58 protein-coding genes (1 of these 58 only partly in view) are annotated in these 55743 nt (G+C 70.2%); 26 read left to right on the top strand and 32 right to left on the bottom strand.

Features of this window, described 5'->3' with window-relative positions:
- Window positions 1-23 precede the first annotated feature (23 nt).
- The gene (locus tag BLP38_RS00835; protein WP_091351772.1) at window positions 24-2906 is read left to right on the top strand and encodes an MMPL family transporter; all 2883 of its coding nucleotides are present in this window, start codon (window positions 24-26) and stop codon (window positions 2904-2906) included.
- Complete coding sequence (locus BLP38_RS00830; RefSeq protein WP_091351771.1) at window positions 2903-4954, top strand: YhgE/Pip domain-containing protein; 2052 nt, start codon at window positions 2903-2905, stop codon at window positions 4952-4954. Before BLP38_RS00835 ends, BLP38_RS00830 begins: the two co-directional genes overlap by 4 nt.
- A 236-nt stretch (window positions 4955-5190) precedes the next feature.
- Here BLP38_RS00830 and BLP38_RS00825 read toward each other — a convergent pair whose 3' ends face one another.
- From BLP38_RS00825 to BLP38_RS00795, 7 genes are read right to left on the bottom strand one after another with little or no spacing between them, the layout of a single operon-like run.
- The gene (locus BLP38_RS00825) at window positions 5191-6060 is read right to left on the bottom strand and encodes a metal-dependent hydrolase (protein WP_091351770.1); all 870 of its coding nucleotides are present in this window, start codon (window positions 6058-6060) and stop codon (window positions 5191-5193) included.
- Between the two features lie 5 nt (window positions 6061-6065).
- Window positions 6066-7088, bottom strand: coding sequence for a c-type cytochrome biogenesis protein CcsB (ccsB, locus tag BLP38_RS00820; RefSeq protein ID WP_091351769.1), 1023 nt, complete (start codon window positions 7086-7088; stop codon window positions 6066-6068).
- Window positions 7089-7117: 29 nt separating this feature from the next.
- Complete coding sequence (gene resB / locus BLP38_RS00815) at window positions 7118-8836, bottom strand: cytochrome c biogenesis protein ResB (protein ID WP_091351768.1); 1719 nt, start codon at window positions 8834-8836, stop codon at window positions 7118-7120.
- Window positions 8817-9611: a cytochrome c biogenesis CcdA family protein gene (locus BLP38_RS00810; protein ID WP_091351767.1), complete on the bottom strand. Its 795-nt coding sequence runs from the start codon at window positions 9609-9611 to the stop codon at window positions 8817-8819. The genes resB and BLP38_RS00810 overlap by 20 nt, the downstream gene beginning before the upstream one ends.
- Window positions 9608-10207: a TlpA family protein disulfide reductase gene (locus BLP38_RS00805; protein WP_091351766.1), complete on the bottom strand. Its 600-nt coding sequence runs from the start codon at window positions 10205-10207 to the stop codon at window positions 9608-9610. Before BLP38_RS00805 ends, BLP38_RS00810 begins: the two co-directional genes overlap by 4 nt.
- On the bottom strand, window positions 10204-10833 hold the full coding sequence (locus BLP38_RS00800) for a histidine phosphatase family protein (RefSeq protein ID WP_091351765.1): 630 nt from the start codon (window positions 10831-10833) through the stop codon (window positions 10204-10206). The genes BLP38_RS00805 and BLP38_RS00800 overlap by 4 nt, the downstream gene beginning before the upstream one ends.
- A gap of 59 nt (window positions 10834-10892) precedes the next feature.
- On the bottom strand, window positions 10893-11579 hold the full coding sequence (locus BLP38_RS00795) for a DedA family protein (protein ID WP_091351764.1): 687 nt from the start codon (window positions 11577-11579) through the stop codon (window positions 10893-10895).
- Window positions 11580-11687: 108 nt separating this feature from the next.
- On the opposite strand from BLP38_RS00795, the gene aspS reads away from it, so the two are divergent.
- The 6 genes from aspS to BLP38_RS00765 all read left to right on the top strand — a co-directional run bounded on the left by aspS (window position 11688) and on the right by BLP38_RS00765 (window position 18365).
- Entirely contained in the window at window positions 11688-13028 is a 1341-nt protein-coding gene (gene aspS / locus BLP38_RS00790) for an aspartate--tRNA(Asn) ligase (protein WP_091351763.1), read from the top strand.
- A gap of 88 nt (window positions 13029-13116) precedes the next feature.
- Window positions 13117-14304, top strand: a complete 1188-nt coding sequence (locus tag BLP38_RS00785) for a mechanosensitive ion channel family protein (protein ID WP_091351762.1) — start codon at window positions 13117-13119, stop codon at window positions 14302-14304.
- 113 nt (window positions 14305-14417) lie between these two features.
- Window positions 14418-15551 carry an ABC transporter substrate-binding protein gene (locus BLP38_RS00780; protein ID WP_091351761.1) on the top strand — a complete coding sequence of 378 codons (1134 nt, stop codon included), beginning with the start codon at window positions 14418-14420 and terminating at the stop codon, window positions 15549-15551.
- Entirely contained in the window at window positions 15530-16453 is a 924-nt protein-coding gene (locus tag BLP38_RS00775; protein WP_091351760.1) for an ABC transporter permease subunit, read from the top strand. The genes BLP38_RS00780 and BLP38_RS00775 overlap by 22 nt, the downstream gene beginning before the upstream one ends.
- A complete protein-coding gene (locus BLP38_RS00770; RefSeq protein WP_091351759.1) occupies window positions 16450-17253 on the top strand; it encodes an ABC transporter permease in 804 nt (267 codons plus the stop codon). Before BLP38_RS00775 ends, BLP38_RS00770 begins: the two co-directional genes overlap by 4 nt.
- Window positions 17250-18365 carry an ABC transporter ATP-binding protein gene (locus BLP38_RS00765; protein WP_091351758.1) on the top strand — a complete coding sequence of 372 codons (1116 nt, stop codon included), beginning with the start codon at window positions 17250-17252 and terminating at the stop codon, window positions 18363-18365. Before BLP38_RS00770 ends, BLP38_RS00765 begins: the two co-directional genes overlap by 4 nt.
- A gap of 4 nt (window positions 18366-18369) precedes the next feature.
- On the opposite strand, the gene BLP38_RS00760 is transcribed toward BLP38_RS00765, so the two are convergent.
- The 5 genes from BLP38_RS00760 to BLP38_RS00740 form a co-directional block, all read right to left on the bottom strand.
- Window positions 18370-18669: a Dabb family protein gene (locus tag BLP38_RS00760; RefSeq protein ID WP_091351757.1), complete on the bottom strand. Its 300-nt coding sequence runs from the start codon at window positions 18667-18669 to the stop codon at window positions 18370-18372.
- A complete protein-coding gene (locus BLP38_RS00755) occupies window positions 18666-18923 on the bottom strand; it encodes a glutaredoxin family protein (protein ID WP_091359380.1) in 258 nt (85 codons plus the stop codon). Before BLP38_RS00755 ends, BLP38_RS00760 begins: the two co-directional genes overlap by 4 nt.
- 97 nt (window positions 18924-19020) lie before the next feature.
- Entirely contained in the window at window positions 19021-19119 is a 99-nt protein-coding gene (locus BLP38_RS00750) for a 30S ribosomal protein bS22 (protein WP_003792170.1), read from the bottom strand.
- A gap of 81 nt (window positions 19120-19200) precedes the next feature.
- Window positions 19201-19392, bottom strand: a complete 192-nt coding sequence (locus BLP38_RS00745; protein ID WP_018186843.1) for a helix-turn-helix domain-containing protein — start codon at window positions 19390-19392, stop codon at window positions 19201-19203.
- Window positions 19393-19492: 100 nt separating this feature from the next.
- Window positions 19493-19897: an ArsR/SmtB family transcription factor gene (locus tag BLP38_RS00740; RefSeq protein WP_091351756.1), complete on the bottom strand. Its 405-nt coding sequence runs from the start codon at window positions 19895-19897 to the stop codon at window positions 19493-19495.
- A 67-nt stretch (window positions 19898-19964) separates the two neighbouring features.
- Between BLP38_RS00740 and BLP38_RS00735 the strand changes: the two genes are divergently transcribed.
- Window positions 19965-21407 carry a TrkH family potassium uptake protein gene (locus BLP38_RS00735; protein ID WP_091351755.1) on the top strand — a complete coding sequence of 481 codons (1443 nt, stop codon included), beginning with the start codon at window positions 19965-19967 and terminating at the stop codon, window positions 21405-21407.
- On the top strand, window positions 21400-22071 hold the full coding sequence (locus BLP38_RS00730) for a potassium channel family protein (RefSeq protein ID WP_036310225.1): 672 nt from the start codon (window positions 21400-21402) through the stop codon (window positions 22069-22071). The genes BLP38_RS00735 and BLP38_RS00730 overlap by 8 nt, the downstream gene beginning before the upstream one ends.
- A gap of 21 nt (window positions 22072-22092) precedes the next feature.
- On the opposite strand, the gene BLP38_RS00725 is transcribed toward BLP38_RS00730, so the two are convergent.
- Window positions 22093-22590 (bottom strand): MarR family winged helix-turn-helix transcriptional regulator, encoded by a 498-nt coding sequence (locus tag BLP38_RS00725; protein ID WP_091351754.1) that lies wholly within the window; start codon window positions 22588-22590, stop codon window positions 22093-22095.
- A 65-nt stretch (window positions 22591-22655) separates the two neighbouring features.
- On the opposite strand from BLP38_RS00725, the gene BLP38_RS00720 reads away from it, so the two are divergent.
- Window positions 22656-23918: an MFS transporter gene (locus BLP38_RS00720; RefSeq protein WP_091351753.1), complete on the top strand. Its 1263-nt coding sequence runs from the start codon at window positions 22656-22658 to the stop codon at window positions 23916-23918.
- 9 nt (window positions 23919-23927) lie between these two features.
- Here the strand turns inward: BLP38_RS00720 and proC are convergent, their stop codons facing one another.
- The gene (gene proC, locus BLP38_RS00715) at window positions 23928-24761 is read right to left on the bottom strand and encodes a pyrroline-5-carboxylate reductase (RefSeq protein ID WP_091351752.1); all 834 of its coding nucleotides are present in this window, start codon (window positions 24759-24761) and stop codon (window positions 23928-23930) included.
- An 84-nt stretch (window positions 24762-24845) separates the two neighbouring features.
- Between proC and BLP38_RS00710 the strand changes: the two genes are divergently transcribed.
- Window positions 24846-25958, top strand: coding sequence for an alpha/beta fold hydrolase (locus tag BLP38_RS00710; protein ID WP_091351751.1), 1113 nt, complete (start codon window positions 24846-24848; stop codon window positions 25956-25958).
- Between the two features lie 9 nt (window positions 25959-25967).
- On the opposite strand, the gene BLP38_RS00705 is transcribed toward BLP38_RS00710, so the two are convergent.
- Window positions 25968-26396, bottom strand: coding sequence for a nucleoside deaminase (locus tag BLP38_RS00705; protein ID WP_091359379.1), 429 nt, complete (start codon window positions 26394-26396; stop codon window positions 25968-25970).
- 68 nt (window positions 26397-26464) lie between these two features.
- Here BLP38_RS00705 and upp point away from each other — a divergent pair, with 68 nt between their 5' ends.
- On the top strand, window positions 26465-27097 hold the full coding sequence (upp, locus tag BLP38_RS00700; RefSeq protein WP_091351750.1) for a uracil phosphoribosyltransferase: 633 nt from the start codon (window positions 26465-26467) through the stop codon (window positions 27095-27097).
- On the opposite strand, the gene BLP38_RS00695 is transcribed toward upp, so the two are convergent.
- Both BLP38_RS00695 and BLP38_RS00690 read right to left on the bottom strand, forming a co-directional pair.
- Complete coding sequence (locus BLP38_RS00695) at window positions 27082-30618, bottom strand: TM0106 family RecB-like putative nuclease (protein ID WP_091359376.1); 3537 nt, start codon at window positions 30616-30618, stop codon at window positions 27082-27084. The genes upp and BLP38_RS00695 overlap by 16 nt on opposite strands.
- Before the next feature lie 22 nt (window positions 30619-30640).
- Window positions 30641-31540, bottom strand: coding sequence for a hypothetical protein (locus tag BLP38_RS00690; protein ID WP_091351749.1), 900 nt, complete (start codon window positions 31538-31540; stop codon window positions 30641-30643).
- A 56-nt stretch (window positions 31541-31596) separates the two neighbouring features.
- Here BLP38_RS00690 and BLP38_RS00685 point away from each other — a divergent pair, with 56 nt between their 5' ends.
- Window positions 31597-33663 (top strand): NAD(+) synthase, encoded by a 2067-nt coding sequence (locus BLP38_RS00685; protein ID WP_091351748.1) that lies wholly within the window; start codon window positions 31597-31599, stop codon window positions 33661-33663.
- 23 nt (window positions 33664-33686) lie between these two features.
- Window positions 33687-34244, top strand: a complete 558-nt coding sequence (locus BLP38_RS00680) for a nucleosidase (protein WP_091351747.1) — start codon at window positions 33687-33689, stop codon at window positions 34242-34244.
- A 15-nt stretch (window positions 34245-34259) separates the two neighbouring features.
- On the opposite strand, the gene BLP38_RS00675 is transcribed toward BLP38_RS00680, so the two are convergent.
- The 6 genes from BLP38_RS00675 to BLP38_RS00650 are packed head-to-tail and all read right to left on the bottom strand — an operon-like array spanning window position 34260 to window position 40788.
- Window positions 34260-34439: a hypothetical protein gene (locus BLP38_RS00675; protein WP_091351746.1), complete on the bottom strand. Its 180-nt coding sequence runs from the start codon at window positions 34437-34439 to the stop codon at window positions 34260-34262.
- A gap of 4 nt (window positions 34440-34443) precedes the next feature.
- Window positions 34444-37446, bottom strand: coding sequence for an AAA family ATPase (locus BLP38_RS00670; RefSeq protein WP_091351745.1), 3003 nt, complete (start codon window positions 37444-37446; stop codon window positions 34444-34446).
- A complete protein-coding gene (locus tag BLP38_RS00665) occupies window positions 37443-38591 on the bottom strand; it encodes an exonuclease SbcCD subunit D (protein ID WP_091359373.1) in 1149 nt (382 codons plus the stop codon). The genes BLP38_RS00670 and BLP38_RS00665 overlap by 4 nt, the downstream gene beginning before the upstream one ends.
- Window positions 38592-38646: 55 nt before the next feature.
- A complete protein-coding gene (locus BLP38_RS00660) occupies window positions 38647-40128 on the bottom strand; it encodes an MFS transporter (RefSeq protein ID WP_172824632.1) in 1482 nt (493 codons plus the stop codon).
- A 42-nt stretch (window positions 40129-40170) separates the two neighbouring features.
- Complete coding sequence (locus tag BLP38_RS00655; RefSeq protein WP_091351743.1) at window positions 40171-40488, bottom strand: DUF2277 domain-containing protein; 318 nt, start codon at window positions 40486-40488, stop codon at window positions 40171-40173.
- A 42-nt stretch (window positions 40489-40530) separates the two neighbouring features.
- The gene (locus BLP38_RS00650; RefSeq protein ID WP_091351742.1) at window positions 40531-40788 is read right to left on the bottom strand and encodes a hypothetical protein; all 258 of its coding nucleotides are present in this window, start codon (window positions 40786-40788) and stop codon (window positions 40531-40533) included.
- Between the two features lie 119 nt (window positions 40789-40907).
- Here BLP38_RS00650 and BLP38_RS00645 point away from each other — a divergent pair, with 119 nt between their 5' ends.
- On the top strand, window positions 40908-41240 hold the full coding sequence (locus tag BLP38_RS00645; RefSeq protein WP_091351741.1) for a hypothetical protein: 333 nt from the start codon (window positions 40908-40910) through the stop codon (window positions 41238-41240).
- Here the strand turns inward: BLP38_RS00645 and BLP38_RS00640 are convergent.
- A complete protein-coding gene (locus BLP38_RS00640; RefSeq protein ID WP_018186822.1) occupies window positions 41237-41536 on the bottom strand; it encodes a GNAT family N-acetyltransferase in 300 nt (99 codons plus the stop codon). The two genes, BLP38_RS00645 and BLP38_RS00640, sit on opposite strands and share 4 nt — an antisense overlap.
- A gap of 419 nt (window positions 41537-41955) precedes the next feature.
- Between BLP38_RS00640 and BLP38_RS00635 the strand changes: the two genes are divergently transcribed.
- Window positions 41956-42672: a winged helix-turn-helix domain-containing protein gene (locus BLP38_RS00635; protein ID WP_091351740.1), complete on the top strand. Its 717-nt coding sequence runs from the start codon at window positions 41956-41958 to the stop codon at window positions 42670-42672.
- 37 nt (window positions 42673-42709) lie between these two features.
- Window positions 42710-43669 carry a DNA-3-methyladenine glycosylase family protein gene (locus tag BLP38_RS00630; RefSeq protein WP_231916534.1) on the top strand — a complete coding sequence of 320 codons (960 nt, stop codon included), beginning with the start codon at window positions 42710-42712 and terminating at the stop codon, window positions 43667-43669.
- Between the two features lie 3 nt (window positions 43670-43672).
- Here the strand turns inward: BLP38_RS00630 and BLP38_RS00625 are convergent, their stop codons facing one another.
- On the bottom strand, window positions 43673-44494 hold the full coding sequence (locus tag BLP38_RS00625) for an alpha/beta hydrolase (RefSeq protein WP_091351738.1): 822 nt from the start codon (window positions 44492-44494) through the stop codon (window positions 43673-43675).
- A gap of 68 nt (window positions 44495-44562) precedes the next feature.
- Here BLP38_RS00625 and BLP38_RS00620 point away from each other — a divergent pair, with 68 nt between their 5' ends.
- Together BLP38_RS00620 and BLP38_RS00615 are read left to right on the top strand one after the other, a co-directional pair.
- The gene (locus BLP38_RS00620) at window positions 44563-44775 is read left to right on the top strand and encodes a hypothetical protein (protein ID WP_091351737.1); all 213 of its coding nucleotides are present in this window, start codon (window positions 44563-44565) and stop codon (window positions 44773-44775) included.
- A 130-nt stretch (window positions 44776-44905) separates the two neighbouring features.
- On the top strand, window positions 44906-45637 hold the full coding sequence (locus BLP38_RS00615) for a GNAT family N-acetyltransferase (protein ID WP_231916533.1): 732 nt from the start codon (window positions 44906-44908) through the stop codon (window positions 45635-45637).
- A gap of 22 nt (window positions 45638-45659) precedes the next feature.
- Here BLP38_RS00615 and BLP38_RS00610 read toward each other — a convergent pair whose 3' ends face one another.
- Window positions 45660-46784: a zinc-binding alcohol dehydrogenase family protein gene (locus tag BLP38_RS00610; protein WP_172824630.1), complete on the bottom strand. Its 1125-nt coding sequence runs from the start codon at window positions 46782-46784 to the stop codon at window positions 45660-45662.
- Window positions 46785-46865: 81 nt separating this feature from the next.
- Between BLP38_RS00610 and BLP38_RS00605 the strand changes: the two genes are divergently transcribed.
- From BLP38_RS00605 to BLP38_RS00595, 3 genes are all read left to right on the top strand, one after another.
- On the top strand, window positions 46866-47432 hold the full coding sequence (locus tag BLP38_RS00605; protein WP_091351734.1) for a TetR family transcriptional regulator: 567 nt from the start codon (window positions 46866-46868) through the stop codon (window positions 47430-47432).
- A 20-nt stretch (window positions 47433-47452) separates the two neighbouring features.
- Window positions 47453-47935, top strand: a complete 483-nt coding sequence (locus BLP38_RS00600) for a retroviral-like aspartic protease family protein (protein ID WP_231916532.1) — start codon at window positions 47453-47455, stop codon at window positions 47933-47935.
- Window positions 47936-48276: 341 nt separating this feature from the next.
- The gene (locus BLP38_RS00595; RefSeq protein WP_091351733.1) at window positions 48277-49446 is read left to right on the top strand and encodes an RtcB family protein; all 1170 of its coding nucleotides are present in this window, start codon (window positions 48277-48279) and stop codon (window positions 49444-49446) included.
- Window positions 49447-49499: 53 nt separating this feature from the next.
- Here BLP38_RS00595 and BLP38_RS00590 read toward each other — a convergent pair whose 3' ends face one another.
- The 6 genes from BLP38_RS00590 to BLP38_RS00565 all read right to left on the bottom strand — a co-directional run bounded on the left by BLP38_RS00590 (window position 49500) and on the right by BLP38_RS00565 (window position 53349).
- Complete coding sequence (locus BLP38_RS00590) at window positions 49500-49955, bottom strand: hypothetical protein (RefSeq protein WP_091351732.1); 456 nt, start codon at window positions 49953-49955, stop codon at window positions 49500-49502.
- A 6-nt stretch (window positions 49956-49961) separates the two neighbouring features.
- On the bottom strand, window positions 49962-50225 hold the full coding sequence (locus BLP38_RS00585) for a hypothetical protein (RefSeq protein WP_091351731.1): 264 nt from the start codon (window positions 50223-50225) through the stop codon (window positions 49962-49964).
- Window positions 50226-50340: 115 nt separating this feature from the next.
- Entirely contained in the window at window positions 50341-50955 is a 615-nt protein-coding gene (locus tag BLP38_RS00580) for a hypothetical protein (protein WP_091351730.1), read from the bottom strand.
- Window positions 50956-51128: 173 nt separating this feature from the next.
- Entirely contained in the window at window positions 51129-51959 is an 831-nt protein-coding gene (locus BLP38_RS00575) for an aldo/keto reductase (protein WP_091351729.1), read from the bottom strand.
- Window positions 51960-51968: 9 nt separating this feature from the next.
- The gene (locus BLP38_RS00570) at window positions 51969-52535 is read right to left on the bottom strand and encodes a hypothetical protein (RefSeq protein WP_091351728.1); all 567 of its coding nucleotides are present in this window, start codon (window positions 52533-52535) and stop codon (window positions 51969-51971) included.
- A gap of 10 nt (window positions 52536-52545) precedes the next feature.
- Window positions 52546-53349 carry a hypothetical protein gene (locus BLP38_RS00565; RefSeq protein ID WP_157681059.1) on the bottom strand — a complete coding sequence of 268 codons (804 nt, stop codon included), beginning with the start codon at window positions 53347-53349 and terminating at the stop codon, window positions 52546-52548.
- 335 nt (window positions 53350-53684) lie between these two features.
- Here BLP38_RS00565 and BLP38_RS00560 point away from each other — a divergent pair, with 335 nt between their 5' ends.
- The 3 genes in view from BLP38_RS00560 to BLP38_RS00550 are tightly spaced (each overlapping or abutting the next) and all read left to right on the top strand, a layout consistent with a single transcriptional unit that may run on beyond the window.
- A complete protein-coding gene (locus BLP38_RS00560; RefSeq protein WP_091351726.1) occupies window positions 53685-54956 on the top strand; it encodes a sensor histidine kinase in 1272 nt (423 codons plus the stop codon).
- Window positions 54944-55636, top strand: coding sequence for a LuxR C-terminal-related transcriptional regulator (locus BLP38_RS00555; protein ID WP_065571487.1), 693 nt, complete (start codon window positions 54944-54946; stop codon window positions 55634-55636). Before BLP38_RS00560 ends, BLP38_RS00555 begins: the two co-directional genes overlap by 13 nt.
- Window positions 55633-55743, top strand: the beginning of a protein-coding gene (locus BLP38_RS00550) for a hypothetical protein (protein WP_091351725.1). Its footprint extends 747 nt past the window's final position; 111 of the gene's 858 nt are visible here — the first part of the coding sequence; it begins with the start codon at window positions 55633-55635; its stop codon lies beyond the right edge, outside the window. The genes BLP38_RS00555 and BLP38_RS00550 overlap by 4 nt, the downstream gene beginning before the upstream one ends.

Here is a 55743-nt window from a genome sequence, read left to right as displayed (position 1 = left end):
CCGACTCTGATCCAGGAGCGCCTGTGTCCACCATCCTCTTCACCCTCGGCCGATGGGCCTACCGGCACTCGTGGCGCGTGCTCATCGCCTGGATCCTGCTGCTCGGGATGATCGGCGGGGGCGTCGCTCTCTTCATGAAGGGCACCGACAACTCCTTCACGATCCCCGGCACGGAGGCTCAGCAGGGCCTCGAGCTGCTGAACCGAACCTTCCCGCAGGCCAGCGGCGCGAGCGCGCAGCTCATTGTCGTCGCCCCCGAGGGCGAGACTGTCGAGGACCAGCCGCTCCGCGGGGAGATCGACGATCTCGTGACGCGCCTGGGCGACATCGACGGCGTGACCTCCGCGACCTCGCCGTTCGACGAGATGGTCACCGGACTCGTCTCGGACGACGACCGGGCGGCGCTCGTGCAGATGCAGTTCGACGGCCAGTCCACCGAGGTGAGCGACGCCACTGTCGAGGCCGTCGAGAAGACCGCGGCCGAGTTCCACGACGCGCTCCCCCAGGGCGCGCAGTCCGCACTCGGCGGCGATCTGTTCGCCGCATCGATCCCGGCGCTGTCGATCGTCGAGGTCATCGGCGTGCTCGTCGCCCTCTTCGTCCTCATCGTGACGTTCCGCTCGTTCGCCGTCGCCTGGTTCCCGCTCGTCAGCGCGCTCATCGGCGTCGCGCTCGCGATCGCGCTCATCTTCCTCGCGACGGCCGTGACGACCATCTCGTCGACGACGCCCATGCTCGCCGTCATGCTGGGGCTTGCCGTCGGCATCGACTACGCCCTGTTCATCGTGTCGAGACACCAGGATCAGGTCCGCGGCGGCATGGACCCCGAGGAGTCCGCCGCCCGCGCGGTCGGCACGGCAGGGTCCGCCGTGGTCTTCGCCGGCGTGACGGTCATGATCGCCCTCGTCGGACTCAGCATCGCCGGCATCCCGTTCCTCTCGACGATGGGCATCGCCGCCGCCGTCGCCGTGGCGGTCGCCGTGGCGGTCGCCGTCACCCTCACCCCCGCGCTCCTCGGCTTCGCGAAGGGTCGCGTCGTCGGCTGGGGAGGCAAGACGCTGCAGCGCGGCATCCCGACCCGTCGCCGCCGCCGCGGTTCCGACGCCGACGCGGCCGACGACACCGAAGAGACGTCCGAGCCGGAGCCCGCACCCGCCGCCGGCCCCGTCGCCCCCGCACGACCCAACCGCTGGGTGATGCTGGTGACGCGGCATCCGATCATCGCCACCGTCGCCGTCGTCGTCGGACTGGGCGTCATGGCGATCCCGTCGGCCAATCTGCACCTCGCCCTGCCCAATGCCGGTGTCCAGCCGACGTCGAGCCAGGCCCGCCAGGCCTACGACCTCAACGCGGAGTACTTCGGCGCGGGGTCGAACGGTCCGCTCGTGATGACCGGCACGATCGTGACCTCGACCGACCCGCTCGGCCTCATGGACGACCTGAAGAAGGAGGTCGAGGCGATCCCCGGCGTCGAGCGCGTCGCCCTCGCCACCCCCAATGAGACAGCCGACACCGGCCTCATCCAGATCGTCCCGACCACGGCCCCCGACGACCCCGCGACCGCCGACCTCGTCCGCGAGCTGCGCTCGCACCACGACGAGTGGCAGGAGAAGTACGGCGTCGACCTCAAGGTGACGGGCTTCACCGCCGTCGGCATCGATGTGTCCGACCGTCTCGGCGCCGCACTGCTGCCCTTCGGCATCTTCGTCGTCGGCCTGTCGTTCATCCTTCTGATGATCGTGTTCCGCTCGATCTGGGTGCCGCTCAAGGCGACCCTCGGGTACCTGCTGTCGATCCTCGCCGCCTTCGGCGCGGTCGCCGCGGTGTTCGAGTGGGGCTGGCTCGCCGACCTCCTGCACGTGACGCGCACGGGTCCCGTGATCAGCTTCATGCCGATCATCCTCATGGGCGTCCTGTTCGGCCTCGCGATGGATTACGAGGTCTTCCTGGTCTCGCGCATGCGAGAGGACTTCGTGCACGCCGTCCGCGCCCGCCGGGGCCGCGCGAACCGAGAGACCGCCATCGCCGCCGTCCGCTCCGGATTCACCGCCTCGGCGCGCGTCGTGGTCGCTGCGGCCGTCATCATGTTCGCCGTCTTCGCCGCGTTCGTCCCCGAGGGTGACAGTTCGATCAAACCGATCGCCCTGGGCCTCGCCGTGGGCATCGCCGTCGACGCCTTCCTCGTCCGCATGACTCTGACCCCCGCGGTCATGGCGCTGCTGGGCGACAAGGCGTGGTGGATGCCGCGCTGGCTGGAGCGCCTGCTCCCCAAGGTCGACATCGAAGGCGAGGCGGTCGAGCACGAACGCGCCCACGCGAAGTGGCCGGAACCCCACTGGACCGGTGCGCTCGCTGCCGACGACCTCGAGGTGCGGGCCGAATCGACCGGCACGGACGTGGTCCTGTTCTCCGGCGCGAACGCCCGGGTCGCCGACGGCGGCACGCTCCTCGTCACCGCCGCCGACCCGCACGCTGCACGAGCGTTCCTGCTGACCGTGGCCGGCCGCATCGCTCCGACCTCCGGCCTGCTGCGCGTGTCGGGGCACCTGCTGCCCGGCCGCGCGGCGTGGGTGCGTGCCCACGTCTCCGTCGCCGACCTCACCGGGGCGGACGCACCGCTCGCCGACCTCCGCCGCGCTCTGGCCGGCCGCACGCGGTTCGTCGTGATCGTCGGCCTCGACACCCTCACCGGCGCTGCCCGCGATCAGGCCGCCGCACTCCTGCGCGACGCGACCAACGCAGTCTCGGCCAAGGCCGGAGCCCTGACCGTCGTCGCCTCGGCCCGAGACGCGGAATCGGCCCGCGGCATCCTCGCCGACGCCTACCGGCCGGACCCCGATCTCCTGCGGCTCGCCGTCTCCACACCCCTCACCGTCGACACCCCCACCCAGGTGACCCCCTCATGACTCTCTCCATCGAACGCGCGCAGACCCGGCGCCCCATCTCGTGGCTCACGCTCCTCGGCGTGCTCCTGCTGCCCGCCGTCATCGGCGGCCTCCTCGTGGCGGCTCTCTACAACCCCACCGAGCGGCTCGACGCACTGAACACCGCGGTCGTGAACAACGACGAGCCGGTCGAGGTGAACGGACAGACCACTCCCCTCGGGCGCCTCCTGACCGCGGGACTCGTCGAAGGCTCGGATGAGCTCGACAGCAACCTCACCTGGACGATCTCCAACACGGAGGACGCCAAGGAGGGCCTCGAAGACGGCACCTACGACGCGATCGTCACCATCCCGAAGAACTTCTCCGCAGCGGCGACCTCGACCGCTCCCGGCAAGACCCCGGAACGCGCGACGATCGAGCTGACCTCCTCGCCCGATGCCCGCATCGTCGACGACGCCATCACGAACCAGGTGACCTCGACCGCGGCATCCGTCCTCGGCCAGCAACTCACGACGGGCTACCTCGAGAACGTGTTCCTCGGCTTCACGACGCTGAATGAGCAGCTGGGCACCGCGGCCGACGGCGCCGCGCAGCTCGCCGACGGCGCGAAGGCAGCCGCCGACGGCGCCTCGAAGCTCGCCGACGGCGCCTCCAGCGCGGCCGACGGCGGGTACTCGCTCGCCGACGGCCTGCGCAAGCTGCAGAGCGGTGCGAACCAGCTGGCCGGCGGCGCCGCGGCCACCTCGCAGGGCCTCTCCGAGTGGTCGGCCGGTGCCCGACCGATCGCCGAGGGCACCCAGCAGCTCGCGGACGGCCTGACGCGGGCCGCCGACCAGACGTCGGCGATCCCGGCGATCCCCTCCGATGTCGTCGACGGCATCAAGGCCCTCACCGCGGACGGCGAGCAGAACCGCGAGGCCGTGACCGGCATCGTCGACGCCCTGTCGGCTGCGGCGTCGTCGTGCGTGCCCGCGCAGGCCGGCGCGGAGCTCTGCGACCAGCTGACGGATGCCGCGTCTGACGCGACGTCCGCTCTCCCGGCTCTGCAGGCCACGGTCGGCGACTCGAAGAAGCTCGCCGAGAACATCGACGCGCTCGCGAACTTCGGTCCGAGCCTGACCGAGGGCCTGCGCACCTCGGCCGCCGCAGCGGAGCAGCTCGCCGGTGGGATGGGCCAGCTGGCCGACGGCGCGGAGCAGCTCTCCGCGGGGGCGGGTCAGCTGTCCACGGGTGCCCGCGACCTCGCGACCGGCGCCGGTACCGCGGCGGACGGCGGCGACCAGCTCGCGGCCGGTGTGGACGCGCTCGCCAGCGGCGCCGGAGACCTCTCGACCGGCGTGGGCGAGCTCGCGACCGGTACCGACGACCTCGCCGGCGGACTGGACAAGGCCGTCGACGGCGTGCCGTCCTACACGAAGAACGAAGCCGCAGACCTCGCCTCGATCGTCGCCGATCCGGTGGTGGCCGACGGCACCGGCACCTCGCTGTTCGGCGCATCCGCCGTGCCGCTGCTCGCCACCCTCGCGCTGTGGTTCGGCGGTCTCGCGTCGTTCGTCGTCCTGCGCGCCGTGCCGCGGACCGCGCTGTCGTCGCGACGATCCTCGGCTGCCCTCGCGCTGCGCGCACTCGCACCGGGCGCCGTGATCGGCGCCCTGCAGGGCGCTCTCGTCGCCACCGTCGTACAGCTCGCGGCCGGGTACGACGCCGAGCAGTGGTGGCCCTTCGCGGCCATGTGCGTGCTCGCCGGTGTCGCCTTCGCCGCGATCAACCACGCGCTCGTGGCCCTGTTCGGCGGCATCGGCCGCTGGGTGTCGGTCCTCGTGGGCGTCATGGCGCTGGCGACCGGGATCGTGTCCACGGTGCCGGGCACCCTGCTCGACATCGCGGGCCTCCTGCCCACGGCGCCGGCATACACGTCGATGCTGGCGGCGCTGACGGATGCCGGAGGCGGCGCGACCGCAGCCGTCGGACTCGTGCTCTGGACGCTCGTCGCGATCGCCGCCGGCATCCTCGCCGTCGCGCGGCACCGTTCCACCTCGGCCCGGGCCGTACTCACGCAGCCCGCCTGATCCCGTCCGGAGCAGGCGCGCGCACGCGCCTGCTCCTAGGTCCGGTCCTGGCCCGGTCCTGGCCCGGTCCCCCTCTCGCCGAGTCACCACTCCACTGCCGAATCACCACCCGAATGCACGCCACAGGGTGGTGATTCGGCACGTGGATGGTGATTCGGCGACGTAGCTGGACGTGGGGCGCGGGGCGCGGCCCGGGGCGCGGGGCGCGGCCCGGGGAGCGGCGCGCGGCCGCGGGCTCAGCCGGCGAGTGTGATCGACGTCGTCATGGTGAGCTGGATGCCGCCGGGCACCTCGTTCGCGTCGAGCGCGACCGTCAGCGCGCCGATCTGTGCGAGGGACGTCAGATGCGTCCCGCCGCACGGGATCTCGACGAGACCGTCGGGCAGGTCGCAGCGCCACGAGCGGCGCCCGGCGAGCGTGTGGTCGTCGCGATGGATGGAGATGGCCCCCGCCGAGTTGGCCCAGCCCGCCAGCGTCGCCTCGATTCGCGCCTCGAGCTCCGGGAGGTCGCCGAGCGCGCTCGTGTCGAAGCCCTTCTTCCGCAGAGACTTGCCGATGCGGTAGACGTCGACCGAGCCGTACGGCGCGATGCGGGAGGTCTGGATCGCGAGCATGTCGAACGCGGGGTGACCGGCGGCATCCGTCGGAACCTCCTTCGTCCACGCATCCGCGAGGGCGGCGTCGAGGGCGAGGGATGCCAGGTGGCAGGCGGTGTGCCCGGCGGACAGCGCAGCGCGCAGCTCGGGATCGACGTACGCCTCGACGCTCTCGCCGACGGCGGGGGCAGGCCCGTCGACGACGTGCACGACGACGAACGTCCACCCCTCGGTGCCGATGCGCACCGGGAGGTCCGGCCCGATGACGAGGTCGCCCTCGTGGACTCCCCCGGTCACGGTGGTGACGACGGGGAACTCGCCGGCTGACGTTCGCAGCACGCCGACGTCGGCGGGCTGGTCGGGCCAGGCGGTGTCGACGGGGTGGAACGGGGTGCGATCGAAGACGATGCCCGTCCGCCCGTCGGCGAGTGGCACGGCATGCACGACGGTGGCCGTTCCGGTGACCTCCCCGTCGGGGTAGGTCACGACGGTGGCGGGGATCTGCGTCACGAGGCTCAGCTGGATAGGCCGCTGTAGGAATGCAGGCCCTGGAAGAACTGATTCACGATCGTGAAGTTGAAGAGCACCGCGGTGAAGCCGACGATCGACAGCCAGGCCGAGCGCGTGCCGCGCCAGCCGCGCGTCGCACGCGCGTGGATGTAGCCGGCGTAGACCACCCAGATCACGAAGGTCCACACTTCCTTCGTGTCGAAGCCCCAGTAGCGACCCCACGCGTCGTTGGCCCAGATCGCGCCGGCGATGAGGGTGAAGGTCCACAGGACGAAGCCGATGATCGCGAAGCGGTAGGCCAGGGACTCGAGCACCTCGGCGCTGGGCAGCGTGCGCAGGAACGGCAGCCGCGTGCGGGGGGCGGCATCCGTCCCCACCGCGGCCAGCGCGACGCGCTCCCGTCGGGACTGCAGCAGCTGCACGACCGACAGCGCGAACGCGAGCGCGTAGAACGCCGAGGCGAGCGAGGCGACGAACACGTGGATGACGAGCCAGACGCTCTTCAGCGGGTCGGACAGCGGCACGACCTCGACGTAGTACGCCAGCGCGGCGCCACCGAGCAGGACCACGATGAGACCGTTGATGAACGCGCCGAGGAAGCGCAGGTCGTACTTGACCAGCACGGTCAGGAACACCATCACGACGAGCATCGTGCCGGTGAGGGCGAACTCGTAGTTGTTCGACCACGGCACGCGACCGGCCGCGATACCGCGGGTGACGTCCGCTCCGACGTGGAAGAGGAACGCGATCGTCGTCAGGACGACGCCGAGCCGTGCGAAGAGGTACCGACCGCGCTGGGACGGCGCCGCCTCGAGGGCGACCTTCGCGGCAGCTTCTTCGGCGCGGATGTCCTCGATGGTCTGCCCCCCGCCGGCGGCGACAAGGGTGCGCGCCTGCGTCCGCGCGTCCTGGGCCTTGATCGCGAGCTCGGAGCGCCGAGCGAGGTCGACCGTGAAGGCGAGGAAGCCGAGCGTGTAGATCGCGATGGCGGTCCACAGCAGAAGCACGGAGATGTCATCGAACGACATTGGGGGTCCTCCGGAGGGAATGGGTGAGTTCAGTTTACGTTCGCGGCGGGCGCGGGGGCGGATGCCGGTTCGTCGCCCAGCGCGCTCTCGTGCCGCTTCGCGAGGTCGGCGACGGCGACCCCGATGGCGGGATCCTCGCCGCGTGCGAGACCCGCGTACTCGATGTGCACCTGATCGCCGGCCGGTGTCGCCTTCACCCACATGCGTCGCCGCGGGACGAACAGCGCGGTGAAGAGGCCGATCATCGCGAGGACCGCGAACACGAGCACCCACGTGGCACTCGAGTCGTTGTGGATCGACAGTGAGACGTAACGCTTCACCGACTCCGGCGCGCCCGTGCGCGTCTCGTCCTCGAACGTCACGGTGCCGCGCCCGCCCGGCAGGTCGACGGTCTGCCCCGGCGAGAGTTCCAGCGACGGCGAGTCCGCATTCCGACCGGCGATCTCGGTCATCCCGTCGGTATCGAGCGCGTAGACCGACCGCGGCGTGCCGTCGTCGATCCCGAGATCGCCCTCGTAGACGAAGAATGTCAAGCGAGGATCGAGCAGGTCGCCGTAGCGCGAGGTGAGCGCGCCGCTCGAGAGCTGCGCGACCGTGGGGTAGAAGAACCCGACGAGTCCGAGCTGCTCGCCACCGGTGTCGGGGATCTTCACGACGCCCTGCGAGGTCATCGTCGCGCTCTGCGGCAGGAAGGGAACCGACTCGCTGAAGACGACGTCGCCCTCGCCGTTTCGGACCGTGATGGTCGGTGCGTAGCCGTTGCCCATGAGGTACACGCGGTCGCCCGCCATCGTGATCGGGTGGTTCACCTCGATCACCTGGTCCTCGGCCTCCTGACCGGGGAACCGGGTGGTGACGTGGGCTTCGAAGCCGCCCGCCTGCCCCGACGGCGGCGCATAGGTCACATCGAAACGGTCGAGGGTGATGGAGTACGGCGTGAGCGCCTCGGTGTCGACGAAGCGACCCGGGTTGAAGGACGTGTATCCGAGCCCGAGCGAGTTCACGAAGCCATCGCCCTCGGTGATGACGGTCTGGCCCGTGTACGTGAAGCCGCCCCCGATGCCGACCGAGATGAGCACGCCGACGAGCGCGCCGTGGAAGAGCAGGTTGCCCGTCTCGCGCAGGTAGCCGCGCTCGGCGGACACCGAGGCCACGCCGTTCCGGTCGTACCGCTCGACGCGGTAGCGGGCGGAGCGCAGCTGCGCCTCGGCGAGATCGACGACGTGGGCTGCGTGACCCGCGGCATCCTCTCCGTCGGGGACCGCGACGGTCCGCTCCGCGTGATCGGACAGCCGCGACAGCCGTGCCGGGGTCCTCGGCGGACGCGCCCGGAGCGCCTTCCAGTGGTGCTTCGTCCGCGGCAGGACGCAGCCGATCAGCGAGATGAACAGCAGGATGTAGATCGCCGAGAACCACACCGACGTGTAGACGTCGAAGAGCTGGAACGCGTCGAAGGTCGGGTACAGATCGGGGTTCGTGGCCCGCCACTGCGTGACGCCGTTGGGGTCGGCGCTGCGCTGCGGCACGAGCGAACCGGGGATCGCCGCGATCGCGAGAAGCAGGAGCAGCACGAGGGCCGTCCGCATGCTCGTGAGCTGACGCCATCCCCAGCGGAGCCACCCGACGACGCCCAGCGCGGGCTGGCCGCCCGAGAAGGTGGGCTCGTCGTCACCGGTCTTGTCGAGGTGGTCGCTCGGCCGAAGCGGTCCGTCGACCGTCTCAGAGCCGTCAGAGGAACGTCGGGACACCGGCAACCACCCCCTGGAACGCGGACATGAGAGACGTCCAGACACCGGTGACCATCAGCACGCCGAGCGCGATCAGAAGAGCACCGCCGATGATGTTGACGACGCGGATGTGGCGGCGGACGAACGCCACCGAGCGGGTCGCCCAGCCTGCGCCGAGGGCGAGGAGGACGAACGGGATGCCGAGGCCCAGCGAGTACGCCGCGGCGAGGGCGCCCGCCCGCGCGGGGTCGGCCTGGCTGTACGCCATGCTCATGATCGCGGCGAGGGTCGGACCGATGCAGGGCGCCCAGCCGACGCCCATCGCGATGCCGAGAAGCGGAGCCCCGACGAGGCCGAGGTTCTGCTTCAGCTGCGGCCGGTAGATCTTCTGCGCGAACCCGAAGACGCCGATGAACACCAGGCCGAGCGCGACGACCACGGCGCCGAGGACGCGGGTGATGAGGTCCTGGTACTCGATGAAGACGCGACCGAGGGTCCCGGCGAAGATCCCGAACATGATGAACACGACGCTGAAGCCGGCGATGAACAGCGCGACGCCGAGCAGCAGGCGCCCGCGGGGCGGAGCCTCGGTGCGTGTGAGCGTGGTCGTGCCGGTGGCCCCGGCATCCTTCGACCTCTTCGGCTCACGCGGCGCGACGGCCCCGCCGAGGAAGCCGAGGTACCCGGGGACCAGCGGCAGGACGCAGGGCGAGAGGAACGAGGCGAGACCCGCGAGCGCCGCGATCGGGATCGCGATCCAGAGCGACTCGCCCATCACGATCGACCCGGGGTTCATCCCTTCTCCGCGAGAGTGTCGTCGACGAGGTCGCGGAGGGTCGTGGCATCCGGCAGCTGGCCGAACAGGCGTGCGGCGACGCGGCCCTCGCGATCGACGACGAGCGTCGTCGGGGCGGCCTGGAGCGAGGTCCAGTCGGCGAACGCGAGCTTCAGATCGACGTCGCCGCGGGCGAGGATCGACGGGTAGGTGATCTTGTACGTCTCGTCGAACGAGGTCGCCTGCTCGGGACCGTCGTAGATGTTGACGCCGAGGAAGTGCGCACCCTCCGCCTTCGTGTCCTGGTACGTCTGCTCGAGGACGGGAGCCTCGGCCCGGCACGGACCGCACGCGGCGTACCAGAAGTTGAGGACCAGCACGTCGCCGGTGAAGTCGGTGCTCGACACCGTCTTGCCGTCGACATCGGTACCCGTGAACGAGAGGGCCTCGCCGCGCTGCGCGGCGGGGATCGTCTCGACCCGACCGTCGCTGGAGATGAAGCCCTGCGTGTTTCCTTCGCGGTACAGGTTCGACAGGTTGTCGTTCTCACTCGAGCACGCGGCGAGCCCCGCGACGAGGGTCACGGCCGCGAGGGCGGCCAGGATGCGGCGTCTCATACGGCTCCCACGTCGACGGCGCCGGCTGTCGCGGCCGGCTCGGCGTACTCGACCTCGCGCCAGACATCGCCGTCGAGCTCGAAGCTGGTGATGCTCGACAGGTCGCAGCGGCGCCGCCGCGGGTCGTGGCGGAGCGGGAGACCCGCGACCGACAGGTGCGTGATCCAGATGGGGAGCTGGTGCGAGACGATGACCGCGTCACCCGACGGCGTGCGGTTCCAGGCGTCGAGCATCGCGGCCTCCATGCGCTCGACGACCTCGAGGTAGGCCTCACCCCAGCTCGGCAGAGCGGGCGTGCGCAGGTGCCACCAGTTGAGCGGGTTGCGCAGGGCACTCCGCATCCGCTTGCCCTCGAAGACGTTGGTCGGCTCGAGGACGCGGGCGTCGATGACGGGCGTCAGTCCGAACAGCTCCGCGATGGGGGCGGCGGACTCCCGCGCACGCTCCAAAGGCGACGACACCAGCGAGCGGACCGGACGCCCCTGCGCCTTCAGGTGCTCGGCGGCCGCACGGGCCATGCCGTGACCGTCGTCGCTCAGGTGGAAGCCCGGGAGTCGCCCGTAGAGCACGCGTCCGGGGTTGTGGACCTCCCCATGGCGCACGAGATGGAGACGGGCGGCAGGCACCCCTTCAGTCTACGTGAGGGGGTCCTATGCAGGGCCTGAGCGCAGCCTGCGAGCGGGCCTCAGCCCGCGGCATCCCCCGGCGATTCCCGACGGCTGCGGACGGCGGCGCGCACGCGGACGACGACGAACCACACCACCAGGGCCACGACCACCACGATCACGATGTTCTGGAACACGCCGGCGTACTCCTCGACGATGTGCCAGTTCTCGCCGAGGAAGAACCCCGCGAGCACGAAGATCGAGTTCCAGATGAGACTGCCCGCCGTCGTGAGCAGGCCGAACTTCCACCAGTGCATCTTCGAGACCCCCGCCGGGATCGAGATGAGGCTCCGGAACAGCGGCACCATCCGACCGAAGAAGACCGCGGCGCCCCCGTGACGCTCGAACCAGTGCACGGTCTTGGTGACGTCCTCGCCTTTCATGAGCGGCAGCTTGTCGGCAATGCGCGTCAGTCGGTCTGCTCCGAGGACCCGGCCGAGCACGTAGAGGATGTAGGCGCCGAAGACCGACCCGAAGGTGGTCCAGCCGATCGCCTCCGCGAGGGTGAACGACCCGCGCGATGCCGCGAGACCGGCCAGCGGCAGGACGACCTCGCTCGGGATCGGCGGGAACAGGTTGTCGAGGCCGACGGCGACGGCCGCTCCCGCCGGGCCGATGGTGTCCATCAGCGAGACGACCCAGTCGGCCAGCGCCGAGAGCCAGGACCCGTCTCCGGAGGAGGTGGCGGCAGTGTTCATGACGGTCATCGGGTGCTCTCTCGCGCTCGGTGATCGGATGCCCGGCCGGGCCCCCCGTCCGGCCAGCCTACGGGGCGGCAATCCGCGCAACCTGGGTGCCGCGTAGACTCTCCCCTCGTGAGTGAACGCACCCTCGTCCAGCAGCTGCAGTCCCGTGAAGACGGACCCGTCTCGGTCTCCGGATGGGTCGAGACCGTCCGCGACCAGAAGAAGGTGCAGTTCGTCATCCTGCGCGATGAGACGGGCGCTGTGCAGCTCGTCAATCCCGCGACGCGCCCCGCCGAGGACGGCAGTGAGCAGGATGCCGCGGCCCTGGCGCTCACGGACCTCATCTCGAACCTGTCGACGGGCACCTTCCTGACTGCGACCGGCGAGCTCAAGCACGACGAGCGCGTCAAGCTCGGCGGTGTCGAGATCAAGATCAGCGGCCTCGAGATCGCGGCCGCCGCCCTGCCCGAGACGCCGATCGCGGCGGACTCCGGTCTCGACAAGCGCATGGACTGGCGTTTCATCGACCTGCGCCAGCGTCGCAACAACCTGGTGTTCCGCATCCAGACGACGCTCGAGCACGCCATGCGCACCTACTGGGTCGAGCGCGACTACATCGAGGTCCACTCCCCCAAGCTCATGGCCTCCCCGTCGGAGTCCAACGCCGAGCTGTTCGAGGTCCCCTACTTCGAGGACAAGACGGCCTACCTGGCGCAGAGCCCGCAGTTCTTCAAGCAGATGGCCCAGGTCGCCGGCTTCGGCAAGATCTTCGAGATCGCCCCCGCCTTCCGCGCCGACCCGTCGTTCACCTCGCGCCACGCCACCGAATTCACCTCGATCGACGCCGAGATCAGCTGGATCGACTCGCACGAGGACGTCGCGCGCATGCAGGAGGAGCTCCTCCAGACCGCGATCCGCGCCGTCGCCGACAAGCACGGCGACGAGATCAAGGCCCTCTTCGACATCGACGTGGTCGTCCCCGAGCTCCCGTTCCCGCGCATCCCGCTCGCCGAGGCACGCGAGATCGTCGCGGCCCGCGGCTACGAGATCCCCCGCACCGACGGCGACCTCGACCCCGAGGGCGAGCGCCAGATCGCGGCGCACGTGCAGGAGACCTACGGCCATCAGTTCGTGTTCATCACCGACTACCACCCCGAGATCCGCGCGTTCTACCACATGCGCGACGAGGAGACCGGACTGACAAAGTCGTACGACCTGCTCTTCAACGGTGTCGAGATCACGACGGGCGCTCAGCGCGAGCACCGCGTCGACGTCCTCATCGAGCAGGCGAAGGAGAAGGGCCTCGACCCCGAGCACCTCGACTTCTACCTCGACTTCTTCCGCTTCGGTGCCCCGCCGCACGGCGGCTTCGGCATGGGCCTCGCCCGCGTGCTGATGCTGCTGCTCGGTCAGGACTCGATCCGCGAGGTCACCTACCTCTTCCGCGGACCGACGCGCCTGGCCCCGTAACACGGGACCCCGCCCTCTCGACAACCGCTCGGCTCCGGCCGGGCGGTTGTCGTATGGTGGCTGATTCCCCGACGGAAGGAACAGCTGCATGTGGGATGGATGGGTCGACTTCGGCATCGCCGCAGTGATCGGGATCGGCGTCGCGATCCTCATCGCCGTCGTCGCGATGATCGCCCTGGCGGTCATCGCGCGCCGACGCCGATGGGCGGGGGTGCTCAGCCGCCAATCCCGCGCGCCGTTCCGGATGCTGCTGCTCGTGGTCGCGCTCTGGGTCGCCGTCCGGGTGGCATTCCCCGATGACACGTGGCGCGGCATCCTCGGCCAGATCCTGACCATCCTCATCATCGCGGCGAGCGCGTGGCTCCTCGCCTCGCTCGTCGTCGTCGCGACCGACGTGGCCCTCGGGCGCTACCGGATCGACGTTCCCGACAACCGGGTGGCCCGCCGCATCCGGACCCAGACGCTGGTCGTGAGGCGCCTCGCGATCGCGATCATCGTCATCATCGGGATCGGAGCCGTCCTCCTGACGTTCGACTCCGTGCGGGCCATCGGTGCGAGCGTGCTCGCCTCGGCGGGCATCGCGTCGATCGTCGCGGGCCTGGCCGCGCAGTCGGTGCTCGCCAACGTGTTCGCGGGCCTCCAGATCGTCTTCAGCGACGCCCTGCGCGTCGATGACGTCGTGGTGGCCGACGGCGAATGGGGGCGGGTGGGAGAGATCACCCTGAGCTACGTCGTGCTCGACCTCTGGGACGACCGCCGCCTCGTCCTGCCGTGCACGTACTTCACGACGACGCCGTTCGAGAACTGGACCCGCAAAGGGTCGGAGCTGCTCGGTGCCGTCGAGATGGACCTCGACTGGAACGTGTCGCCCGTCCTCATGCGCTCGCACCTGCAGCGCGTGCTCGAGCGGACCGACCTGTGGGACGGCCGCACGGCGGTCCTGCAGGTCACGGATGCGGTCGCCGGCTACGTCCGCGTCCGCATCCTCGTCACCGCGAAGGACGCGCCGACCCTGTTCGACCTCCGCTGCCTCGTCCGCGAGGCCATGGTGACCTGGGTGCAGGAGTCGATGCCGCAGGCCGTGCCGGTCCAGCGCGTCTTGATGACGGATGCCGCGACCCCCGCCACGCGCAGTCCCGCCGACGCGGCGATTGCAGATCCCACCCCGACGGGCGACGGCCTCTTCACGGGCAGCGCCGATGCCGAGCGTCGCGCCAGCACCTTCACGAACGCGATCCCGATCCTCCGGGAGGACGATCCGCAGCCGTCGTCGTAGCGTCACCGTCCGTTCAGATCGCAGGGGCCCCTGGGTCACCGAGCGGACGTAGCGTCCCCTCGTCCCCCCGGCGTCGCGAGCCCGCGCACGCCGGAACACCCGAGAGGAACCGCATGTTTCGTCCGTCCCGGCGGCGCGCCGCCGCACTGGCTGTCGCCACGATCGCCGCTCTGTCCCTCGCCGGCTGCGCCGGCGCGACCGATGCCCAGAACGCCTCCGGCGAGGGGCCCGCTGCCGCCACCGCGAAGAGCGTGAGCGACCTCGGCGGGTTCGCGAAGTTGGAGGAGGCCGCCAAGGCCGAAGGCGCCCTCAACGTCATCGCCCTGCCGCGCGATTGGGCCAACTACGGCGAGATCATCGACCTGTTCGCGAAGCGCTACCCCGAGATCGCCATCAACGAGCAGTCGCCGGACTTCTCGAGCGCCGAGGAGATCACCGCGGCCAAGACGAACGAGGGCCTCGACACCGCCCCCGACGTGTTCGACCTCGGTCTGACGGTCGCGCTCCAGAACACCGACCGGTTCGCGCCCTACAAGGTGCAGACCTGGGACGACATCCCCGCAGAGCTCAAGGAACCGTCGGGCCTGTTCGTGGGCGACTACGGCGGGTACATGTCGGTCGGCTACGACTCGGCGAAATTCTCCGCCCCGACGCAGCTCAGCGATCTGCTCGACGGGTCCTACCGCGGGTCGGTCGCGATCAACGGCGACCCCACGCAGGCGGGCGCCGCTTTCGCGGCCGTCGGTCTCGCGACGGTGCAGTCGGGCGGGACCCTCGACGACTTCCAGCCGGGCATCGACTTCTTCTCGAAGCTCGACAAGGCGGGCAACATGCTGAAGCTCGACGTCACGAGCGCGACGGTCGCCAGCGGAGAGACGCCGGTCGTCTTCGACTGGGACTACCTGAACGCGGCGCACACCGCTGACGTCCCTACGTGGAAGACCGTCGTCTTCGATGGCGTCGGCTACGCGGGCTACTACAACCAGGCCGTGAACGCCGATGCTCCGCACCCGGCCGCCGCACGCCTGTGGCAGGAGTTCCTCTGCAGCGACGAGGTCCAGAACCTGTGGCTGAAGGGGGGCGCCCGCCCCGTCCGCATGGAGGCCATGACGAAGGCCGGCACGATCGACGCCGCGCTCGCGGCGAAGCTCCCGAAGGCCCCCGCCGACACCGTCGTCCCCACCGAGGACCAGTCGACGACGGCCGGCACGCTGCTCGGCAAGGAATGGGCGGCCGCGGTCCAGTGACCGCGCTCGCCCCGGCGGGGAGCCCGGTCACGGGCTCCCCGCTCCCCCGCTCCCGCCACATCGGGTGGGCGTGGCTCGGCCTCGTGCCGTTCCTTGCCTACCTCGCGCTGTTCCTCCTGCTACCGACGATCCTCGCGGTCGTCACCGGCTTCCAGGACGACCGCGGCGCTTTCACGTGGGACAACGTGACGGCGCTCGTCGATCCGGTGATCACCGCGACGTTCTGGAACTCGACCTGGGTCTCCCTGCTCACCGCGGTCATCGGCGCCGTCATCGGCGCCCTCGTCTGCTTCGCGATGCTGGGGCTACCCGAGACGGGCGCCGTGCGCGCGTCGGTGGATGCCGCATCCGGCGTCCTCGCGCAGTTCGGCGGCGTCATGCTCGCCTTCGTCATGGTCGCGACCCTCGGCACCCAGGGCGTCGTCACGCGGTTCCTCGCGGAGGCGTTCGGCATCGACATCTTCGCTCAGGGTGCGTGGATCTACTCGCTGCCCGGACTCATCCCCGCCTACATCGTCTTCCAGGTGCCGCTCATGGTCATCACCTTCATGCCGGCCCTCGGCGCCCTCCGCCCGCAGTGGGCCGAGGCGCACCTGACCCTGGGCGGCACGCGAGCCGGATTCTGGCTCCACGTGGGGCTGCCGGTCCTCGCGCCGTCCTTCCTCGCGAGCTTCCTCCTGCTGTTCACGAACGCGTTCTCGTCGTACGCGACGGCGGCGGCACTCGCCAGCCAGGGGTCGTCCATCGTCCCGCTGCAGATCCGCACGGCGCTCACGAGCGAGACCGTGCTCGGGCGCGAGAACCTCGCGGGCTCGCTCGCGCTCGGGATGATCGTCGTCGTCGCGGCGGCCATGGTCGTCTACAACCTCGTGCAGCGGCGGGCGTCGAGGTGGCACGCATGAGCCGCTCCCCGCTCGCCCCCTCCCGCACGTCGCGGTGGGCCATCGGCATCCTCGTCGGCCTGGTGTTCACCGTCCCATTCGCCGCGACCCTGCTGTTCACCCTGACCGCCGCGGACGGAAGCCTCACCCTCGACCGCTGGGCGGCGCTGTTCGATCCCGCGCGCGCGGCGGCCTACCGCCCGGTCTGGGCGGGCCTGATCAACTCCCTGATCCTCGCGGTCGTGACCGTCGCGATCGTCCTCGTCGTGCTCGCCCCGACGATGGTCCTGGTCGCGCTGCGCTACCCGCGGCTGCGACGAGTGTTCGAGTTCTTCGCGCTCCTGCCGATCACGATCCCGGCGATCGTGCTGGTCGTCGGCCTCGCCCCGATCTACCTGACGATCGGCCGGTCGCTCGGCACGGGGGCGTGGACCCTCGCCTTCGCGTACGGGGTGGTCGTCCTGCCCTTCGCCTACCGCTCCATCCAGGCATCCATCGACGCCGTCGACCTGCAGACGCTCACCGAGGCGGCCCGCACACTCGGCGCCGGGTGGCCGACGGTGCTGCTGCGCGTCATCGCGCCGAACCTGCGACAGGGGCTGCTCGCGGCATCCCTCATCACCGTGGCCGTCGTCCTCGGGGAGTTCACGATCGCGTCGCTCCTGAACCGTCAGGTGCTGCAGACGGGACTCGTCCTCATCAACAAGCAGGATGCCTGGGCCTCGGCGATCTTCACGTTGCTCGCCCTCGCCTTCGCGTTCGCGCTCCTGCTCATCATCGGCCGCGCGGGACGCGTCGGCGCCGGAAGGAAGACCCCATGACCATCGACGCCACCGCTGCCGCACGGGCGCTCCCGCGGACCGCGGACAACCACCTGCTGGCCGCCGCCGGCGACGGCACCCGCGTGGAGCTCCGCGGCATCGTGAAGGACTTCGGTGCGACGCGGGTGCTCCACGGGGTCGACCTCGACATCGCCCCGGGAGAGTTCGTGTCGCTGCTGGGTCCGTCCGGATGCGGCAAGACGACGGCGCTCCGAGTGATCTCGGGCCTCGAGGACGCAACGGCCGGCGTCGTGGCGTTCGGCGGCACGGATGTCTCGCGCACGCCCACGAACAAGCGCGACATCGGCATGGTGTTCCAGGCGTACTCGCTCTTCCCGCACCTGCGCGTCGTCGACAACGTCGCGTTCGGACTCCGCCGCCGCAAGGTGGATGCCCGGACCTCGCGTCGTAGGGCCGGCGAAGCCCTCGAGCTCGTCGGTCTGGACCACCTCGCTGACCGCTACCCGCACCAGCTCTCCGGGGGTCAGCAGCAGCGGGTCGCGTTGGCCCGTGCGCTCGTGACCGAGCCCCGGGTCCTGCTCCTGGACGAGCCGCTGTCGGCCCTCGACGCCAAGGTCCGCGTGCAACTGCGCGACGAGATCCGCCGCATCCAGCTGCGCCTGGGGACGACCACCGTCTTCGTCACCCACGACCAGGAGGAGGCCCTCGCGGTCTCGGACCGGATCGCGGTGATGGATGCCGGTCGCATCGAGCAGATCGGCTCGCCCGAGGAGCTCTACCGCCGTCCCGCAACACCCCGCGTCGCCGCGTTCATCGGGCTGTCGAGCTCCGTGCCGGGGGTCGCCCGCGGCGGCACCGTCACGCTCTGGGGCACCGAGGTCCCGGCGCAGTCCGCGGTTGAGGACGGCGACGTCGACGTGCTTCTGCGCCCCGAGCACGTGCTCCTGGTGGGTGCGGGGTCCGGGGTCGGTGCAGTCGTCGAAGAGAGCACGTTCCTCGGCAGCTTCCGCCGCTCCCTCGTGCGCACCGATGACGGAACCCTGGTGCGCCTGCAGCATGCCGCCGAGGACCGTCTCGAGTTCGGGGAGCGGGTCCACATCGCCGTCGCGCCCGTGCCCGTCGTCACGACGGAGCGCGCAAGGCCGCGGTGAGGCCTCAGACCTCGACGTCGACGGCCATCCGGCCGCCGGTCACGCTGCGGATGTACCCAGCGACCTCCTGGTGCGCGGGGTGCGCCTGGTAGGCGTCGAGGGCATCGAGGTCGTCGAGGTCGATCACGAGAGCGACGTCGGCATTGCTCTCGGGCACGGCGACGTTGACGCCCACGCTGAGGGAGCGGATGACGGGCACGACGCCGACCAGCCCCTCGAGCAGACGCGCGACCTCGGCTGCGTGCGCAGCGCGCGTCTCGGCGTCGTCGGCGGCCATCTTCCACATCACGATGTGGCGGATCATGCTCGGGCGCTCTCGGTCAGGGCCGTGCGCAGGCGGTCGGCCGACACGCGCCAGTGCGCGTGCAGGTCCCCGTCGATCAAGACGACGGGGATCTTCTCCCACCACATCGCGTAGAGCTCCGCGTCGTCGGCGATCGACAGCTCCTCGACGTCGACCTGACCCTCGGGGAGGTCCGCGACGACGGTGTCGACGATCTCGCGGGCGACATCGCAGAGGTGGCAGTCGGGTTTGGAGATGAGGGTGAGTGCGGTCACGGCATCCATTCTCACCCGGGAATGGATGCCGCGGACGCAACACGAAGCGCCCCGACGACCGGCGAACCGGTCGGGGGCGCTTGGTGTGCGATGCCGCTTACTTCTTGTTGCGGCGCTGGTGGCGAGTCTTGCGAAGCAGCTTGCGGTGCTTCTTCTTCGCCATGCGCTTGCGGCGCTTCTTGATGACTGAACCCACGGTAAACCTCACTAAGTCGGGGTCTGGACGCGCGGTGTGGGCGTCCGGGAACGGCAAGACGGAAAAATGCCTCGGACCAGTCTAGCCGACGTCAGCGATAGGACGTTGCAACGCTGCTGTGACGGCGGTTTCGGGAACGCGGTAGCTGCGACCGAAGCGGACGGCGGGAAGCTCGCCGGAGTGCACCAGGCGATAGACGGTCATCTTCGACACGCGCATGAGGTCAGCGACCTCAGCGACAGTGAGAAAGCGCACATCCGAGATGTCCGACATGTCCGTCCCCTTATGAATATGCGATCCCCCGCAGATTCCTCCACATTAGGGGTTCAGCGGGACGCGTGTAAACCTGTGTGACTCGTGGGGCGGGCGAGGCTCAGCGACCGGGGAGCTTGTTGAAGACGCTCGTCACCGCGTGCTTCGCCGACGCGGCTGCTCGACCCACAACCTCGGCGGCATGAGCGGCGCTCTCGGTGAGGGCGTGCGGCGTCGCCGCATCCTCGTCGTCGACGGCGAAGAACGGGAACAGCCAGTCGTCGACGGCGTCGAGGGGCGCCGGAGACAGGCTGTAGTACCGGTGCTGCCCGTCCTCGCGGACGGAGACGAGGGATGCCTCCCGCAGCACCTTGAGGTGCTTGGAGACCGTCGGCTGGCTCACGCCGAGCGCCGACACGATCTGGGAGACGCTCGTCCCCTTCTCCCCCGACGCCCCGCGTTCGCGGAGGAGCTGGAGGATGTCCCGACGGGTCCCGTCGGCGATCACGTCGAAGATGTCCGCCATGGCATTAGGTTAGCCCGCCCGCGCGCGGGAGTACCATGACAACGATCCGAACGAGGAAGGGGCGCTGATGACGGGCCTGGCCGTCGACGAGCGCGCCCCCCGGCGCGGACCGGCGTGGCACCGCCGCGCATTCTCCGCGATGCGCGACCTCGCCACGGCGTCGCCGTCCCGCTTCGCCGTCCTCATCTTCTCGGCGCTCATCCTGCTGTTCACGGCGATCTTCTCCTTGCCCGTGATGGCGTCGGACGGGCAGGTCACCCCGCTCCCCGACGCGCTGTTCACCGCGGTGTCGACGATCTGCGTCACGGGACTCGCGACGGTCGACATGGCGACTCACTGGTCTCCGCTCGGCCACGTCGTGGTCTTCATCGGCGTCAACGTGGGCGCCCTCGGCGTGCTCACCCTCGCCTCGATCCTCGGCCTCGTCATCTCGAAGCGATTGGGCCTGCGAGCCAAGCTCCTCGCCGCCGGCGACAGCAACCCGATGCGCGCCCACGGCGGCCCGGTCAACGAGGGCCAAGCCGTCCGGCTGGGCGAGGTCGGCCAGCTGCTGGCGACCGTCGCCCTGTCGACGCTCGTGATCGAGGCCGCCCTCGCGGTCCTCCTCTACCCGATGCTGCTCGCCAGCGGGGTCGACGCACTGACCGCCCTGTGGGAGGCCCCGTACTACGCCGCGATGGCGTTCACGAACACGGGGTTCTCACCGAACGCCGAGGGGCTCGCACCCTTCGCCCAGAACTACCTCCTGCTGAGCGTCCTGATGGTGGGCGTCTTCCTCGGCTCGATCGGGTTCCCCGTCATCTACGCCCTGTGGAAGCACCACTGGCACGTGCGCAAGTGGTCGATCCACGTGAAGCTCACGCTCATCACGACCGTCGTCCTGTTCATCGCGGGAGCGATCGCCTTCGTCATCCTCGAGTACGGGAACCCGAAGACCTTCGGCACGATGGATGCCTGGGACACCACCTTCCAGGCTCTGTTCCTCTCCGCGATGACCCGCTCGGGCGGATTCTCGATCATCGACATCGGAGAGCTGCACGAGTCGTCGATCGTCGTCGGATCCATGCTCATGTTCGTCGGCGGCGGCTCCGCCTCGACCGCCGGCGGCATCAAGGTCACGACGCTCGCGGTCCTCGCCCTCGCGGTGTGGTCCGAGGCGAAGGGACGTCCGAGCGTCTCGGCGTTCGGCCGCCGCATCCCGAGCGACGTCCAGCGCGTCGCGCTGTCCGTCGTCGCGTGGGGCGCGACGATCGTCGCCCTGTCGACCATCACCATCGCCCACCTGACCAAAGCACCCCTCGACGAGGTGCTCTTCGACGTCGTGTCGGGCTTCGCGACGGTCGGCCTGTCGACGGGGCTGACGCAGGAGCTGCCCGACCCCGCCGTCTTCGTCATGGCGCTGACGATGTTCATGGGACGCGTTGGTACAGTCACACTCGCGGCCGCCGTGGCCGCGACCAGCCGAACGCAGCACTACGCGCTGCCCGTGGAAAGGCCCATCGTTGGTTGAGCAGTTGCGCAGCGATTCGCCCGTCCTCGTCATCGGACTCGGTCGCTTCGGCGCCGCGTGCGCGGGCGAGCTCGACCGGCTCGACCGAGATGTCCTCGCGATCGACGACAGCCTCGACCTCGTGCAGAAGTGGTCGGAGCGCGTCACGCACGCCGTCCAGGCCGACGCGCGCAACATCGAGGCGCTGAAGCAGATCGGCGCGCAGGACTTCCAGGTCGCCGTCGTCGCCGTCGGCTCCTCGATCGAGGCATCCGTCCTCATCACCGCCAACCTCGTCGACCTCAAGGTCCCGCAGATCTGGGCCAAGGCGGTCTCGCAATCGCACGGCAAGATCCTCGCCCGCGTCGGAGCGAACCACGTCATCTACCCCGAGCGCGAGGCCGGCGAGCGCGTCGCGCACCTCGTGAGCGGCCGGATGCTCGACTTCATCCGGTTCGACGACGACTTCGTGCTGGCCAAGATGTACCCTCCGCGCTTCATCCGCGGCGTCGGCCTGAACGAATCCGGAGTCCGCTCGAAGTACAACGTCACCGTGGTCGGGGTGAAGAGCCCCGGCAAGCCGTTCCGGTACGCAGAAGCGACGACCGTCGTCACCAATCACGACCTCATCATCGTGTCCGGGACGAACTCCGACATCGAGCGGTTTGCCTCGCTCGACCGCTGAGCCCCGCGCCGGGGTTCGTCGTCAGATCTCCCGCTGCGCGTTCGCGAGAAGGCGCGCGAGGAGGTCGGCGAGCTCGGCCCGCTCACTCTCGCTGAACCCGCCCAGCAGCCGCTCGTCGTGGGCGAGCGCGCGGGGCATCTCCCGCTCGACGACGGCGCGCCCGGCATCCGTCAACGACAGCTGCACCGCCCGACCGTCGCGGTCGGAACGCTCGCGACGCAGGAGGCCGACCGACTCGAGCCGCGTCGTGAGCTTCGTCGTCGCCGCCCCGCTGAGCATCGTCTCGGCGGTCACCTCGCTCGCGCGGAGCGGGCGATCCATTCGGGCGAGGACGCAGAGGACGTCGAACTCGGACCGCGAGACACCGCTGTCGGCGAGCAGACGTTCGATCTGGGCCGTGGCGAGTGCGCTCGTCCGGTTGAGTCTGCCCCAGACATCGATGGGCGCGGTGTCCATCGCGGGCATCGACGCCGCCCAGGCAGCACGGATGCGGTCGATCAGGTCGGCGCGCTCGGTCACGAATCCACTGTAGCCGCGCTCGCCTAAATAGTTCACTAGTAAATCATCGGTGTACAATCGGAGGAATGACCGCCCTCGACACCGGAACCACCTCGACCACCCCCGCTCCCGAGACCACCGCTCCGCGCCTGCTCTCGCAGCCGCCCGCCGTCTGGGCCATCGCCTTCGCCGCGATGATCGCGTTCATGGGGATCGGGCTCGTCGGCCCCATCCTCCCCACGGTCGCCGCCACGCTGCACGCCGCCCCGGTCGAGACGTCGTTCCTGTTCACGAGCTACCTCGCGGTGACCGCGTCGGCGATGTTCTTCACCAGTTGGCTGTCGACCCGCATCGGGACGCGCGCGGTGATGATCCTGGGACTCTCCGTCATCGCCCTCGCCGCCGTCGGGTGCGCTCTGTCGCCGACGATCGGCGCCCTGATCGCGTGCCGCGCCGTGTGGGGACTCGGCAATGCGCTGTTCCTCTCGACCGCGCTCGCATCGATCGTCTCGGCATCCGGTGGGCGCAGCGAGCACGCCGTCATCTTCTACGAGGCGGCGCTCGGCATCGGACTGGCCGTCGGGCCGCTCGTGGGCGGCCTGCTCGGCGAGATCGGCTGGTTCGCGGCGTTCTGGGGAACGGCATCCCTCCTCGCCGTCGGCGTCGTCGCCCTGCTCACCCTCGTCCGCGATCCGGGGCATGCCGCGCAGCGCAGCTCGGTCGGTGCGCCCTTCCGCGCCTTCGCCGACAAGGGACTGCTCGCGATCAGCGTCGTCGCCTTCCTCTACAACGCCGGCTTCTTCGTCACCCTGTCGTATACGCCATACGCCCTCGAGCTGCCGGCGGTCGGCATCGGCCTGGTCATGATGGGCTTCGGCATCGGCCTCGCGATCGCCGGCGTGCTCATCGCTCCGCGCCTCACGAAGCGGTACTCGGTCGTCCAGGTGCTGTTCTGGTTCCTCGTCGCGTTCGCCGCGACTCACGTTGCCGCCTCGCTCAGCGCGGGCTCGCGCCCCCTGCTCGTCCTCTGCGTCGTGCTCCTGGGCGTCGAGATCGGCGCCGTCAACACGATCCTCACCGAAGCGGCGATGGAGGCGACGACCCTGCCGCGCGCCGTCGCGAGCTCGGCCTACTCCGGGTTCCGCTTCTTCGGCGGCGCCATCGGCGCACCCGTCGGCACCGCCCTCGCGGTGTACGGCGTCGGTGCCCCCTATGCGGCCGCTGCGGTGTCTGCCGCGGTCGGCGCGGCGATCCTCTTCGCCGTGCGCCGCGTCGTGGGCCGAGCCGACCACACGGCGGTGCTCACCGAGCGCACGACGGCCGAGGATCTCACGCTCGGCGACGCCTGAGCGCCGGCGTCAGACGCCGGTCGCGAGCTCCCGCGCGCGGGCCAGCGCGGCATCCGTCGCCTGCGAGAAGAGACCGTCGAGGTTCCCCGTCTGCAGGACGCCGATAGCCCGCTCGGTCGTACCCTTCGGGCTCGTGACCCGGCGGCGGAGCTCGGCGGGATCCTCACCGGATGCCGCGAGCAGCGCGGTCGCGCCGATGAAGGTCTGCTCCGCCATGAGGCGCGCATCGGCCTCGTCGAAGCCCTTGCCCCGTGCGGCCTCGGTGAGGGCCTCGACCAGCAGGAAGACATATGCAGGGCCTGACCCCGAGATGGTCGAGAGCGCATCGATCTGCGTCTCGGGCACCTCGATGACCACACCGCACGTCTCGAACAGCCGTCGCACGAGTGCGACGTGCTCCGGCGTCGCGGTCGATCCGGCAGCGAGGCCGGTGACCGCCTTGCCGACGACCGCCGGCGTGTTCGGCATCGAGCGGATGACGGGGATCCCGGGACCGACGATGGCTTCGAAGGTCTCGATCGTGACACCCGCGGCCAGGCTGACCACGATCGTCCCCGGCCGCAGCGCTCCCGCGATCTCGCGCAGCACGTCGGGGACCAGGGCGGGCTTCACGCCGATCAGGAGGATGTCGGCGGATGCCGCGGCATCCGTGTTCGCGCTCGGTTCGTCCGCCAGCGCGATGCTCGTCACCGCGTCGAGACCGTCGAGCTCGCGAGCCTTGGCGGCGGTGCGGTTGGTCACGACGACCGACGTCGCCTCTCCGGAGCGCGCGATGCCCTGGGCGATCGCACCTCCCATGGAACCTGCTCCGAGAATGGCGACGGGAGGAAGGTGGTGCGTCATGCCCCCATCCTGTCACCGACCTCACTGCACGCGCCGGACGCAAGAGGCTGGGACCCTCGGAGGGGCCCGGCCTATCATCGGGTCATGACCCTCCTCGACGGAATCTCGTCCCGCATCATCGACACGGACCGCCTGGGCGTCAACATTCTCGAGCGCGCCGGCGACGACCCCGCGACCAGCCCCGACCGGACCGTCGTCCTCCTCCACGGTGGGCTCTCGTCGGCTCTCGTGTGGCAGGAGCTCATGCAGGACCTGCCTGCGGAGTTCCGCATCGTCGCGATCGATCTTCGCGGGTTCGGCGGAACGGAGCACATGCCCGTCGACGCGAGCCGCGGCATCCGCGACCTCAGCGACGATGTCGCCGCCGTGCTGTCGCAGCTCGACATCGACACCCCGCACCTCGTCGGCTGGGACCTCGGCGGAGCGGTCGCGCTGCAGTACGCGCTCGACCACCCGGTGAGGACGATCCTGCTCGAATCGCCCGTCTCTCCCTACGGGCTCGGCGGCACGCGCCTGGACGGCACGCGGCTGACGGACGACGATGCCGGATGCGGCGCGGGCATGGCGAACGCGGAGTTCGTCCGCCGCCTCACCGCGCGGGAGTCCGGCGACGAGGCTCCCACCTCCCCCCGCAGCATCTTCCGCGCGTCGTTCGTGGCGGAGGATTTCACCACCGAGCACGAGGACCTCTGGATCGAGGCGATGCTGTCGACCTCGACCGCGACCGGCAACTACCCGGGCGAGGCTGTCCCCAGTCCGCACTGGCCGGGCTACGCGCCGGGCCGGTTCGGCGTGCTGAACGCCCTCGCACCGTCGCACTTCGACGTGTCCGCCATCGTCGATCTGCCGGTCAAACCCACCATCCTGTGGGTGCGCGGCGTCCTCGATCCGATCATCTCGGACACGTCCTTCTCCGACCCGAACCACCTCGGCGCGCTCGGGATCCTGCCGGACTGGCCGGGCGCCGACGTCGCTCCCGCCCAGCCGATGGTGTCGCAGACCCGCGAGGTCCTGCGCCGCTACACGGATGCCGGGGGCACCGCGACCGAGCTCGCGCTCCCCGGCGTCGGCCACACACCCCACCTGGAACGTCCTGCCGTCTTCCGTCGCGCGCTGCTGGAGCTGACGGGGTACATCGGGTCTCCGGCATCCCCCGCCCCGCCGACCGAGGCGATCATCCTCAGCTCGTCCGACTGACCGGGGCGCTCAGCGCTTCGCGTCGAAGAAGGCGCGCAGCAGGTCGGCCGACTCCCCCGCGCGCACCCCGCCGAGGACTTCGGCGCGGTGTGGCATCCGCCTGTCGCGCAGCAGGTCGTGGACCGACCCGGCCGCACCCGCCTTCTCATCCCACGCGCCGAAGACGACCCGACCGACGCGCGTCTGCAGGATCGCCCCCGCGCACATGACGCACGGCTCGAGGGTGACGACGAGGGTGCACTCCTCGAGGTTCCACGACCCGAGAGCGGATGCCGCCGCCCGCAGCGCGACGATCTCGGCGTGCGCGAGCGGATCCCCGTCGCGCTCGCGCAGATTCCGGCCTTCGCCGATGATGCGGCCCGCGCGCATGACGGCGGCGCCGACGGGCACATCGCCGTGCGCGGGGGCGGATGCCGCCAGTTCCAGCGCCCGGACCATCGCCGCATCGTCGGCGGCGGGGACGGGCAGACTCACGAGGTCAGCGTAGCCCCGGTACCCTTGGGCTCATGCGTGTGCACGTCGCCGACCACCCCCTCATCACCCACAAGCTCACGGTGCTGCGCGACAAGCGCACCACCTCGCCGGTCTTCCGCCAGTTGACGGAGGAGCTCATCACGCTCCTCGCCTACGAGGCGACCCGCGGCGTCCGCGTCGAGGAGATCGAGATCGACACCCCGGTCACCCGGACGACGGGCCTGAAGATCAGCGAGCCCCGCCCGCTGGTCGTGCCGATCCTCCGCGCCGGCCTCGGCATGCTCGAGGGCATGACGAAGCTGCTGCCGACGGCCGAGGTCGGCTTCCTCGGGATGGCCCGCAACGAGGAGACCTTCGAGCCGTACACGTACGCCGAACGCCTCCCCGACGACCTGAGCGACCGTCAGTGCTTCGTCCTCGACCCGATGCTCGCCACGGGCGGCTCGCTCGGCGCCGCGATCGACTTCCTCTTCGCCCGCGGTGCGCAGGACGTCACCGCGGTCTGCATCCTCGCGGCTCCCGAAGGACTCGCCGCGATCGAGAAGCAGGTCGGCGACCGCGACGTGACCCTCGTCCTGGGCGCTCTGGACGAACGGCTCAACGAGAAGGGCTACATCGTGCCCGGCCTCGGCGACGCGGGCGACCGTCTCTACGGCACGGTTTGAGTCGGCACGGTCCGAGGCGGCACGGTCTGAACCTCGTGCCGCACGGACGCTGACGGGCTTCCGACCAGCCGCGCGAAGGCGCTGAGCCGGGCCACTCCGTCAGGCGTCCGCGGGAGGTCGTCGAGCAGCCCGGTGCTGTAGACGACGTACGCCGTGTGCATCGCTCTCGACACGGCCACGTTGATGCGGTTCTGCAACAGCAGGAACTCGAGTCCGCGCGGTGCATCCCGTCCTGACGACGCTGCGAGTGAGACGATGACGACGGCCGCTTCCTGACCCTGGAAGCGGTCCACCGTTCCGACACGGACGCCGGGGAACCCGGCGGCGACGAGCGCTTCTTCGACCAGGACCTGCTGCGCGTTGTACGGCGTCACGACGATGACATCCTCGGGCGCGAGCGGGCGGGGCCCGCCGCCGTCGGTCCACGGGATGCCGCTCAGCTCCCGGACGATCCGCACGACCTCGTCCGCCTCCTCGGGCGACTGCGTCGCGTTGCGGGTGTGGGCGATGGGCACGGGGATCACCCCGGCCGGCACACCCTCGAGACGTCGCAGGGCGGTGTCGGGGTGCGCCTCGAGCTGCCCTTCATAGGCGAGCTGCGACACGGGCTCGGCCACCTCGGGGCGCATCCGCCGCGTGCGGGCGAGGAAATACCCACGATCGGCGGGGATCACGGCGTGGCCGTCCATGACCCATCCGAGCGCGGAGGTGTCGACCGGCTCGGGATGGGTCCCCTGGCTCACCTGCGGCAGTTGCTGCGGGTCGCCGAGGAGGAGCAGCCTTTTCGCGGCGGCCGAGACCGCGATGGTCGAGGCGAGCGAGAACTGGCCCGCCTCGTCGATCACGAGAAGATCGAGCGAGCGGCGCGCGACGCGTCCGGAATGGGTGAGGTCCCAGGCCGTGCCGCCGACCACGAAGCCGGCAGGCTGCGCATCGATGTAGGCGGCCAGCTGATTCTTCGCGATGACGGTGAAACGCTCCCGGCCCGTCGCGGGCCCCTTCGGCGCCTTGGCGACCTGTGCGGCGTCCAACCCGGCCTCGACGATCCGGTCGAGCATGTGCTCGACGACGTTGTGCGACTGGGCGACGACCCCGACACGGAATCCGCGCTCACGGACGAGCCGCGCGACGACATGGGACCCGACGTAGGTCTTGCCGGTCCCCGGGGGACCCTGCACGGCGAGGTATCCGTCGGACAGCCCGGCGAGGGCTGCGGCGATGTCGGCGACGTCGTCACCGGTGCGCGGCAACGGTGCAGGCAGACGCGGCGGACGGCGCAGCAGCAGGTCGGTCGCGGGATCCGTCGGCAGGGCCGGGGCGGAGGCCAGGACCGCGTCGGCCCACTCGTCGATGGCGGCCTGCTGGCTTCCCGCGCGCGGCGGGGCGGGCGGGGTGAGCGCGACGGGGAGTTCCTGCCACGTGAATCCCTGGTAGGCGTTCTCCGCGATCACGACGCCGTCCTCGAGAACGTCGACGACCGAGACGGACCGCGCCGCGTGGATCCAGCGCGGACTGGTCTCGATGGGGAACGGTGCCGGCAGCTCGTACAGGGCGTACGGGTTCTGACCGACCGTGATGCGCGTCCCGGGGGCGAACTCGCCGCGGATCTCGATGACGCGTCTGACCGCGGTGAGACCCTCCGGGCGGTGCCAGTCGGTGAGCACACGGCACCGATCACGATCGATCACGACCACGTCGCGCGTGTCCTCCCACACCGACACCGGTTCACGGAGACGCAGGAAATGCGTCGCCCAGAACGTCTTCGCCTCGCGCGGGTAGTAGTCGATGGCCGCCGCCCCGAGCCGGAGTGCCTGCGCGACCGATTCGTCCTCGGCATCGTCGGCGAACCGCGAGAGCGCCTCGGCCCGCGGGGAGGGCTCGTACACGGCCTCGCCGGCATCGGGCTCCCGAGAAGGCGTCAGCTTCGCCTCGCGCGCGCGGTCGACGAGCCAGTCCCGCAGGCGCCGCGTCGACACGCAGTCGTAGCGGTTGTAGTCGGCGAGGTCGTCGAGGATGACTTGTGCAGCCGCGACATCGCCGGCATCCTGCAGGGCGCGCGCCTCGACGTAGCGGACGATCGAGTCGTCGCCGCGCTGCACGTCGCTCGTGCGGACTTCGTCGCCCATGTAGAGCGGCTCGAGCTTCTTGATGGAGTACGAGCGCGACCCCACCCGCAACGCCCGGCGGACGATCGGATAGAGATCGACGAACACGCCGTCGCGCAGCAGACGGTCGACAGCCGCCTCGCCCACCCCGTGACGTGCCGCCATGGCGAGCAGGTGCGTGGGCTCGTACGGCGCGTAGTGGTAGATGTGCATCCCGGGATGTGCGCGCCGCCGGACGGCGACGAACTCGAGGAAGTCCTCGAGGGCGCGCTTCTCGTCGGTGAACGAATGCGCCCAGAGCGCCGAATACTGCTCCTTCTCATCGACCCAGCCGAACAGGTAGTCGATCCCCCACTGCACGGCCGCGCCCTCGGTGTAGAGCGGATCGCCTTCGAAGTCGAAGAACAGGTCGCCGTGATCCGGTCGAGGCAGTGCTCCCAGGGCTTTGGGGAAGACGACGTCGAAGGTCGGGACCGCTGGGCTCGTCTGCGCGGGGGCGTCGTCGACTCCACCGGCGGGGCTCTCGAGCTGCAGTCGCGCCTGGGTGCGGAGTCCCGAGAAGGTGTCCCACGACATCCGCGGCGGTGCCTCGCGGGATGCCGCGAGGTCGTCGATCGTGGCGACGCCCGCCGCGCGGAGGCGGTCGCGCTGGACGGGCCGCATCCCCGCGACGAGGAGGAGGTCCCGGTGCGCGACGACCTCGAGGTCGCACGTGGCGCATCGTCCGCAGGCGATCACGCGGAGCTCGCCGCGGTCATCGCCCCAGGGGATGGGCTCTCCGGCGGCGCCGGCGGCGAGACTCCGGTCGGCGATGAGGGCGCGGAGCCGGTCGCGGCGCAGCGAGAAGACGGGCATCAGGTCGCGGACGGCGTGGGTCGAGACCGACCCGTCGCCCAGCAGCAGTTGGACCTCGTCGGCGCGCGGCACCCCGAGTCGGTCGAGCTGGTCCACGTATGCCGCGAGCTGCATGAGGGCCGTGACGCGGGCGTGACGCGCCAGCTTGGTGTCCTGCACGACCCACCGCCCATCGACGCCGCGGACGAGGAAGTCCGCGAAGCCGACGAACTCCTCGGTCGAGAAGGCCGCTTGGTAGATCACATGGACGGCGGGGTCGGCGAGCGCCGCATCGGTCACGGCGACGGCGGCCGCGAGGCCTGCGGCATCCGACGACCTCGTCTCGGGGATCTCGACGACCGCACCCGGATGCGCGTCTCGGTAGGCCTCGTAGACCCGCCGCTCGTGCTGCGTCCCGAGCCGGCCCGCCCGCTCCAGAGTGAGATCCTCGGGGTCCTCGACCGCCGCGATCCGGCCGAGCTTCGCGTCGATCGCCCGCAGCCAGGCGAATTCGCACTCGGCCGCGGCTTTCAGATCGCTCGCGCTCCAGACGATCCGGCCGTCGTCTTCGATGTATCGCATGATCCCCTTTCGGGAACCGACACTATCCGCGGTCTCCGACACTCTCGCCGAGCATGCCCCGACGCCACGAATCCATGCGCTGTTGGGCGAACGTCGTCCCGAGCTCGTGGCGCATCTCGGGATGCTCCGCCCAGAATCGGATGGAGGCGTAGATGAGCCACGCGTGGGCGCGGAATCCGCTGATGTTGAGATCGAGCAGGATCTCGTCGTCGGCGGCTCGCAGCTCCACGGAGGGAGTGAAGTCGCCCGTCTTCTCGTCGACGGCGGACACCGTGGGAGTGACGTGAGCGATCCGGGACCACTCGATGTCGTCGGTGTCGTCGAGGTAGTAGCGGGTCACGCCCGCCGGTCCCACCCCCACCCCGATCGGCAGCCGACCGAACGAGGCCGCCCGCCAGGTCGTGACGACCGCGAGAATACCGGCCAGCAGCAGCACGAGGGCGAGGAGGAGCAGCGGGATCAGCCAGATGAGCGCGAAGGCGGCATCCGTGACGACGGAACGGAAGATCGCCCATCCGAAGACGACGGCGCCGAACGCGCCCGCCGCCGTGAAGCAACCGCTGAGCCACGCACCCGCACCGCGCTCGCGGAAGAAATGCACCCACGAATCGCGCGGCCGTTCCTTCGCCCGAGTGAGTGCCACCGCGTTGAGGAGTTCGGGCAGGTCGCGTTCCGCACCCGCGCGTTCGAAGTGGACGCCGAAACCGGCGGTCGCGGCCAGGAAGACGAACGTCCGCCAGGTCGCCGCGCCGATGTCGTCGGCCAGGACGGCGAAGACCGCGGCCGCCCCGCTGAGGACCACGACGAGCGAGTAGGCCACGACGGTCCAGGGACGGATGCGGGTGGGGGTGCCGACCCGCCAGTCTTCGGGCAACGGATAGGGCGGCGGGAGAACGGGAGGTCCGGCGGCGCGGGAGGGCACCAGACGATGAAAGCACAGGCTGCCGCAGGCCGACGGCCACCTGACAGACTGGAGCCGTGACCCAGGACCTTCCGTTCGAGAACCCGTACCGGCACGGCTATGCGCGCGTGGCAGCGTGCACGGTGCCGGTCGCGATCGCCGATCCGGCGACCAACGCCGAGGCGGTCCTGGAGAGCGCACGCGCCTGTCATGAGGAGAGCGTCGCGGTCGCCGTGTTCCCCGAACTCTGCCTCTCGGGGTATGCCATCGAGGACCTCGTCATGCAGGACGTCGTCCTCGATGCCGTCGTCACCGCGATCGAGCGGCTGGTCGCGGCATCCATCGATCTCTCCCCCCTCCTCGTCGTCGGCGCGCCGCTGCGGATGCAGAACCGGCTCTACAACTGCGCCGTCGTGATCCACCGCGGGCGTGTGCTCGGTGTCGCGCCCAAGTCGCACCTGCCCACCTACCGCGAGTTCTACGAGTCCCGCTGGTACGCACGCGGCGACGGCGCCCCCGACACCGTGACCCTCGCCGGCGAGGAGGTTCCGGTCGGCACCGACCTGCTGTTCGAGGCGACCGACGTGCCGGGACTCGTCGTCCATGCCGAGATCTGCGAGGACTTCTGGGTGCCGGTGCCGCCGTCCTCGCACGCGGCCCTCGCCGGCGCGACGGTCCTCCTCAACCTTTCGGGCAGCCCCATCACGATCGCGCGCGCCGAGGACCGCCGCATCCTCGTGCAGTCGCAGTCCTTCCGCTGCCTCGCCGCCTACGTCTACGCCGCTGCGGGTCAGGGAGAGTCGACCAACGACGTCTCGTGGGACGGGCAGACGCTCATCTACGAGAACGGCACACTCCTCGCCGAGACCGAGCGCTTCCCCGACGGCCCGCGGCACGCGATCGCCGACATCGACCTCGACCGGCTCCGCCAGGACCGCCTGCGTCAGGGCACGTTCGAGGACAACGCCCGCACTGAATCGTCGTGGCCCACTCGCATCCCCTTCACGGTGGAGCCGGCGGCATCCCTCACCGGCCTCCGCCGCCCGCTCGACCGCTTCCCCTTCGTGCCGGACGACCCTGCCCGCCTCGACCTCGACTGTTACGAAGCCTTCAACATCCAGGTGTCGGGACTCGAGCAGCGCCTGCGCGCGATCGGGCAGCCGAAGCCCGTCATCGGCGTCTCGGGGGGCCTCGACTCGACGCACGCCCTGCTCGTCGTCGCCCGCGCCATGGACCGGATGGGACGGCCGCGGAGCGACATCCTCGCCTTCACGATGCCCGGCTTCGCGACCGGAGAGCACACGAAGTCGAACGCGATCGCCCTCGCCGAGGCGATCGGCGCCACGATCGAGACGATCGACATCCGCCCGATGGCGACGGAGCTGCTGACCGGGCTCGGGCATCCGTTCGCGAAAGGCGAGCCCGTCTACGACGTGACGTTCGAGAACGTCCAAGCCGGCGCCCGCACCGACTTCCTGTTCCGCCTCGCGAATCAGCGCGGCGGCGTCGTCATCGGCACGTCCGACCTGTCCGAGCTCGCCCTCGGCTGGGCGACCTACGGCGTCGGCGATCACATGGCCCACTACGGCGTGAACGCGGGGGTCCCGAAGACCCTCATCCAGCACCTCATCCGCTGGGTCATCGCGCACAGCGACGAGTCGGGCGCGACCCTCACCGACCGCGCCAAGGAGGTCCTGCAGGCCGTCCTCGACACCGAGATCAGCCCCGAGCTCGTGCCGGCCGGCCAGGACGGCAAGGTCCAGTCGACCGAGAGCACGATCGGCCCCTACGCCCTGCACGACTTCACGCTCTTCCACGTCCTCCGCTACGGCTTCCGCCCGTCGAAGATCGTCTTCCTCGCCGAGCACGCCTGGGCCGAGGCGGATGCCGGGGCGTGGCCTCCCGGCTTCCCCGCCCACGAGCGGTTCGCGTACGACCGAGCAACGATCGTGCGGTGGATGCGGGTGTTCCTGAAGCGCTACTTCGGGTTCGCGCAGTTCAAGCGCAGCGCCGTCCCGAACGCGCCGAAGGTCTCGCCTGCGGGCTCGCTCTCGCCGCGCGGCGACTGGCGCGCGCCGTCCGACGGCAACGCGACGGCGTGGCTGGCGGAGCTCGACGCGGCCTTCCCCGGCGAGGAGGGCTGACCTCCGGGTGGGATGATGGTTCGGTGAAGCTCCTCGTCGCCGCTCTGGATTCCGAACTCGTCGCCTTCCCCGAGGAGCTCCCCGGTTTCGACCGGCTCGTCACCGGGCCCGGCAAGCTGCAGGCCACGTATGCCCTGACGCGCGCGCTCGACCGCGCGAGCTACGACGAGATCGTCGTCGTCGGGACCGCCGGATCGGTGGATGCCGGCACGGTGGGTGTGCACGACGTGACCACCGCACTGCAGCACGATGTGTCGGACGTCGACGGCGTCGCAGGCCAGCACGTCTCGCTGCCGCCGACGGTGTCGATCGCAGGCCGCGAGGGCACGACCATCGCGACGGGCGACCACTTCGTCGACGACGCGCAGACCGTGGAAGCGATCCGGGCCCTCGGCGGCACGCTCGTCGACATGGAGGCCTACGCCTACATCTGGGTGGCGCAGCAGTTCGGTGTGCCGATCCGCATCCTGAAGGCGGTCTCCGACAGCGCGCAGGATGACGCGATCACCGACTGGCGGGACGCGGTCGCGATCTGCAGCGGTCAGCTGCGCGAGCGGATCACCGAGCTCTACGGCGTCTGACGCCCACGGGATCGATCAGGCGTCGCGGCGGCTGAACAGCGAACGCAGCACGAAGAACACGATCAGCGCCACGACGGCGACGATGAGGATCTTCCCGAAGAAGAAGACCACCTTGAGCGCGATGTCGACGACGATCCACGCGATGATCACGGCGGCGATGACGCCGAGGATGGTCCAGATCGTGCCCTTTTTCATGTCTTCAGCCTAAGGGCTGGGTCATGACGTCCTGCCGGACGATGCTCGGCCCTTCCGGTGTCGCCTCGACGACGAGCTGAGCGGGGATCTGCTCCTTCATCGCCTCGACGTGACTGATGACGCCCACGATCCGACCGCCGGCGCGCAATTCGTCGAGGGTGCGCATGGCGAGTTCCAGTGTCTCGGGGTCGAGGGAACCGAACCCCTCGTCGATGAACAGCGTGTCGAGACGGATGCCGCCTGCCCGGGACGTGACGACTTCGGCGAGCCCCAGGGCGAGCGCGAGCGAGGCCAGGAAGGACTCGCCGCCCGAGAGCGACTGCGGTGAGCGGAGCCGTCCCGTGTGCGCGTCGAGGACCTCGATCGACAAGCCGGATGCCGCGCCCCGAGCCTGCTTCGCATCGGAGTGGCGCAGGGTGTAGCGACCCGACGACATCTCTGCCAGCCGCAGGTTCGCGGCGGCGACGATCTCTTCGAGCTCCGCGGCGAGGACGAAGGTCTCGAGGTCCATCTTCATCGTGTTGGGAGCCCTGCCCGCGACGGTGTCGGCGAGACGCGTGATCGCGGCGGCCTCCTCGGCCTGCGTCGCGACGGCACCCGCGGCAGCGTCGATGCGCGTGACGAGGTCGCGCAGGCCCGTCGCGAGGTTCACGGCGTCGGCCTCGGCGGCGATCGCGGCGGACCGGGCGTCGTCGGCCTCGGCTGCCTCGCGCGCAGCGGCCGAGACGGTCTCGGGCTCGGCCGTCTGATCGACGGTCTCGAGTTCGAGTTCGAGCGCGCGCGCTCGGGCGGCGGTGAGCGCGGCTGCGTGCTCCTCGACGCGACGCACGAGTCGATCCGTCTCGTCGGCCGGCAGGAGCGCGGCGAGGACGTCGGCAGGCGACGCGAACATGGTGCCCGCGATGCGTGCGTCCCGGTCACCGTCCGCCGCGTCCGCCGCCTCCCGACGGGTCTGCTCGCTCCGGCGAGCGTCGAGCAGCGCCGCGGCGAGCCGGCGGAGCTTCTCATCGGCGGCGATGCGCGCGGCGACGCTCTCGTGCTCACCACGCGCCGCCTCGACAGCTCGGCGGGCGGTCTGCAGCGCCCCGTCGACCGTCGCGAGCTCCTCGCGGACGGCACCTGCGCGCTCGCGCACGGCTGCGGCCTCGCGGAGCGCGTCGGCTTCGAGCTCGTCGATCTGCTCGGCATCGCGACTCAGCTCGTCGACGCGGGAGCGCGCGGCGGCGGCGGACGTGATCCTATCGTCGAGGTCGGCCACGGCGTCAGCCAGTTCGTCGGCATCCCGACCGCCCGCCGCGGCCGCGGCCGCCGTGACGGCTTCCCGCGCGGCGGCCGCTGCCCGGGCGGCATCCTTCTCGGCCACGGCGGCATCGTCACGCGCCTTCTCCGCGGCGGCGAGGTCGTCGTCCGTCACGGGTTCACCGTCGTGGACCGCCGGACGAGGGTGGGCCGTGGATCCGCAGACAGCGCAGGGTTCGCCGTCGACGAGGGATGCCGCGAGTTCACCCGCATAGCCGCGCAGGCGCCGGCGGAGCACCTCGCCGACGTGCGCGGATGCCGCCGCGGAGAGTGCATTGGCGTCCGCGTACGCCGCTTCGGCCTCGGCGGCGCGGGGGCTCAGCCGTTCGAGAGACCGGGCGGCGTCGAGTCGAGCGGCGAGATCGGTGCGCGAGGCGGCGAGGTCGTCGTGTCGCCCGGCGACGGTGCGGGCTTCTGCCAGCTGGAGCGCCGCGAGCCGGCGCCGCTCGGGCACGGCCCCGAGGACGGCATCGAGGTCGCGGAGCGCCTCGTCGAGGCGGGCCAGCTCGTCGCGGCGCAGCTGCTGAGCGTCGCCCAGCGCGGCAGCATCCCGTTCCGCCTCGGCGGCGGCCTGGGCGCGTGCGATACGGGTCGTGAGTCCCTCGATCGTCGCGGGAATGTCGTCGTCGGGCGAACCCCCCGCGGCGGTCCAGGCCTCCTCCGCGTCTCGATGATCCGCCTGTGCCGCGGCCAGGGCATCAGCGGCTCGCGCGGCGTTCTCGACGGGAGCACGCAGCGCCTCGGCGGCCCGTGCCCGGTAGAGGCGCTCTCGGAGAGCGTCGATCTCGGATCTCTCGGACTCACGCGCGGCGAGGTCGGTGCGGGCTCGCTGGAGGTCGGCGAGACGCTCCGCGATCTGGACGAGCCGCCGGTGCTCCGCCGTCGCTGCCTCGGCCCGAGCCGTCGCGACTGCTCGCTCGTTGCCGCGCGCATCGACGCGGTACTCTGCTCGCGCGAGGGCTCGCTCGACGGCTTCCTTCCGTCCGAGGACGTCCGCGTCGAGAGGAGCCTCGCCGGTATCCGCTCCGTGGAGGTCGTGCGTCGAGATCTCGCGCTCGGCGACCTCGAGCAGCGCGCGTACCCGTGCGCCGTTCTCGTCGAGCCGTTTCTGCGCGTCGCGCCGGCGTTCGTCGAGAGCGTCCTTGTAGCCCTCGAAGCGCTTGGTCCCGAAGAGGGTGCGGAGCAGCTGCTGACGTTCCGCGTTGGCCGCGAGCAGGAAGCGCGAGAACTTGTTCTGTGCGAGCAGGATGACCTGCTGGAACTGCTGCGCGCTGAGCCCGAGCACCTCGTCGAGGGCGATCCCGACCTCGCGCTGCTTGGCGGCACGGCCGACCCATCGGTCGTCGACCCACTCCTCGAGCTCGGCGCGCGCCGGTTCGAGGGTCAGACCGCCGCCGCGTTTGGCGGGCCGCTCGTACTCGGGCGCGCGGGTCACCCGCCAGCGGGTGCCCCCGACGGTGAACTCGAGGCGCACCTCGGTCGGGTCGGTGAGGAAACTGTGGTCGCTGCGCAGCCGCCGGTCGCCGCCCTCGTAGCGCGGCACCGAGCCGTACAGGGCGAAGCTGACGCCGTCCAGGATGCTCGACTTGCCCGCACCCGTACGACCCGAGATCAGGAAGAGACCGTCGTCGTCGAAGGCGTCGAAGTCGACGATCTGCCGCTCGCGGAACGGACCGAACCCCGTCACCTCGAGCCGGTGGAGCTTCACGCGAGGGCCTCCTGGCGCACCCGGTCGTCGAGTACGTCGTCGATGAGGTCCGCCTCGCGCTCCGTCGCCCCCTGCCCCTCGCGCACGTGGACGAGGAAGGCATCGACGAGCTCGCGGTCGGAGCGCGCGGCGCGAACGCGCTCGAGATAGGTCGCCGTGTCGCCGGCGCGGATGGTCGCCGGGGCGTGCAGGACCTTCGCGCAGAAGGGGAACCGCTGCTGCAGCCGGCGGAGAGGGTCAGCCTCGGGAAGGTCATCGGTGTACTCGACGCACACCCACGCCTCCGCATGGACGGCGAGCGCCTCGTCCGACAGGATCTCGGCGAACGGACCACGGAGCGTCACGAGGCGACGGGGCACCGGCAGGGCGAGCCACTCGACGGCGGCGAGGCCGTCGGCATCCAGCTCGATGAGCCACGATCCGCGCGGCTTGTCACCCTCGCCGAAGCTGTAGTGCAGGGGCGCGCCGGCGTAACGGACGCTCTCGGACAGACGCTGCCGTCCGTGGATGTGCCCGAGCGCCATGTAGTCGACACCGTCGAAGGTCGACAGCGGCACGACGTCGAGGCCGCCCTGCTGGATGTCGCGCTCGAGGTGCGGTGTCGGCTCGACGCCCGCGGCGAAGCAGTGCGCGATCGCCACCGAGCGGCCGCCCCGCTCGGCGAGATCGGCGCGGACGAGATCCATGGCACGCCCGAGGACGGCCGCCTGGGTGCGCACTCCCTCCCACCGGTGCCGCAGGAGCGCCGGCTCGAGGTAGGGGATGCCGTAGAAGTGGACGGGCCCATGGGCGTCGTCGATCGTGAGCGGAGTACCCACGGCATCCGGATCGGTCAGGACGTGGATGCCGTCGCGCAGCAGCCCTGCCTGGAACCCGAGCCGCGCCGCGGAGTCGTGGTTGCCACTCGTGACCACGACGCGCGCGCCCGCGTCTGCGATGCCGCGGAGCGCGTCGGACAGGAGCGTGTAGCAGGCGGCGGCCGGGGTTGCGGAGTCGAACACGTCACCCGCCACGATCACGACGTCGACGCGGTGCTCACGGACCTGCGCGATCAGTCCATCCAGCACACCGCGGAGCGCATCGAGCGTGGAGTGACCGTGGAAGGTCCGCCCGATGTGCCAGTCGGAGGTGTGCAGGATACGCATGCTCACACGGTAGATCGAGGCTCCGACATCGCCGTCGAGGCGTGCCGCGCGGGCGTCACTCGGCGGTCGGTGCCATTGCTCCGCGACGGCGCAGATTGATCAGATCCATGACCGAGATGAACGTCGCGATCGCCAGGAAGAGCCCGACCGCGGCCATGCCGTACGCGTATGCGTCGTGGAAGATCGCGAGGGATTCCAGTCCGGCATCCGATTCGCGGTAGATCGTCGCGTAGAACAGGGACAGCCCGATGGCGGTACCGACGGCGGTCCCCACGCGCTGGCCGAGCTGGCCGACCGACCCCGCGAGTCCGCCCTCACGGACCGGGATCTCGGACAGGGTGAGGGTCTGATTCGGCGAGACGACGAGACCGCCGCCGGCTCCTGCGACCAGGAGAGCGGCAGCCATGCCGTAGGCGACCGTCTCGGGCGGCATCGTGTACGCGACGATCGTGAGCGCCACGACGCTGACGAGGACGGTCAGCAGCCCGATGGTCACCAGCTGGCGACCGAACCGATTGACGAGCAATCCGCCGTAGTACGACGAGAAAGCGCTGGCGACGGCGAAGCCGATCGAGACCATGCCCGCGAAGACCGGCTCGAGGCCCACACCGATCTGGAGGAACAGGGTCCCCAGCAGGAACATCGGCGGGATCGCGGTGAAGTAGGCCACCACGACGAATGTGCCGTTGCGATACGAGGGAATGCGGAACATCCGGAACGGGATGAGGGGCTGCCGGCCGGATGCCGCGTACCGCCGCTCCCACCAGAAGAACAGCGTCGCGAACAGGACGAACGCGGTCAGCAGCCACCAGCGGTTGGGGTCGTCATCGGGTGAGCCGGTCGTGAACAGGAACGGCCACATCAACGAGATGACCGTGAACGCGAACAGGACGATGCCGACGGGATCGAGCTGCAGTCGCTTGCCGCTCGCGGCGCGGGTCTGCGGCAGCAGCCAGATGACCCCGGCGAGGACGAGGAGGCACAGCGGCACGTTGAACCAGAAGATGCCGCGCCACCCGTCGGTCTCCCCGCCGATCGCGATCATGAGACCGCCGAGGGTGGGTCCGAACGCCGTGGCGATGCCGATCGTCGCGCCGAACAGGCCGAACGCGCGGCCGCGCTCCTTGCCCGTGAACAGCTGCTGGATCGTGCCCATGACCTGCGGCATCTGGATGCCGGCCGCGATGCCCTGCACGAGTCGGGCCGCCATGAGCACTTCGATGCTCGGCGCGAGGGCGCACGCGGCGCTCGTGAGGGTGAAGAGGCTGAGGCCGACGATGAAGAGGGCCTTGCGCGACCGCTGATCGCCGAGGCGGCCGAACGGGACGAGCGCGAGACCGAAGGTGAGGATGTACCCCGAGACCACGAGCTGCAGCTGGGTCGAGGTCGCACCGAGCGACGTCTCGATCGCCGGGAGCCCGACGTTGACCTTGCTGAGGTCGAGGATCGTGAACGCCGCGACCGACACGCAGACCCAGAACGCCCGCCAGCGCTGCGAGGAGGACAGGGGGATGCTGGCTGTTACAGGCGATGTCATGACCGTCCCACGCTACCGGCAGCCCGGCGGACGAGGGCGATGTCAGGATGCCGCGGCGCGCTCCGCCTTCTTCCGATCCTGAAACTCCCGGAGGGCCTCGTAGCGGTCCGCGGACCGGGCGCGACGCTTCTCCGCCTCCTCATCGCGATCCTTCGGGGGAATCGTCGACACGAGGTCGTCGAGCAGTCGTCGCGTCGCGGCGGCGATCTCCTCGACGGCGCGCTCGAACGCCTCGGTGTTGGCCTGCGACGGTTTGTTCATCCCGCTGATCTTGCGGACGAACTGCAGGGCGGCGTCGTGGCATTCGGCATCCGTCGCCGCTGGCTCGAAGTTGTGGAGCGGAACGATGTTGCGGCACATGGCCGTCACGGTACGCCCGCGCGTCCGCGTCCACCAGGGGACTCACTCGGCGCGGCGATCCGCCTGCTCGTCCGTGAGCACATCGGGGTCGAGGCCCTGCTGGATCTCGGCGCTCTCGACGAACGGGTCGGGCGCGGCATCCGGCATCGGAGCGCCCTCACCGCGTCCGCGGTCAGCGTCGTCCTCGGCTTCCTTCTGCTCGTTCGTTACGGCACCGGAAGCGGCGACGGGAGCATCCTGCTCCGACCATCCACCCGCGGGTGCGGCATCGCTCATCCGGTCGTCGGCGTCGTGATCCATGGTCGTCTCCTCATCGTGGTCGTCTCCTCATGGTGTCCCGCGGGCGACGGCCGACCTACGGGCTTGACCGCATCGGTCCGGCACGACTACGAACGAGGAGGACGGACGAAGGGAACGGGATGTCGGGACACGATCGGGACACGGCGAGCGGACCGTTCGTGGTGACCCTCGTCGTAGATCTGCCGATCACCAAACCCGACGCGCTGGAGACGATCGCGTTCGCGTGCGACGGCGTCGTCGAGCATGCGCGCACCGCGTACCCGCGCGTCAGCCTGTCTCCCGGCGCGTGGGCGGAAGTCCAGATCCCGAAGTTCGCCGACCCCCCGCCGCTGGCGATCGACGTCTGCTCCGACGAGTCCACGGCGGTCGCTCGAGCTGCCGCCGACCGCTTGCGCGGCGCGCTCGAGAATCTAGGGTGGCGGATCCGCGATCCGAGACCCGGCGAGGCCTAGGCCGTCCGACGCTCCTTCAGCAGGGACTCGTGGCCGGGGTTCGCGTCGAACCAGTCGGCGACGTACCAGCAGACGGGGATCACGCGCCGGTCACCGCGGCGCTCGAGGTCCGACACCACACGCCGCACCAGCTCTCCCGCGTAGCCCGAGCCGCGGAACGTGGGGATCGTGTACGCACGGGTCAGCGCGATCGTCGTGCCGTCGTCGTTGTAATCGAGGATGCTGACGAGATCCTTGCCGCGGTGCAGGCTGTACCGGGCGGCATCCTTCTCGTCGGTGAAGATCAGCTCACTCATGCGTTCACGGTACGCCGGTCGCCGGGTGTCGCACGCGATCTGCGTCGGATTGAGCAATCTGTCACATTCCGTCATCCGGAGCGCGCCGGGCACGGGCGGTTTGACACATCCCGACGCGGTTCGTCATAATCGGCCACATGACTGACTTCGCACGCACTCTGTCCGCCCGGGAGGCGAACGGAACTGCCGGCATCATGATGCCGCAGCGTGCTGTCATGTGTTGCCGAATGTGTCGCTGACACGGTGATCCCCGCCGGGTCGCTCCACCGCTTCTGAACGCGGCGATCGACCCCCGAGACTCCAGCCCCCCGCCCACAACGCGGATGCCGGTTTCTCGCACATCGGCCCCTGTGAGGCCACCCGCGCAACACTCTCGAACCCGCGTCCCGCTCCGGGTTCCCCCTTCGAAGGACATCGCCATGTCGACCTCCGCTCTCCTCTCCGCCCCCGCCGCCCCCCGTCACCTCCGCGCCGTTGAGGACATCGCCACCCCGCCGGTGACGGAGCGCCCCGCTCCCAAGGGACTCCCCGCCGGCACCGCCCCCCGCGGATTCGCCCTCTACGTCGGTCTCGACGAGCTGAAGGCAGCCGCTGACGGTGTCAGCCTCTCGGTCATCGTCGACGCGCTCCGCCGCACGATCGCCGAGCTCGCCCCGTCCGCCGAGACCCACGCCACCGTCGCGCTCGCCCCCGTCGGCGCCGGCGGCCGCGACGTCGACGTCGTCCGACTCGCCCTCCACGAGCCCGCCGCGGTGGCGCGCACCAAGCCCGAGGAACCGCTCGACGAGCACGTGCCCGGTGGTGTCACGATCGACATCTCCCGTCGCCGTGTGCACATCGACGGCGAGACGGCGTCGCTCACCTTCAAGGAGTTCGAACTGCTGCAGTACCTCGTGCTGCGCGAGGGCAGCACGATCGAGCGCACCGAGCTCGTCTCCTCCCTGTGGAGCCACGCCGACGGTGACGACGCTCCCGGCGAGCGCACGATCGACGTCCACGTCCGACGCCTGCGCTCCAAGCTCGGCCGCTACGAGGACATCGTCCGCACGGTCCGCGGCATCGGCTACCGCTTCGACCGGCACGCCGACGTCGTCATCCGCTACGGCCACGGCACCCCCTCGCCCGACCGCTTCTGATCAGCCGCCTGTCGGCACCCGGACGTAGGGTGTCGGCATGAGATCGGGACTGCGTGAACGGATGCCGCATCCGTCGCCGTCCCGGCACCTGAAGCCCCTCGAGGCGGAGTACCGCCCGAAGGTCCCGACCGATGTCGCGGGCGCGATCCGGTATCAGCAGCGCGGCGCGCACGATCCCTCGCAAACGACGGCGGACGGCGTCATCTGGCGGGCGACCCGCACTCCCGAGGGCGTCGCGACGATCGCGATCCGGCCGGGACTGCGGACGGTCCGGGCCGCCGCCTGGGGACCGGGTGCGGCATGGACGTTGGACCAGCTGCCGCGCCTCTGCGGCGCGGACGACGACCCAGGCGAATTCGACGCGTCTCGGCATCCGCTCATCGCGGCGACCCACCACCGCCGGCCCGACCTGCGGATCGGGGCGACCGACCTCGTGTTCGACGCGCTCGTCAGCAGCGTCTTCGAGCAGAAGGTGACCGGGCTCCAGGCCTTCGGCGCGTGGCGCTGGATCCTGACCCACTGCGGCGACGCCGCGCCCGGCCCGACACCGCGGCCGATGTACGCGCCGCCAGCGGACTGGCGGATGATCCCGAGCTGGTCGTGGCACCGCGCCGGCCTCGAACCGCCGCAGTCGCGCACGATCGTCGACGCCGCGCGTCGCCGTGCCTCGATCGAGCGGGCGGCCGTGGCCGCGACGACCGGTGATGACCGTGATCGGGTCTTCACGAGCCTGCCGGGCGTGGGGGTCTGGACGAGCGCCGAGACGCGCATCCGCGCGTTCGGCGACCCCGACGCGGTCAGCTTCGGCGACTATCACGTCGCCCATCAGGTCGGCTACGCACTGACGGGCTCACGCGTCGACGACGACGGGATGCGGGAGCTCCTCGAGCCGTGGAAGGGACAGCGGCAGCGGGTCATCCGCCTCATCTGGGCGAGCGGCGTCGTCGAACCGCGACGCGGTCCCCGCCTCGCCCCGGAGGACCACCGGGGCCGCTGACCGTCAGATCCGCTGGAGCGCAGCGAGTGCGGCGGGCAAATGGTCGAGGACCGCGATGTGTCCGACGTCAGGGATCCGCAGCAGCGTCGCCTGAGGGATGCCGCCGGCGATCGCGGTCGCATGCGACGGCGGGATGACGCGATCGAGCTCGCCCTGCAGGACCACCACCGGGGCGACGACGTCGGCGAGCGCGAACCCCCACGGCCGGGTGAAGGCGACGTCGTCGTCGACCAATCCGTCCGACCCCCACTGTGCGGATGCCGCGACGTCCTCGCCCAGCGACGCCCATGTCTCCTCGAGCGCGCGGTAGTCCGCCTCGACGAAGCTGGTCGGATCGAACTCCTCGACGTCGAGGTGAGCCGTGCGCGACGCGATCCCCGCGGTGGCGGATCGAAGACCCGACGGATCGGCCATGCCCGAGAACCACGACGCGTCGCCGGGACGGAACGGGGCGATCGACGCAAGGGTGACGACGCCGGCGACGCGCCCGGGTGAGAGCGCGGCGACGCCGAGCGCATGGGGTCCGCCCCCGGAGGCTCCCACCGACACGACGTCCCGAAGGTCGAGGATGTCCAACACGTCGGCGACCCGTGCAGCAGCGTCACGGACGCTTCGCCCGGGCAGGCGGGGCGCTCCCCCGTACGCCGGGCGGGCGATGGAGACGACGTCGAAACCTGCGGCATCCGCCATCGCGGCCACGGGCGGCAGGACGGCACCGGTCTGCGGGGAGCCGTGATGCCACAGGAGCACCGGGCGCTCCGCACCCGGCCGGTCGACGCCGGCGTGGACGACATGGTCGGCCAGCTCCGGACGAATGAGCCTCATGCGCGTCACGGTAACCGTCTGCGGTCCGATGCGCGAGCGCCGGGCGACGGGAACCGTAGGCTGGCCGCATGGTGCAGCGACAGCGGGGACGCGGGTTCTGGATCCTCGGCACGGTTCTGCTGTTCGCCGGCGGCATCGTGTTCGGGTTGATCCTGCAGAACGTATGGGTCGGCCTCGTCCTGGCGGCGGCGATCTCGATCGGGTGGCTCATCGCCTACGAGTCGCGCCGCGGGCGGAATCAGGGCATCTACGATCGTGACGACGACGGCGCCCAGCTCTGACCCGGACGCCCGGAAGGATCCTCCCGTGAACATCGGACCACTGCGTGAGAGCGATCTGACATCAACTCCCGCCTGGACGGCCGGACACGAGCTCCGACCGGATCTGTGGCGAGGCGAGCACACCCGGGCCGTGGTCGCGGAAACCGATGGGATCGTCGCGGTCGGGTTGATGTGGACGAGCCGCGTGCACGGTGACCGCTACTGGGTGAACGTGGTGGTCGACCCCGCGCATCGCCGCCGTGGGATCGGGACGGCGATGGTGCAGCACCTCACGTCGCTCCGCGCAGCGCCGCTCGCCCTCATGACACGCGGGTATGTGGACGATCCGGGGCTCGCCTTCGCCGACGCGCTCGGCGCACGGACGATCCAGGTCGTTCCGCCTGCACAGACGACGACGGCGGCGCGGACCGCGCTGCGCGCAGGCCCGGCCGCAATCGCCGTCGGTGCCGTCGACCGCGCGGTGATCGAGGCCACCAACGCCCGGATCTACGAGTGGACGCATGCGTCGTGGAGCCCCGTCGGGCCCGCGTTCGCCGACGCGCTCAACGAGGACCTGTGGGACGAGATCGACACCGAGGCATCCTCCGTCGTGGTGGATGCGACCGGTCGGGTCCTCGCGCTCGCCCTCGTCTACCTCGACGGCGAGACCCCGTTGCTGACGGCGGAGACGTCGGATGCCGCGGCCCCCGACGGCGAGCGCCTCGTCGAAGCCTGCATCCTCCGCTCGCTCGATGTCCTGTCGAGCCGTGGCGTTGTCGGCGTCGAGTTCGACGGTCACGTCAGCGACCCGCACTTCCTTCCGGTTCTCGCCCGGCTGCAGCCGACCGGCCGCTGGTTCCGCCTCGTCGAGATCCCGGTGTGATCGCCGGGCGATCCGCTCCGGTTCAGAGGGTCACGACGATCTTCCGAGCAGAGACCCCCGCGCGCTGACGATCCAGCGCCTCCTGTATCGCACCCACCCCGTCGCCGGCCACGACCGCCTCGGGCAACGGACGGACGGTGCCGTCCGCCAGCCACTCCGGCAGCAGCCGCCCCCACAGCCGTCGTCCGACCTCGTCGTCGCGCAGGCTCGTCCCCCAGATGAAGGCGGCTCGGATGCCGGCGCGACGCGCGCGAGCGTTCAGCAGAAGCGTCCTCAGCCCCAGGCGCGAGAACACGGGCAGCATCGCCGGGAAGAGCCGGCGGCGCCCGGCGAGCTCAACGAGCGAGACGGGCATGCTCGCCATCGCGAGCACCGAACCGCCTGTCCGGCGCAGCACCCCGAGGCATCCGGCGGTCGATGTCTCGCCGAGGGCCACGGCACCGACGACGGTGCGACCGCCGATCCCCGCCACGAGATCATCGACGGCGCCGGGGGAACCGTGGTCGACGACGACGTCGGCACCCAGCGACCGTACGAGGTCGGCGTTGCGCGGCGACGCCGTACCGACCACGTCGTATCCGGCCGCGCGGGCGAGCTGGATCGCGTTCATGCCGACGCTCGTCGACCCGCCCCACACGACGACGACCCCGCGGTCGCGAGGACGCGCGTCGGCGGGGTCGTGGATCGCCAGTCCGAGGTGGCGCGGCTGGAACAGCGCGCACGCGGCGGTGGAGACCCCGAGGGGAAGGACGGATGCCTCCACGTGCGAGATGCCGTCCGGGATCGGGGCGGTGAGATGTTCCAGGAGCGTCGTGTACTCCTGGAACGAGCCCTCGCGCCGGGAGTCGCGACCGCGGTCCGTCCCCGTCGCCAGCCCGAAGACGCGATCGCCGATGCGGAACCGCGTGACCTCGGAGCCGATGGCGACCACCTCGCCGGCGACGTCGGAGCCGAGTACCGCCGGCATACGCAGCCACCGGTAGGTGACCGATCCCGTGCCCTGGATGACCCAGTCGATCGGGTTGATCGCGACGGCGCGGACGCGCACGACGACCTCGCGTGGCGCCGGGTCGGGCGTCGGCATCCGCTCGACGGAAAGACGCGCGCGGGGCGTTGCGAGGACGGCGGCGGCGTGGTGTCGGGGCATGTCGGTTCCTCCGGTCGTGATGTCACGTGGTGTCATCACTGTACCTCGCATGACACAGGGTGTCGTCACTATGCTGTCCGGATGGCCAGATGGGCACCGGACACCCGGGAACGACTGAGAGCGGCGGCGCTCTCGCTCTTCGAGGAGCGCGGTTACGCGGCGACCACCGTGCCCGACATCGTCGACCGGGCCGGTGTGACGCGTCGCACGTTCTTCCGCCACTTCAGCGACAAGCGCGAGGTCTTCTTCGACGACGACGAGATCCCGCAGCGCGCGACCCGCATGATCGCCGAGGCGACGCGGGACGCGCAGCCGATGCAGGTAGTGATCGACGGTCTCCGGGTGCTGGCGCGCGAGCGTTTCGAGCCCCGGCGTGCCGAGATGCGCTTCGCCCGTCGGGTGATCGCGTCCGAGCCGGCGCTGCGCGAACGGGACCTGCGCAAGCAGGCGGATCTGCGGGACGCCATCCGGGAGGGCTTCCGCCGTCGCGGCGAGGACGAGGCGACGGCGGCGGCGATCGCCGGAGTCACCGTCGAAGCCCTGCAGGCAGCACTGGAGGCATGGGCATCCGAGCCCGCGGGCGCCTCTCTGACCGATCACCTCGACGAGGTGCTCCGCCGGATGCGGGCGCTGCTGCAGTCGCTCTGAGCGGTCATTAAGGTGATGCCGTGAGCACCGTCATCCCGCTCGACCTCGATGCCGATCCGGACCTGCCCGACGCGATCGCGGTGCGGGTGGTGGCCGAGATCGACGGCACGATCCACAGCCTCATCGTCGACACCGGCGGCGCGCGCAGCGGCCTCGTCGACGGTCCGCTCACGGCCGGGCTCGAGCGGCTGACACCGCAGGACCCGGGCGGCGGCGGGGTCTTCTCCCGGGCCGGGTCGACGGAGCGCGTCACCGCGCGTGAGCTGCGCATCGGCGACCTCGTGATCGAGCGGCCGGTGCTCGACCTCGAACCGAATCCCGCCGCACCCTCGCTGCTCGGGCTCGATGTGCTGCGTCGGCTGGTGGGGCTACCTCGCCTGAGCTCTACCCCACGCGGGAGCGACGGTCGGCGGCATCCTCGCTTCCGTGGCGCGCGGCCAGCCGCACGACCCAGTAGATCCCCCAGACGATCAACGCGATCATCAGGACCACTCCGAGGATGATCAGGAGATGCCAGCCGACGAGTCCACCCATGCGGCCACCCTGCCACACGACGCAGGCATGCGCACGATCGACCTTTGACGCGACACGCCCGGGCCGCTAACGTAGCAAGGCTGTGCCGACCGGCACGGCGAGAACCCGGAGGACGCCATGACCACGCAGCAGCGTGATCTGCTCCAGCGGAACGAGACCAAGGTCCCGTTCCGCTACGAGCCGTACCCTCCGGCGCGCGCCGTCTGACGCCATCACCGTCCGACGCCCCGCACCGCACAGGTCCGGGGCGTCGTCTCGTGTGTTCCTCTCCGCACGAAGGCTCCCGGGCCCTCCACGAAGGAAAGGAACCATGGAGAAGCTCTCGAACAGGCTGCTGTCGTGGGCGAGCATCATCGACGAGAAGACCGTCGAACAGGCTCGCACCTCGTCCCGCATGCCGTTCATCCACCCCCATCTGGCGCTCATGCCGGATGCGCACCTCGGCAAGGGGGCGACCGTCGGCTCGGTCATCCCGACGCTGGGGGCCATCATGCCGGCGGCCGTCGGCGTCGACATCGGATGCGGCATGATCGCCGTCCGCACGCAGTTCACCAAGGCGCAGCTCGTCTCTCGTGACCTGACGACGCTCCGGCAGCAGATCGAGCGGGCGGTCCCGCTGTCGGCGGGCCATGACAACCGGACCATCGTCCTGACCGCTGAGCCGCGCATCGCCGAGCTGGAGGAGCTCGCGGCCAAGAACGACTTCGACCCGGCGTCATACGCGGGTCACTGGCGGAACCAGCTCGGCTCGCTCGGGTCGGGCAACCACTTCATCGAGATCTCGGTTGACGAGGCCGACGCGGTCTGGATGTTCCTCCACTCCGGTTCGCGGGGCGTGGGCAACAAGATCGCCACCCACCACATCGGCGTGGCGCAGCGGCTCGCGACGCAGTGGTGGATCGACCTGCCCGATCGGGACCTCGCCTACCTGGCGGAGGGCACGGACGAGTTCTGGTCGTACATCCGGCAGCTGAGGTGGGCGCAGCACTTCGCGCTGCTGAACCGTGAGGAGATGATGGAGCGGGTCGCCCGGCAGCTGTCCGAGACGATGGGCGAGGACGTGATCGAGCAGGAGCGGATCAACTGTCACCACAACTTCACCGAGCGCGAGAAGCACTTCGGCAAGGAGGTGTGGGTGTCGAGGAAGGGCGCCATCCAGGCGGACAAGGGTCGGCCCGGTCTCATCCCGGGATCGATGGGCACGGCGTCGTACGTCGTCTCGGGACTCGGCAACCCGCTCTCGCTCAACTCCTCCCCGCACGGCGCTGGTCGCGAGTACTCGCGGTCGGCGGCGCGGCGCACCTTCACGCACGAGCAGCTGCGGGAGGCCATGACGGGCATCGAGTTCCGGGACACGGACGCGTTCATCGACGAGATCCCGCAGGCCTACAAGCCGATCGACCGGGTGATGTCCGACGCCGGTGATCTCGTCGAGATCCGCCACACGCTGCGCCAGCTCGTCAACGTGAAGGGCGACTAGACCCAGGCGGCTGCGGCATCCGAAAGATGGATGCCGCAGCCGCCTCCTACTGGTCAGCCGAGCGCGTGCGCCTCCGCCCGCGACAGCGACAGACCGCCGTCGCCGAGCGACCTGTACGTGTCGCCGTCGAGCTCGAAGGCCCCCTGATCCTCGCCGACGATGAAGGCAGGCGCGTCGGGAGGGGTCTCGAGGAAGAGCAGGGTCGGTACTCCCGCGGTCAGAGAGGCGACGTTCGCAAAGGCGTAGTGGACACCGTCGAGGGTCCCACCCATCTGCGCGACGTCGATGGAGTCCCCCACCTCTGCGTCACCGTCGTGGACGGCGATCACCGATGCTTCGTACACCGTGATCGCAAGGGCCCCGTTCCCGGGAACCGGCGTCTCGTCCGTGCCGGCGAAGGGGTTCAGCCTGGGGTCAACGCCGCTGTACTCCGGCATGAGGACGTCGTTGCGCGGTCCGCTGAGCTCGACCTCGACGATCAGATCGGCCTCGGACCGCAGCGCCTCCACCGACTCCTACCTCTCGTAATCGACCACCGACGTCGCACTTTCCACGGGTGCCGCGGAGCACCCCGCAAAGAGGGTGGCGCTGGCCACGACGACCAATCCGGCCAGCGCGCGGATCGGTGGTCGCGGACGCCGGGGCCGCGGCATCCGTACAGCGAAGCCGATGGCGAGCGCCGTCGACACCGCGGCGAGTACGTACCCGAGGACGACGGGTGCCGCCACGATCGCGGCGGCACCGCCCGGCAGCCCTACTGACTGTTCCCGCATGCTCATCCCCCGATGCCGTCCGCGATGCATCGAACGTTAGCGCCGTCGGTCACCGCTGCCAACGACCCCTGATTGCTCAGCGCTCGAAGGGGTGCCCCATGAACGAGAAGGACGAGGAGTGCTAAGGCCGTCCGCAGGGTTCGGTGTCCGTTCCGCACATCAACGCATTCAGAGGCACCACGAGCTCGTGCGGCGCACCACCCACGGAGTAGCGAACAGAGATCCCCTTCCACCCACCGCCCTCAGGCCCGGTGGCCTCGAGTCCGATGACGATCTGTTGCACCCCTCCCCGTGAGCCGCACGCATAGGTGAACTGTGCCCCCTTGGCAGCGACGAAGGTCACGTCGTCTGACATCGGGGGCGGATATCCCGTTGCAGATATCACGCCGCCCGCTGGTGATGGGGCGGATAGCACGAGCGGCGTCAAATCGATGACGCTTCCCACCTTCTCAACGGGCTCGACGGCGATGATCTTCGCCTCGGCACCGTCCACCATGCACACATCAACCCCGAAGACGGTCCTCGGCTCACTCTTCGTCCACCACGAGACGCCCGTCACCCAATTCGGTTCTGGAGAGCCGGACGTGTCCTCGAGGCCGACCCTCATCGGCTGAGATTCGCTCGGGCGCACCTCGGCCGCCGTGCACCCCATGAGGGCCGCCAGCATCACGGTGCCCATCACGATGACGCCCCGCCTCATACGGCCACGACCAGCCCTCGCCACCACCGCGGCCACGGCCCCATGACGAACCGTGTGCTTGTCACCATCCTCATTTCCCCCAGACATACCGAGTGATCAGTCGGAGCGCCACGCCGCACGCGAACGCTAACGCGGGGCGCGAGGTGGCGTCTGTAGGCCGTTCGGCGGACAGAGCGGAGGTTGCGCCGCTTCCGGCGGGGCGACGCCCTTTACATCTCCTCGTGGGTTTCGGGGTCGCCGTCCCACAGCCGGCCGCGCTCGAGGGCGGAAATCGCCGCGATCTCGTCGTCGGTTAGCGAGAAGCCGAACACGTCGGCGTTCTCGGCCTGGCGGGTGGGGTCGGCGGACTTCGGGATCGGGGTGGTCCCCAGCTGCACGTGCCAGCGGAGCACGACCTGGGTGGGCGTGACGCCGTGGGCGGCGGCGGCATCCGTTACGACCTGCTCGCTCAGGAGCTCGGACCGCCGCGCGAGGGGGCTCCAGCTCTCGGTGCGGATGCCCTGCGAGGCGTGGAACGCGCGCAGGTGCGCCTGGGGGAAGTAGGGGTGCAGCTCGACCTGGTTCACCGCGGGAACGACGCCGGTCGCCTCGATGATCCGGGCGAGCATCGGCTCGGTGAAGTTCGAGACGCCGACCGATCCGACGCGTCCCTCCTTCCGCAGGTCGACCATCGCGCGGTAGGTGTCGACGTACTTGTCGACGCTCGGGTTGGGCCAGTGGATGAGGTACAGGTCGAGGCGATCGAGCCCGAGGCGCTCGAGCGAACCCTCGGCGCTGCGACGCGTCTCGTCGTAGCCGTGGTCGCGGCCGGGGACCTTCGTCGTCACGATCAGGTCGTCGCGGATGCCGCTTCGCCGGACGGCCTCGCCGACCTCGCGCTCGTTCTCGTAGTTGACCGCCGAGTCGAGCAGCCGGTAGCCGCCCTCGATCGCCGCGACGATCGACTGCGTGCCCTCCTCACCGCGCAGGTTGTAGGTGCCGAGACCGAGCTGGGGGAACGCGGTGCCGTCGTTCAGCGAGACGGTGGGGATGGTGACCATCCCCTCACGTTACGCCCCGGTGCGCCACGGCGAGTCGCGCAGCCCTTCACGAATACGAGCGATTTCCTGAAGCGGCCCGCTGACGTTCTCGCCGATGTTTCCGGCCACCCACTTGAAGTACCGTTCAGCTTCGTTGAGCACGCCGGGAAAGAAGGTTGCCGGATCGACGACCGATGTTTCCGTGTTGATCGTGAGCAGTGTGGACCCACGAACCCGTCGGAGCAGGATGGGCGCGGGTTGCCCGGGGAAGCTCGTTTCCGCTGAACCGTCCTCGAGGAAGCTTCCGATCGCGGCGACCAAGTTCGACCAGACGCCCCCGACGTGATCCCACAGGTCCCCGGCGATCAGATCGCGGCCGTAGTGCTCCAGAGCAACGTAACCTTCGTCACCGTAGGGGTTCCGCCGGAGACGCTCCCGCCACAACGACGCCGCTCTTTCGGGCTCCTCATACACGCTCACTAGATAGGTCGGGTGGTTCTCTGTGAAGTCCTGAAGGTCCGTCACCGTGTGAGGGATGAGGATGAACGAGTTGCTCGCAACTGCCGAAGCCGACGAGTCAGAACTGATGGAGCTCATTGATCGATCCTCAACGTGGGTAGAACTGGACAACACGGCCGTTCTGAATCGTCATCGTGTATTTCACTCCCTCGGCACTTCCGCTCAAGGTGAACGTCGAACCAGTTCCCTTGGACTTGAGCGTATTGGGCCACTGCTTCATAGCCACATGAACGAGTGCCTTGACATCCGCAACGCTCATGTTCGGGTTGAAGAACGTTTGCGTTGCCTTGGTAGAGCCGTCCCAATACTTGGGGTGGTGGCGCGTCAGAATGTGACGGATTCCAGCTTTATCCAACTTGAACGTGTGCGCACCCGCTCGGAGCTGGAGCGTTGTGAAATTCTTCAGAGCATTCGTCACCGTGGACGCAGCAGCGGGTACGTACCGGACTGTCCGGCTGCCTACCTTCACCGTCACGTGAGCTGCAGCCTTGAGCGCGACGATGATGATCGGAATCCAGAACGGGTCCGCGACCACGGGATATGCGACGTCCGCACTTCGGTGATCTACGATCTGCACCAGTGCGCTTCCGCGGAGTTCGTACCGCGTAGCGACCTCGGTTCCTGTCGCATCAACGGCCCACGGCGCCTCAAAGCCGCCCACGACGAAAGGCTCCGACCCGCCCTCGATGGCCTGTGTTATGTCGACGCTGCCATCCGCATTGAGTATCGCCTCCGCGCCATCCACAAGATCCAGCTCGTAGACAAACTCCTCTGGCGCGTCCGGTCCTTTGATCACCGTCAGTGCACGCACGGAGGAGTCATCGGCGTTCACCTGCAACGCGAGATCGACTTCGTCGCCGGTCCGCACGTATGTCCCGTCGTCGAGGACCACGCCGCCGTCCGCGGACACTGGCGCTGAAGTCCTTCCAGGGCTCCGTCGTCCACGCCCAAAACCTGTCCCAGAACGGTGACCTTCGCAGAATCATCGCCAAAGACAACACCCCCGCCTCCGGTGGACTCAGCGATATCGGCGGTAATGGGTTGCTGCTCGGCTTCCAAGAGCGCGGCGTCAAGAACCTCTCGAAGCTCGTGTTCGTCATCGGGCGAAGTCGTAGACCTACGCGCGCGGCGTCTCCGACGGCGTCGCTCAGGCTGGGGGATAACCCGAAACGAGGTCTCCGGTCGGCCCCGATGTGAGGGGCGGACCCCGCCCCTAGCGTGGGTGACATGACTTCCGACACCTCCTCGCCGCCCCGACGGCTGCGGCCGCTGCGGCGCCTCGGCGCGCTCGCGCAGCTCGCCGCCGTCGCCCTGGTGGGCATCGGCATCCTGACCACCGTCCTCACCCTCTTCGGCACCGGTGTCGGACTCGCGCTCGTGTTCGGCATCGGCATCCCCCTGATGATCGCCGCTGTCTACCTCGTGTGGGCCGGCGCCTGGCTCGAGCACGAGCGCGCCGAAGGGCTGTACGGGCACGGAATCCCGCCGCTGACGATCCGCACGAGCGGCGAGCCGGGCTTCCGCGGATTCCTCCGCACACTGTGGCTCCAGTTCATCGACGGGGCGATGTGGCGCGGCATCGGCAGCTTCGCGATCGCCGCCGTGCTCGGCTGGATCGTCATCGGCGCCACGTCCGCCGTCGTCACCGGGATCGGCCTCGCCGTCTCGCCTCTCGGCGGCGCCGCAGGCGGGCGGGTACCGGTTCTCGGCATCCCGGTCACGGGCGGCTGGGCGGTTGCCGGCGGCATCCTCGCGGTCCTCGTGAGCCTCGGCATCCTGTTCGGCATCTCGCTCCTCGACGACCTGCTCACCCGGTCGATCCTCGTCCCGTCGCGCGAGGCCGTCCTCGCCGAGCAGGCGCGGACCGCCGGAGCGCAGCGGGCCGGCGCGGTGCGGGCCAGCGAGGTCGAGCGCACCCGCATCGAACGCGACCTGCACGACGGCGTCCAGCCGCGGCTCGTCTCGGTCGGCATGACCTTGGGGCTCGCGCAGCAGAAGATCGACTCCGACCCGGTCGCCGCGAAGGAACTGATCGACGAGGCGCACACCTCGACGAAGGCCGCCATCACCGAGCTCCGCCAGCTTGCCCGCGGCATCCACGCCTCCGTCCTCGACGACCGGGGACTGGATGCCGCCCTCTCAGCCCTCGCGGCACGGTCCCACGTCCCCGTCGCCCTCGACGTCCGTCTCGACGAACGCTGCAGCGCGACGTCGGAGGCGGCGGTGTACTTCGTCATCGCCGAGTCGCTCACGAACGCCGCCAAACACGCCCGCGCCACCGAGGTGCGCGTCGTGGTCCGAAGCCGCGGTGACGCCCAGGCCGGCCGCTTCATCTGGGCGCGCGTCGAGGACAACGGCATCGGCGGAGCCCGCGTGCTCCCCGGCGGCGGTCTCGACGGGATCCTGAACCGGGTGCTCGCCGCCGGCGGCACCGCGACGCTCGACAGCCCGACCGGCGGGCCGACCGCACTGGAGGTGACGGTCCCGTGCGCATCCTGATCTGCGAGGACTCGACGCTCCTGCGCGAGGGCCTGGTCCGCGTGCTCGAGGACGCCGGTCACACCGTGGTCGCCGCCCTCCCCCACGCCGACGGCATCGTCGAGACGGTCACCGAGACGGCGCCGGAGCTCTGCGTCCTCGACGTCCGACTGCCGCCGACGTTCACCGACGAGGGCATCCGGGCCGCGCTGACGCTGCGGGCGCAGCATCCCGCCCTCCCCGTGCTGGTGCTCAGTCAGTACGTCGAGGAGCGCTATGCGAGCGACCTCATCACCGGCCAGAACGCGGCCCTCGGATACCTGCTGAAGGATCGCGTGGCCGACGTGAGGGACTTCCTCGACTCGATCGATCGGATCGCCGCGGGCGCCACGGTCCTCGACCCCGAGGTCGTCGCCCAGCTGCTGACGCGCCGGGCACGGGACGAGCGGATGTCGCGCCTCACCGACCGGGAGCGCTCCGTCCTCGCGCTCATCGCCGAGGGGAAGAGCAACGCAGCGATCGCCGCCGCCCTCTTCGTCTCGGAGGCGAGCGTCGAGAAGTACATCACCTCGCTCTTCCAGAAGCTCGGCCTCGAACAGGACGAGCACGGCAACCGACGGGTGCTCGCGGCACTCGTCCACCTCGAACACGGCACACCGCCCGCCACCGGGCATCCCGATCAGAACGGAACACTCCGATGAGCATCGACCTCACTCCCCCGCCGACGGCTCCCGCCTCGCCGGAGCAGCAACCGCCGCGACAGCCCACCCGCTCGTCCGCCCAGATCGTGTCGATCATCGCGATGAGC

It is taken from the genome of Microbacterium sp. LKL04 (genome assembly GCF_900102005.1).
Taxonomy (GTDB): domain Bacteria; phylum Actinomycetota; class Actinomycetes; order Actinomycetales; family Microbacteriaceae; genus Microbacterium.
Note: the sequence above shows the minus strand (reverse complement) of the source record. Positions and strands in the feature narration are given on the sequence as shown.

Bases quoted from the DNA above. Each gene is read 5' to 3' on its own strand.
- BLP38_RS00830 (WP_091351771.1), top strand. From the start codon at position 2,903: ATGACTCTCTCCATCGAACGCGCGCAGACCCGGCGCCCCATCTCGTGG.
- ccsB (WP_091351769.1), bottom strand. From the start codon at position 7,088: ATGTCGTTCGATGACATCTCCGTGCTTCTGCTGTGGACCGCCATCGCG.
- BLP38_RS00810 (WP_091351767.1), bottom strand. From the start codon at position 9,611: ATGAACCCCGGGTCGATCGTGATGGGCGAGTCGCTCTGGATCGCGATC.
- BLP38_RS00805 (WP_091351766.1), bottom strand. From the start codon at position 10,207: ATGAGACGCCGCATCCTGGCCGCCCTCGCGGCCGTGACCCTCGTCGCG.
- BLP38_RS00795 (WP_091351764.1), bottom strand. From the start codon at position 11,579: ATGACCGTCATGAACACTGCCGCCACCTCCTCCGGAGACGGGTCCTGG.
- BLP38_RS00785 (WP_091351762.1), top strand. From the start codon at position 13,117: ATGTGGGATGGATGGGTCGACTTCGGCATCGCCGCAGTGATCGGGATC.
- BLP38_RS00780 (WP_091351761.1), top strand. From the start codon at position 14,418: ATGTTTCGTCCGTCCCGGCGGCGCGCCGCCGCACTGGCTGTCGCCACG.
- BLP38_RS00775 (WP_091351760.1), top strand. From the start codon at position 15,530: ATGGGCGGCCGCGGTCCAGTGACCGCGCTCGCCCCGGCGGGGAGCCCG.
- BLP38_RS00770 (WP_091351759.1), top strand. From the start codon at position 16,450: ATGAGCCGCTCCCCGCTCGCCCCCTCCCGCACGTCGCGGTGGGCCATC.
- BLP38_RS00765 (WP_091351758.1), top strand. From the start codon at position 17,250: ATGACCATCGACGCCACCGCTGCCGCACGGGCGCTCCCGCGGACCGCG.
- BLP38_RS00760 (WP_091351757.1), bottom strand. From the start codon at position 18,669: ATGATCCGCCACATCGTGATGTGGAAGATGGCCGCCGACGACGCCGAG.
- BLP38_RS00745 (WP_018186843.1), bottom strand. From the start codon at position 19,392: ATGTCGGACATCTCGGATGTGCGCTTTCTCACTGTCGCTGAGGTCGCT.
- BLP38_RS00740 (WP_091351756.1), bottom strand. From the start codon at position 19,897: ATGGCGGACATCTTCGACGTGATCGCCGACGGGACCCGTCGGGACATC.
- BLP38_RS00735 (WP_091351755.1), top strand. From the start codon at position 19,965: ATGACGGGCCTGGCCGTCGACGAGCGCGCCCCCCGGCGCGGACCGGCG.
- BLP38_RS00720 (WP_091351753.1), top strand. From the start codon at position 22,656: ATGACCGCCCTCGACACCGGAACCACCTCGACCACCCCCGCTCCCGAG.
- proC (WP_091351752.1), bottom strand. From the start codon at position 24,761: ATGACGCACCACCTTCCTCCCGTCGCCATTCTCGGAGCAGGTTCCATG.
- BLP38_RS00710 (WP_091351751.1), top strand. From the start codon at position 24,846: ATGACCCTCCTCGACGGAATCTCGTCCCGCATCATCGACACGGACCGC.
- BLP38_RS00705 (WP_091359379.1), bottom strand. From the start codon at position 26,396: ATGGTCCGGGCGCTGGAACTGGCGGCATCCGCCCCCGCGCACGGCGAT.
- upp (WP_091351750.1), top strand. From the start codon at position 26,465: ATGCGTGTGCACGTCGCCGACCACCCCCTCATCACCCACAAGCTCACG.
- BLP38_RS00695 (WP_091359376.1), bottom strand. From the start codon at position 30,618: ATGCGATACATCGAAGACGACGGCCGGATCGTCTGGAGCGCGAGCGAT.
- BLP38_RS00675 (WP_091351746.1), bottom strand. From the start codon at position 34,439: ATGAAAAAGGGCACGATCTGGACCATCCTCGGCGTCATCGCCGCCGTG.
- BLP38_RS00665 (WP_091359373.1), bottom strand. From the start codon at position 38,591: ATGCGTATCCTGCACACCTCCGACTGGCACATCGGGCGGACCTTCCAC.
- BLP38_RS00660 (WP_172824632.1), bottom strand. From the start codon at position 40,128: ATGACATCGCCTGTAACAGCCAGCATCCCCCTGTCCTCCTCGCAGCGC.
- BLP38_RS00655 (WP_091351743.1), bottom strand. From the start codon at position 40,488: ATGTGCCGCAACATCGTTCCGCTCCACAACTTCGAGCCAGCGGCGACG.
- BLP38_RS00650 (WP_091351742.1), bottom strand. From the start codon at position 40,788: ATGGATCACGACGCCGACGACCGGATGAGCGATGCCGCACCCGCGGGT.
- BLP38_RS00645 (WP_091351741.1), top strand. From the start codon at position 40,908: ATGTCGGGACACGATCGGGACACGGCGAGCGGACCGTTCGTGGTGACC.
- BLP38_RS00640 (WP_018186822.1), bottom strand. From the start codon at position 41,536: ATGAGTGAGCTGATCTTCACCGACGAGAAGGATGCCGCCCGGTACAGC.
- BLP38_RS00635 (WP_091351740.1), top strand. From the start codon at position 41,956: ATGTCGACCTCCGCTCTCCTCTCCGCCCCCGCCGCCCCCCGTCACCTC.
- BLP38_RS00630 (WP_231916534.1), top strand. From the start codon at position 42,710: ATGAGATCGGGACTGCGTGAACGGATGCCGCATCCGTCGCCGTCCCGG.
- BLP38_RS00625 (WP_091351738.1), bottom strand. From the start codon at position 44,494: ATGAGGCTCATTCGTCCGGAGCTGGCCGACCATGTCGTCCACGCCGGC.
- BLP38_RS00620 (WP_091351737.1), top strand. From the start codon at position 44,563: ATGGTGCAGCGACAGCGGGGACGCGGGTTCTGGATCCTCGGCACGGTT.
- BLP38_RS00610 (WP_172824630.1), bottom strand. From the start codon at position 46,784: ATGCCCCGACACCACGCCGCCGCCGTCCTCGCAACGCCCCGCGCGCGT.
- BLP38_RS00605 (WP_091351734.1), top strand. From the start codon at position 46,866: ATGGCCAGATGGGCACCGGACACCCGGGAACGACTGAGAGCGGCGGCG.
- BLP38_RS00595 (WP_091351733.1), top strand. From the start codon at position 48,277: ATGGAGAAGCTCTCGAACAGGCTGCTGTCGTGGGCGAGCATCATCGAC.
- BLP38_RS00585 (WP_091351731.1), bottom strand. From the start codon at position 50,225: ATGAGCATGCGGGAACAGTCAGTAGGGCTGCCGGGCGGTGCCGCCGCG.
- BLP38_RS00575 (WP_091351729.1), bottom strand. From the start codon at position 51,959: ATGGTCACCATCCCCACCGTCTCGCTGAACGACGGCACCGCGTTCCCC.
- BLP38_RS00570 (WP_091351728.1), bottom strand. From the start codon at position 52,535: ATGAGCTCCATCAGTTCTGACTCGTCGGCTTCGGCAGTTGCGAGCAAC.
- BLP38_RS00560 (WP_091351726.1), top strand. From the start codon at position 53,685: ATGACTTCCGACACCTCCTCGCCGCCCCGACGGCTGCGGCCGCTGCGG.